Annotated in this window: 42 protein-coding genes, 3 rRNA genes and 1 riboswitch (2 of these 46 running past the window's edge); of the genes, 24 read left to right on the top strand and 21 right to left on the bottom strand. The window is 71.5% G+C overall.

Annotation, left to right across the window (positions count from 1 at the left end; translation table 11 throughout):
* The 8 genes from JAO84_RS19405 to pstB form a co-directional block, all read left to right on the top strand.
* On the top strand, positions 1–917 hold the 3' portion of the coding sequence (locus JAO84_RS19405; RefSeq protein WP_370414002.1) for an ABC transporter permease. It extends 34 nt beyond the left edge of the window; 917 of the gene's 951 nt are visible here — the last part of the coding sequence; the start codon falls outside the window, past its left edge; its stop codon occupies positions 915–917.
* 212 nt (positions 918–1,129) lie between these two features.
* The gene (locus JAO84_RS19400; protein WP_370414001.1) at positions 1,130–3,499 is read left to right on the top strand and encodes an RNA degradosome polyphosphate kinase; all 2,370 of its coding nucleotides are present in this window, start codon (positions 1,130–1,132) and stop codon (positions 3,497–3,499) included.
* Positions 3,500–3,638: 139 nt separating this feature from the next.
* Positions 3,639–4,619, top strand: a complete 981-nt coding sequence (locus JAO84_RS19395) for a CHAD domain-containing protein (protein WP_370414000.1) — start codon at positions 3,639–3,641, stop codon at positions 4,617–4,619.
* A complete protein-coding gene (locus JAO84_RS19390) occupies positions 4,616–5,023 on the top strand; it encodes an NUDIX hydrolase (protein WP_370413999.1) in 408 nt (135 codons plus the stop codon). The genes JAO84_RS19395 and JAO84_RS19390 overlap by 4 nt, the downstream gene beginning before the upstream one ends.
* 252 nt (positions 5,024–5,275) lie before the next feature.
* Complete coding sequence (pstS, locus tag JAO84_RS19385; RefSeq protein ID WP_265867454.1) at positions 5,276–6,412, top strand: phosphate ABC transporter substrate-binding protein PstS; 1,137 nt, start codon at positions 5,276–5,278, stop codon at positions 6,410–6,412.
* A 154-nt stretch (positions 6,413–6,566) separates the two neighbouring features.
* The gene (gene pstC / locus JAO84_RS19380; protein ID WP_370413998.1) at positions 6,567–7,541 is read left to right on the top strand and encodes a phosphate ABC transporter permease subunit PstC; all 975 of its coding nucleotides are present in this window, start codon (positions 6,567–6,569) and stop codon (positions 7,539–7,541) included.
* Complete coding sequence (gene pstA, locus JAO84_RS19375; RefSeq protein WP_265867456.1) at positions 7,538–8,608, top strand: phosphate ABC transporter permease PstA; 1,071 nt, start codon at positions 7,538–7,540, stop codon at positions 8,606–8,608. The genes pstC and pstA overlap by 4 nt, the downstream gene beginning before the upstream one ends.
* A gap of 53 nt (positions 8,609–8,661) precedes the next feature.
* The gene (pstB, locus tag JAO84_RS19370) at positions 8,662–9,438 is read left to right on the top strand and encodes a phosphate ABC transporter ATP-binding protein PstB (RefSeq protein WP_265867457.1); all 777 of its coding nucleotides are present in this window, start codon (positions 8,662–8,664) and stop codon (positions 9,436–9,438) included.
* 251 nt (positions 9,439–9,689) lie between these two features.
* Here the strand turns inward: pstB and JAO84_RS19365 are convergent, their stop codons facing one another.
* On the bottom strand, positions 9,690–10,688 hold the full coding sequence (locus JAO84_RS19365; RefSeq protein ID WP_370413997.1) for an anion permease: 999 nt from the start codon (positions 10,686–10,688) through the stop codon (positions 9,690–9,692).
* A gap of 6 nt (positions 10,689–10,694) precedes the next feature.
* Positions 10,695–11,315 (bottom strand): DUF47 domain-containing protein, encoded by a 621-nt coding sequence (locus tag JAO84_RS19360; protein ID WP_265867459.1) that lies wholly within the window; start codon positions 11,313–11,315, stop codon positions 10,695–10,697.
* Positions 11,316–11,522: 207 nt separating this feature from the next.
* On the opposite strand from JAO84_RS19360, the gene JAO84_RS19355 reads away from it, so the two are divergent.
* Positions 11,523–11,888, top strand: coding sequence for a metal-sensitive transcriptional regulator (locus tag JAO84_RS19355; RefSeq protein ID WP_370413996.1), 366 nt, complete (start codon positions 11,523–11,525; stop codon positions 11,886–11,888).
* 14 nt (positions 11,889–11,902) lie between these two features.
* Here JAO84_RS19355 and JAO84_RS19350 read toward each other — a convergent pair whose 3' ends face one another.
* From JAO84_RS19350 to JAO84_RS19335, 4 genes are all read right to left on the bottom strand, one after another.
* Positions 11,903–12,088, bottom strand: a complete 186-nt coding sequence (locus tag JAO84_RS19350) for a hypothetical protein (protein WP_370413995.1) — start codon at positions 12,086–12,088, stop codon at positions 11,903–11,905.
* A gap of 122 nt (positions 12,089–12,210) precedes the next feature.
* The gene (locus JAO84_RS19345; protein WP_370413994.1) at positions 12,211–13,023 is read right to left on the bottom strand and encodes a hypothetical protein; all 813 of its coding nucleotides are present in this window, start codon (positions 13,021–13,023) and stop codon (positions 12,211–12,213) included.
* Between the two features lie 335 nt (positions 13,024–13,358).
* Positions 13,359–14,069, bottom strand: a complete 711-nt coding sequence (locus JAO84_RS19340; protein ID WP_370413993.1) for a phosphatase PAP2 family protein — start codon at positions 14,067–14,069, stop codon at positions 13,359–13,361.
* Between the two features lie 192 nt (positions 14,070–14,261).
* Positions 14,262–15,293, bottom strand: a complete 1,032-nt coding sequence (locus tag JAO84_RS19335; protein WP_370413992.1) for an NlpC/P60 family protein — start codon at positions 15,291–15,293, stop codon at positions 14,262–14,264.
* Between the two features lie 356 nt (positions 15,294–15,649).
* Between JAO84_RS19335 and JAO84_RS19330 the strand changes: the two genes are divergently transcribed.
* From JAO84_RS19330 to JAO84_RS19305, 6 genes are all read left to right on the top strand, one after another.
* A complete protein-coding gene (locus JAO84_RS19330) occupies positions 15,650–15,958 on the top strand; it encodes a hypothetical protein (protein ID WP_046908545.1) in 309 nt (102 codons plus the stop codon).
* A gap of 145 nt (positions 15,959–16,103) precedes the next feature.
* Positions 16,104–16,913 (top strand): hypothetical protein, encoded by an 810-nt coding sequence (locus JAO84_RS19325; RefSeq protein ID WP_370413991.1) that lies wholly within the window; start codon positions 16,104–16,106, stop codon positions 16,911–16,913.
* Positions 16,903–18,291, top strand: coding sequence for a hypothetical protein (locus JAO84_RS19320; RefSeq protein WP_370413990.1), 1,389 nt, complete (start codon positions 16,903–16,905; stop codon positions 18,289–18,291). The genes JAO84_RS19325 and JAO84_RS19320 overlap by 11 nt, the downstream gene beginning before the upstream one ends.
* The gene (locus tag JAO84_RS19315; RefSeq protein WP_265867466.1) at positions 18,288–19,841 is read left to right on the top strand and encodes an SCO6880 family protein; all 1,554 of its coding nucleotides are present in this window, start codon (positions 18,288–18,290) and stop codon (positions 19,839–19,841) included. The genes JAO84_RS19320 and JAO84_RS19315 overlap by 4 nt, the downstream gene beginning before the upstream one ends.
* Before the next feature lie 20 nt (positions 19,842–19,861).
* Positions 19,862–21,268 carry an ATP-binding protein gene (locus JAO84_RS19310; protein ID WP_370413989.1) on the top strand — a complete coding sequence of 469 codons (1,407 nt, stop codon included), beginning with the start codon at positions 19,862–19,864 and terminating at the stop codon, positions 21,266–21,268.
* A 1-nt stretch (position 21,269) separates the two neighbouring features.
* Complete coding sequence (locus JAO84_RS19305) at positions 21,270–22,721, top strand: type IV secretory system conjugative DNA transfer family protein (protein ID WP_370413988.1); 1,452 nt, start codon at positions 21,270–21,272, stop codon at positions 22,719–22,721.
* Here the strand turns inward: JAO84_RS19305 and JAO84_RS19300 are convergent.
* Positions 22,718–23,296: a GNAT family N-acetyltransferase gene (locus JAO84_RS19300; protein ID WP_370413987.1), complete on the bottom strand. Its 579-nt coding sequence runs from the start codon at positions 23,294–23,296 to the stop codon at positions 22,718–22,720. The two genes, JAO84_RS19305 and JAO84_RS19300, sit on opposite strands and share 4 nt — an antisense overlap.
* A gap of 111 nt (positions 23,297–23,407) precedes the next feature.
* Here JAO84_RS19300 and JAO84_RS19295 point away from each other — a divergent pair, with 111 nt between their 5' ends.
* Positions 23,408–24,673 (top strand): sensor histidine kinase, encoded by a 1,266-nt coding sequence (locus JAO84_RS19295; RefSeq protein ID WP_370413986.1) that lies wholly within the window; start codon positions 23,408–23,410, stop codon positions 24,671–24,673.
* Positions 24,670–25,350, top strand: a complete 681-nt coding sequence (locus JAO84_RS19290) for a response regulator (RefSeq protein WP_370413985.1) — start codon at positions 24,670–24,672, stop codon at positions 25,348–25,350. Before JAO84_RS19295 ends, JAO84_RS19290 begins: the two co-directional genes overlap by 4 nt.
* A gap of 55 nt (positions 25,351–25,405) precedes the next feature.
* On the opposite strand, the gene rrf is transcribed toward JAO84_RS19290, so the two are convergent.
* The 4 genes from rrf to JAO84_RS19270 form a co-directional block, all read right to left on the bottom strand.
* Positions 25,406–25,522, bottom strand: a 5S ribosomal RNA gene (gene rrf, locus JAO84_RS19285).
* A 73-nt stretch (positions 25,523–25,595) separates the two neighbouring features.
* Positions 25,596–28,716, bottom strand: a 23S ribosomal RNA gene (locus JAO84_RS19280).
* A 285-nt stretch (positions 28,717–29,001) separates the two neighbouring features.
* Positions 29,002–30,527 (bottom strand): 16S ribosomal RNA (locus JAO84_RS19275).
* Together the 16S, 23S and 5S rRNA genes form the textbook arrangement of a ribosomal RNA operon.
* A gap of 643 nt (positions 30,528–31,170) precedes the next feature.
* Positions 31,171–31,737 (bottom strand): MarR family winged helix-turn-helix transcriptional regulator, encoded by a 567-nt coding sequence (locus JAO84_RS19270; protein ID WP_370413984.1) that lies wholly within the window; start codon positions 31,735–31,737, stop codon positions 31,171–31,173.
* A gap of 142 nt (positions 31,738–31,879) precedes the next feature.
* Here JAO84_RS19270 and JAO84_RS19265 point away from each other — a divergent pair, with 142 nt between their 5' ends.
* Positions 31,880–33,157 carry an MFS transporter gene (locus tag JAO84_RS19265; RefSeq protein ID WP_370416809.1) on the top strand — a complete coding sequence of 426 codons (1,278 nt, stop codon included), beginning with the start codon at positions 31,880–31,882 and terminating at the stop codon, positions 33,155–33,157.
* Positions 33,158–33,162: 5 nt separating this feature from the next.
* Here the strand turns inward: JAO84_RS19265 and JAO84_RS19260 are convergent, their stop codons facing one another.
* Entirely contained in the window at positions 33,163–34,806 is a 1,644-nt protein-coding gene (locus JAO84_RS19260) for a SpoIIE family protein phosphatase (RefSeq protein ID WP_370413983.1), read from the bottom strand.
* Positions 34,807–34,912: 106 nt separating this feature from the next.
* Entirely contained in the window at positions 34,913–36,301 is a 1,389-nt protein-coding gene (locus JAO84_RS19255) for an NAD(P)/FAD-dependent oxidoreductase (protein WP_370413982.1), read from the bottom strand.
* A gap of 353 nt (positions 36,302–36,654) precedes the next feature.
* Between JAO84_RS19255 and JAO84_RS19250 the strand changes: the two genes are divergently transcribed.
* Together JAO84_RS19250 and JAO84_RS19245 are read left to right on the top strand one after the other, a co-directional pair.
* On the top strand, positions 36,655–37,440 hold the full coding sequence (locus JAO84_RS19250) for a TetR/AcrR family transcriptional regulator (RefSeq protein WP_370413981.1): 786 nt from the start codon (positions 36,655–36,657) through the stop codon (positions 37,438–37,440).
* Between the two features lie 210 nt (positions 37,441–37,650).
* A complete protein-coding gene (locus tag JAO84_RS19245) occupies positions 37,651–39,636 on the top strand; it encodes a sigma-70 family RNA polymerase sigma factor (RefSeq protein WP_370413980.1) in 1,986 nt (661 codons plus the stop codon).
* Here JAO84_RS19245 and JAO84_RS19240 read toward each other — a convergent pair.
* Together JAO84_RS19240 and JAO84_RS19235 are read right to left on the bottom strand one after the other, a co-directional pair.
* Positions 39,623–42,865 (bottom strand): BTAD domain-containing putative transcriptional regulator, encoded by a 3,243-nt coding sequence (locus JAO84_RS19240; protein ID WP_370413979.1) that lies wholly within the window; start codon positions 42,863–42,865, stop codon positions 39,623–39,625. The two genes, JAO84_RS19245 and JAO84_RS19240, sit on opposite strands and share 14 nt — an antisense overlap.
* Before the next feature lie 212 nt (positions 42,866–43,077).
* Positions 43,078–45,207, bottom strand: a complete 2,130-nt coding sequence (locus JAO84_RS19235) for an asparagine synthase-related protein (protein ID WP_370413978.1) — start codon at positions 45,205–45,207, stop codon at positions 43,078–43,080.
* Positions 45,208–45,750: 543 nt separating this feature from the next.
* On the opposite strand from JAO84_RS19235, the gene JAO84_RS19230 reads away from it, so the two are divergent.
* The 4 genes from JAO84_RS19230 (at position 45,751) to JAO84_RS19215 (ending at position 51,057) form a co-directional block, all read left to right on the top strand.
* Entirely contained in the window at positions 45,751–47,220 is a 1,470-nt protein-coding gene (locus JAO84_RS19230) for an MFS transporter (RefSeq protein ID WP_370413977.1), read from the top strand.
* A gap of 130 nt (positions 47,221–47,350) precedes the next feature.
* A complete protein-coding gene (lhgO, locus tag JAO84_RS19225) occupies positions 47,351–48,550 on the top strand; it encodes an L-2-hydroxyglutarate oxidase (RefSeq protein WP_370413976.1) in 1,200 nt (399 codons plus the stop codon).
* A gap of 101 nt (positions 48,551–48,651) precedes the next feature.
* On the top strand, positions 48,652–49,500 hold the full coding sequence (gene trmB / locus JAO84_RS19220) for a tRNA (guanosine(46)-N7)-methyltransferase TrmB (protein ID WP_370413975.1): 849 nt from the start codon (positions 48,652–48,654) through the stop codon (positions 49,498–49,500).
* Between the two features lie 267 nt (positions 49,501–49,767).
* Positions 49,768–51,057, top strand: a complete 1,290-nt coding sequence (locus JAO84_RS19215; protein ID WP_370416808.1) for a PrsW family intramembrane metalloprotease — start codon at positions 49,768–49,770, stop codon at positions 51,055–51,057.
* Between the two features lie 37 nt (positions 51,058–51,094).
* Here the strand turns inward: JAO84_RS19215 and JAO84_RS19210 are convergent, their stop codons facing one another.
* From JAO84_RS19210 to JAO84_RS19185, 6 genes are all read right to left on the bottom strand, one after another.
* The gene (locus JAO84_RS19210) at positions 51,095–52,042 is read right to left on the bottom strand and encodes an aldo/keto reductase (protein WP_370413974.1); all 948 of its coding nucleotides are present in this window, start codon (positions 52,040–52,042) and stop codon (positions 51,095–51,097) included.
* An 84-nt stretch (positions 52,043–52,126) separates the two neighbouring features.
* Positions 52,127–53,218: a M23 family metallopeptidase gene (locus tag JAO84_RS19205; RefSeq protein WP_370413973.1), complete on the bottom strand. Its 1,092-nt coding sequence runs from the start codon at positions 53,216–53,218 to the stop codon at positions 52,127–52,129.
* Positions 53,219–53,229: 11 nt separating this feature from the next.
* A riboswitch (cyclic di-AMP (ydaO/yuaA leader) is annotated at positions 53,230–53,376 on the bottom strand.
* A 247-nt stretch (positions 53,377–53,623) separates the two neighbouring features.
* Positions 53,624–54,826: a PP2C family protein-serine/threonine phosphatase gene (locus tag JAO84_RS19200; RefSeq protein ID WP_370413972.1), complete on the bottom strand. Its 1,203-nt coding sequence runs from the start codon at positions 54,824–54,826 to the stop codon at positions 53,624–53,626.
* Between the two features lie 68 nt (positions 54,827–54,894).
* A complete protein-coding gene (locus JAO84_RS19195) occupies positions 54,895–56,241 on the bottom strand; it encodes an MFS transporter (protein WP_370413971.1) in 1,347 nt (448 codons plus the stop codon).
* Positions 56,238–57,299 carry a PLP-dependent cysteine synthase family protein gene (locus JAO84_RS19190; protein WP_370413970.1) on the bottom strand — a complete coding sequence of 354 codons (1,062 nt, stop codon included), beginning with the start codon at positions 57,297–57,299 and terminating at the stop codon, positions 56,238–56,240. Before JAO84_RS19190 ends, JAO84_RS19195 begins: the two co-directional genes overlap by 4 nt.
* Positions 57,300–57,400: 101 nt before the next feature.
* A protein-coding gene (locus tag JAO84_RS19185) for a hypothetical protein (protein WP_370413969.1) crosses the window boundary here: on the bottom strand, positions 57,401–57,671 show its 3' portion. It continues 128 nt past the right edge of the window; 271 of the gene's 399 nt are visible here — the last part of the coding sequence; its start codon lies beyond the right edge, outside the window — the gene reads right to left on this strand; the stop codon is at positions 57,401–57,403.

Raw genomic sequence — 57,671 nt, 5'->3', positions numbered from 1 at the left:
TGACGGTCCGCCAGTACCGCCGTACCCTCTGGGCCGCCGGCGCCCTCGCCCTGCTCGCCCTCGCCGTGGTCGGCGGCCTGCGGATCTGGGACGGACAGACCCCCGACCGGGTGCTGCCGGACGGCAGCCGGTGGCCCGCCGACGAGAGCCGCGGCTACGAGACGCTGCGCATCGCCATGGACTACGCGGGCATGGGCACGATCCTGCTGCCGCTGTTCGTGGGCGCCTTCGTCGCGGGCCCGCTGATCGCCCGCGAGTTCGAGTCCGGGACGTACCGGCTCTCCCTCACCCAGTCGACCGCCCCGGCGGCCTGGCTCCGCGCCAAGGTCCTCACCGCCACGGGCGCCGCCACCGGCCTCACCCTCGCCCTGATGGGCGTCTTCCGGATCGGCTGGAGCCGCGTCGCGGGCACGTACCAGCTCAACTGGGCCGACCGCGGCCCGTACGAGGCGACGGGCGTCGTCCTCCTCGCATACGTCCTCGCGGCCGTCGCCGTCGGCACCCTCGTCGGCCTGCTCGTCCGGCGCACCCTCGTCGCCATGGCGGCGACCGGCCTGGTCATGGGCGTGGTCACGCTGGTCCTCGGCAACCTGCGCTGGAGCTGGCTCGGCGTCGGGACGGTCACCGGCCCCATGAACATGCGGACCGGCCCCCTCCTCGTCCCGGGCAACGGCCTCATGATGGACACGGGTCTGCTCACCGCCGAAGGACGCCGCATCGAGGAGTGGTCCTGCCACGACCTGGGGAACAGCCCCGCCGAGTGCCTGGCCGCCAAGAACGTCACCGGCCAGTACGTCGACTACCACCCGTACTCCCACTACTGGCCCACCCAGCTCATCGAGGGCGGCATCCTCCTCGCCCTCGCCGCCCTCGCGGCCTTCGCCGCCTTCCGGGTCCTGCGCGCCCGGCTTCCGTAGGAACGCCAGCGGCGGGGCCCCGACCCGGCCCCGCCCCCGATTCCCTCACGTCACGTCCCCGTTACCAACCATTCAGACGCGCTTGCGACGCTCACGCAATGAAGCGCTCCGTGCCCGCCCACCCGAGGGGCAGACTTCCCAAAGGAAGACTCCCTTCCCCCACGGCCCGCTCCGACGCGCCCGACCAGCCCTTCGCGCGGAAGAATGGGGCCATGAGCCAGCAGCCCGCCGAGGTCCCGGTCCAGTCGTCCACCCCGTCGTCCGCCAAGACGTCCACGAAGACGACCGCGAAGACGCCTGCCAAGTCGCCCGTGAAGACGCCTGCGAAGACGCCCGCGAAGGCGTCCGGCAAGACGCCCGTCACGGCGCCCGACAAGGCCGCGAAGCCCGAGATGCAGCCCTCCCTCGGCTCCATAGCCGCACACCGGCCGCACGCCGTCAACGGCGCCGCCGTGAGCGACCTCGCGCCCGACCTGGACGCCGACCTCGACGCGTACGAGGAGGACGGCTCCGGGGGCGAACTGCCGCAGGGCCGGTTCCTGGACCGGGAGCGCAGCTGGCTTGCCTTCAACGAGCGGGTCCTGGAGCTCGCCGAGGACCCGAACACCCCGCTCCTGGAGCGGGCCAACTTCCTCGCGATCTTCGCGTCGAACCTCGACGAGTTCTTCATGGTCCGGGTCGCCGGCCTCAAGCGCCGCATCGCCACCGGCGTCGCCACCCGCTCCGCCTCCGGCCTGCAGCCCCGCGAGGTGCTCGACCTCATCTGGACCCGCTCGCGCGAGCTCATGGCCCGGCACGCCGCCTGCTACCAGCAGGACGTCGCCCCCGCCCTCGCCGACGAGGGCATCCACCTGATCCGCTGGCCCGAGCTCACCGAGAAGGAGCAGGCGCGCCTCTTCACCCTGTTCCGCCAGCAGATCTTCCCGGTCCTCACCCCGCTGGCCGTCGACCCGGCGCACCCCTTCCCGTACATCTCCGGGCTCTCCCTCAACCTCGCCGTCGTCGTGCGCAACCCGGTCAGCGGGCACCGCCACTTCGCCCGCGTCAAGGTGCCGCCGCTGCTCTCCCGCTTCCTGGAGGCCTCCCCCGAGCGCTACGTCCCCCTGGAGGACGTCATCGCCGCGCACCTGGAGGAGCTGTTCCCGGGCATGGAGGTGCTGGCCCACCACATGTTCCGGGTGACCAGGAACGAGGACCTGGAGGTCGAGGAGGACGACGCCGAGAACCTGCTCCAGGCCCTGGAGAAGGAGCTCATGCGGCGCCGCTTCGGCCCGCCGGTGCGCCTGGAGGTCGAGGAGTCCATCGACCCGTACGTGCTCGACCTGCTCGTCCGCGAGCTGAAGATCTCCGACGCCGAGGTCTACCCGCTGCCCGGCCCGCTCGACCTCACCGGCCTCTTCGGCATCGCGTCCCTGGACCGGCCCGAGCTGAAGTACCCGAAGTTCGTCGCCGGCACCCACCGCGACCTCGCCGAGGTCGAGTCGGCGTCCGCGCCCGACATCTTCGCCGCGGTGCGCGAGCGCGACGTGCTGCTCCACCACCCGTACGACTCCTTCTCCACCTCCGTCCAGGCCTTCCTGGAGCAGGCGGCGGCCGACCCGGACGTCCTCGCGATCAAGCAGACGCTGTACCGGACCTCCGGCGACTCGCCGATAGTCGACGCCCTCATCGACGCCGCCGAGTCCGGCAAGCAGGTCCTCGTCCTGGTCGAGATCAAGGCCCGCTTCGACGAGCAGGCCAACATCAAGTGGGCCCGCAAGCTGGAGGAGTCCGGCTGCCACGTGGTCTACGGCCTGGTCGGCCTGAAGACCCACTGCAAGCTCTCCCTGGTGGTACGCCAGGAGGGCGAGACGCTGCGCCGCTACAGCCACGTCGGCACCGGCAACTACCACCCCAAGACCGCCCGCCTCTACGAGGACCTCGGGCTGCTCACCGCCGACCCGCAGGTCGGCGCGGACCTCTCCGACCTCTTCAACCGGCTCTCCGGCTACTCCCGCCGCGAGACCTACCGGCGCCTGCTCACCGCGCCCAAGTCGCTCCGCGACGGCCTGGTCTCGCGGATCAACAAGGAGGTCGCCCACCACCGGGCCGGCCGGCCCGCGTACGTGAAGATCAAGGTCAACTCGATGGTCGACGAGGCCGTCATCGACGCCTGCTACCGCGCCTCCCAGGCCGGTGTGCCGGTGGACGTCTGGGTCCGCGGCATCTGCGCCGTGCGCCCCGGCGTCGAGGGCCTGTCCGAGAACATCCGGGTCCGCTCGATCCTCGGCCGCTTCCTGGAGCACTCCCGGGTCTTCGCCTTCGGCAACGGCGGCGAGCCCGAGGTGTGGATCGGCAGCGCCGACATGATGCACCGCAACCTGGACCGCCGCATCGAGGCCCTGGTCCGGGTCACCGACCCCGCCCACCGGGCCGCCCTGACCCGGCTCCTGGAGACCGGGATGTCCGACACCACCTCCTCCTGGCACCTGGGCCCGGACGGGAACTGGACGCGGCACGCGACCGACCCCGAGGGCCAGCCGCTCCGGCACGTCCAGGAGATGCTCATCGACGCGCGGAGGCGCCGGCGTGCACAACCCTGACATCACCTCGGCGGCGATCGCGCCGGACACCGGCGCGTCCGGGTCCCGGTCCGGGTCTCGGTCCGGGTCTCGGTCCGGGTCCGGGTCCGGGTCCGGGTCCGGGTCCGCGGCCCCGGCCGCGACCTCGCCCGAGGTCTACGTGCCCGAGGTCTCCGCGGGCGAGCTCTCCGCCGGCGAGGTGCTCGCCCCCTATCTGCACGGGCGGGCCGCGGACTTCCTCCGCGGCCTGCGGCTGCACACCGAGAGCGGCGCCGACTCGGCCGGCGCCGAGGAGGCCGCCCGCACCCTGCGGGCGGCCGCCCGCCGGATCAGCGGCACCCTCCACACCTTCCGGCCGCTGCTCGACACCGGCTGGGCCGACCAGCTCCGCGCCGAGCTGGCCTGGCTCTCCGGCACCCTCGCCCTGGAGCACGCCTGCACCGCCCGGCTCGTCCGCCTGATGGACGCGCTGTCCCGGCTGTCGAGCGACGGACCCGTGCCCGCCCCGCGCACCGCGGACAGCGCCGCCCGCGGCCTGGCCGTCGGCGCCGCCCGGGCCGGCGCCCTGCTCGAACGGCAGCTGACCCTCGCCCGGACCCGCGCCCACTCCGCCGCCCTCCAGGCCCTGGGCTCCTCCCGCTTCCACGCCGTCGCCGACGCCGTCGCCCTGCTCGCCTCCGAGGTGCCGTTCGGTCCCGCCGGCGCCGCCCGCGCCGCCGAGGTGCTCCAGGCGCCCGCGAGCGTCGTCGAACACCGGCTGCTCGACGCGATCGGCGCCCTGCCGCTGGCCCGCGCCGCCCACCCGTACAACGCCGAGGCCCTCGCGCTCGCCGCCGGCGAGGCCCAGGACACCCCCTGGCACCAGACCCGCGGCCTGCTGCGGCTGCACCGCTACGCCGGCGAGGTGCTGCGCGGCACCGATCCCGACCCGGTGCTGTACGAGGCGGCCCGCGCCCTGGACCGGCACAGGGACGCCGCCGAAGCCGCCGCCGCCGCGGCCGCCGCCGCCCGCACCCCCCGGATCGCCCCGGCCACCGCGTACGCCCTCGGGGTCCTCCACGCCGACCAGCGCCACGAGGTCGAGGCCGCCCGCTTCGCCTTCCAGCGCGCCTGGACCCGCGCCACGGCGGCGGTGCCGTGATCCTGGCGGCGGGCTGCGTCCTGTGGCGCCGGGCCAAGCCGGGCGAGGGCATCGAGATCGCGCTCGTCCACCGGCCGAAATACGACGACTGGTCGCACCCGAAGGGCAAGCTCAAGCGCGGCGAGACCCTGGCCGCCTGCGCGGTGCGCGAGGTCGAGGAGGAGACCGGCCAGAGCTGCGAGCTGGGCGCCCGGCTGCCCTCCGTGCAGTACCTCGCGCAGGGCCGGCCCAAGGAGGTCCACTACTGGGCGGCCCGCGCCCTCGGCGGCACCTTCACGCCCGGCCGCGAGGTCGACGCCCTGCTCTGGCTGCCCCCGGCCGCGGCCCGCGCCCGGCTCAGCCAGGCCCGCGACCGCGAGCTCCTGGACGCCCTCCTCGCGACGACCGCCAGCCGGCCCTCGTAACCCGCGCCACGCCACACCCCCGGCCCGGGCGACCAGACCTCGGCGACCGCACCCGAGCGACCACACCCGGGCTTACGGCATGGTTCACCTCCCGTTCACTCTCCTCCGTCGACCGCTTCACCTGTTCTGCCTAATTTCGGTCGTACACGGTGCGGAACCCAGTGATGCACCGACCACCCCGACACGCGCCGCCGTACAACGTTCAGGACGCCACGGTCCACGGCAGGCGACTTCTGGAAGGAACAGCCGAAAGTGAAGCTTTCGCGTAAGAACGGGCTTCGCGCCTCCGCGATCGGTGCCCTCGTCGTCTCCGGCGCGCTCGTCCTCTCGGCGTGTGGTTCGGACAACAACAACGAGCCCACCAAGGACGGCGGCAAGACCTCGGCCGCCGCGTCGAACATCAAGTGCGACGGCGCCAAGGGCCAGCTGCTCGCGGCCGGTTCCAGCGCGCAGAAGAACGCCATGGACCTGTGGGTGAAGAACTTCCAGGCCGCCTGCTCCGGCGTCGAGATCAACTACCAGCCGATCGGTTCCGGCGGCGGCATCACCAAGTTCAACCAGGGCCAGGTCGCCATGGCCGGCTCCGACTCCGCCCTGAAGGACGAAGAGGTCGCCGAGTCGCAGAAGATCTGCAAGGGCGGCAAGGGCGTCAACCTCCCGATGGTCGGCGGCCCGATCGCCATCGGCTACAAGCTGGACGGCGTGGACAACCTGGTCCTGGACGCCCCCACCCTGGCCAAGATCTTCGACAACAAGATCACCAAGTGGAACGACGCGGCGATCGCCAAGCTGAACCCGGGCGCCAAGCTCCCCGACTCCACCATCCAGGCCTTCCACCGCTCCGACGAGTCGGGCACCACCCAGAACCTGGGCAAGTACCTCTCGACCGCCGCCGCGGCCGACTGGAAGTACGACCCGAAGTCGAAGTCGTGGCCGGCGCAGGGTGGCCAGGCCGCCAACGGCTCCTCCGGCGTCGCCACCGCGGTCAAGGACGCCGAGGGCTCCATCGGCTACTTCGAGCTCTCCTACGCGACCGCCAACAAGATCAGCACGGTCAGCATCAACACCGGCGCCTCCGCCCCGGTCGCCGCCACCGCCGAGAACGCCTCCAAGGCCATCGGCGCCGCGAAGATCAAGGGCACCGGCAGCGACCTGGCGCTCTCCCTCGACTACGCCACCAAGGCCGAGGGCGCCTACCCGATCACCCTCGTCACGTACGAGATCGCCTGCGACAAGGGCAACAAGGCCGAGACCCTCTCGACCCTGAAGGCGTTCCTGAACTACACCGTCAGCGAGGAGGGCCAGAAGGTCCTGCCCGCCGCCGGCTACGCGCCGCTCCCGGCCGAGATCGCGGCCAAGGTCCGCGAGATCGTCCCCACCCTGTCCTGACCCCGACCGGGGACGGCCCCTCATCTCCCGTAGGGGGGCCGTCCCCGGCATCCGGTGCACCGCCGCCAGGGGACCGGACCGTACGCACGCGCCGCAGCTCGCTCGCTCGCTCGCGCGCCGTCCGTACCGGCCCCCGCAGACCGGAGAAACTCAGATGGCTTCCACCACACCAGACATACAAAGGAGCCGGCGCGCCAAGAGCGCGACCCGCCCCGGGGACCGCGTCTTCAGCGGCCTGTCCCGCGGCTCCGGCATCACCCTCCTCGTGATCATGGCCGCGATCGCGGTCTTCCTCACCTACCGCGCCGTCCTCGCGATCTCCGACGACAGCACGAACTTCTTCACCACCTTCGAGTGGAACCCGGCCGGCGACCCGCCGGTCTTCGGCATCGCCGTCCTCGCCTTCGGCACGATCGTCTCCTCGATCATCGCGATGCTCATCGCCGTGCCGGTCGCCATCGGCATCGCGCTCTTCATCTCGCACTACGCCCCGCGCAAGCTGGCCAAGCCGCTCGCGTACGTGGTCGACCTGCTCGCCGCCGTGCCCAGCATCATCTACGGCCTCTGGGGCGCGATCTTCCTGGTGCCGTACCTGGACGGCCTGAACCAGTGGCTCGACCAGTACCTGGGCTGGACGTACATCTTCGACAAGTCCAGCGACGGCGTCGCCCGCAACATGTTCACCGTCGGCATCCTGCTGGCGATCATGATCCTCCCGATCATCACCAACGTGACCCGCGAGGTCTTCCTCCAGGTCCCGCGGATGCACGAGGAGGCCGCACTGGCCCTCGGCGCCACCCGCTGGGAGGTCATCCGCATGTCGGTGCTGCCCTTCGGCCGCTCCGGCATCATCTCCGCCTCGATGCTCGGCCTGGGCCGCGCCCTCGGCGAGACGATGGCCGTCGCCGTCGTCCTCTCCCCCAGCTTCCTGCTCTCGGGCCACCTGCTCGACCCGGGCGGCGGCACCTTCGCCCAGAACATCGCCGCGAAGTTCAACGAGGCCAACGAGTACGGCCGCGACGCCCTGATCGCCTCCGGCCTCGTCCTCTTCGTCATCACCCTGCTGGTCAACGGCGCCGCCCGCATGATCATCGCGCGCCGCAAGGAGTACTCGGGGGCGAACGCATGAGCCACGCCGTACAGGACCGTCCGGTGGCCGTCGCCCCGCGCCGCCCGCTCGCCCACGCCCACCTCCCGCGCTGGACCCCCGCCGCGATCGCCGTCGGCTCCATCGCCGCGGGCATCGGCATCGGCCTCGGCGCCGGCTGGCACAGCAAGGTTCAGTGGGGCCTGATCGCCGCGCTGATCTTCGTCCTCGCCACCTTCGCCATCACCACCAAGGTCGAGGGCGCCCGCCAGGCCAAGGACCGGGTCGCGACCAGCCTCGTCTGGGTCTGCTTCGTCCTCGCCGTCGTCCCGCTGCTCTCCCTCGCCTGGGTCACGATCAGCAAGGGCATCGAGGTCCTCGACCCGTACTTCCTCAGCCACTCCATGAACGGCGTCCTCGACGCCGAGGCCGGCGGCGGTGTCTACCACGCCCTGCTCGGCACCATCGAGCAGGTCGGCATCGCGACCCTGATCGCCGCCCCGATCGGCCTGCTCACCGCGGTCTACCTCGTCGAGTACGGCGGCGGGAAGCTCGCCTCCGCCGTCACCTTCTTCGTCGACGTCATGACGGGTATCCCGTCGATCGTCGCGGGCCTCTTCGTCCTCGCCACCTGGAACCTGATCCTGGGCTTCGGCCCCTCCGGTTTCGCCGGCGCGATGGCCCTCGCGATCCTGATGATGCCGGTCGTGGTCCGCTCCACCGAGGAGATGCTCAAGCTCGTCCCGAACGAGCTGCGCGAGGCCTCCCTCGCCCTCGGCATCCCCAAGTGGCGCACGATCCTGAAGGTGGTCCTGCCCACCGCGATCGGCGGCATCACCACGGGCGTCATGCTCGCGGTCGCCCGCATCACCGGTGAGACGGCCCCCGTACTCCTCCTCGTGTTCGGTACGAAGCTCATCAACCCGAACCCCTTCGAAGGCGCCCAGTCCTCCCTGCCGCTCTACGTGTACGAGCAGTACGCGGTCGGCACCGACGCCGCCGTGGCCCGCGCCTGGGCCGCCGCGCTCGTCCTGATCGCCTTCGTCATGATCCTCAACCTGGTGGCCCGCGGTATCGCCCGCTGGAAGGCCCCGAAGACCGGCCGCTGAGGCCTCGACTTTCGGCTGCCGCCGAGTGGCGGCACCTCTGGATGTGAATTGATATGGCCAAGCGAATCGACGTCAGCGGCCTCTCCGCGTACTACGGCAACCACAAGGCGATCGACGACATCTCGATGACCGTCGAGCCCCGCTCCGTGACGGCCTTCATCGGCCCCTCCGGCTGCGGCAAGTCCACCTTCCTGCGCACCCTGAACCGCATGCACGAGGTCACCCCCGGCGGCCGCGTCGAGGGCAAGGTGATGCTGGACGACGAGAACCTGTACGGCTCCGGGGTCGACCCCGTCGCCGTGCGCCGCACCGTCGGCATGGTCTTCCAGCGCCCGAACCCCTTCCCCACCATGTCGATCTTCGACAACGTGGCGGCGGGCCTGCGGCTCAACGGCTCGTACAAGAAGTCCCAGCTCAGCGACATCGTCGAGCGCTCCCTCAAGGGCGCCAACCTCTGGAACGAGGTCAAGGACCGCCTGAACAAGCCGGGCTCCGGCCTCTCCGGCGGTCAGCAGCAGCGCCTGTGCATCGCCCGCGCCATCGCGGTCGAGCCGGACGTGCTGCTGATGGACGAGCCCTGCTCGGCCCTCGACCCGATCTCGACGCTGGCGATCGAGGACCTCATCGGCGAGCTGAAGGAGCGCTTCACGATCGTCATCGTGACGCACAACATGCAGCAGGCCGCCCGCGTCTCGGACCGCACCGCCTTCTTCAACCTGGCGGCGGTCGGCCAGCCCGGCAAGCTCATCGAGCTGGACGACACCGAGCGCATCTTCTCCAACCCGAGCGTCCAGGCGACCGAGGACTACATCTCCGGCCGCTTCGGATAGCCATATACCCCATGCGGCTCCGCCGCGTGGCGTCGTACGGTGCTGCATGGCGGTGCCGCCGTACGACAACGAGAGGGCCCGGCTCCCCCACAGGGGAGCCGGGCCCAACCACGTTCCAGGGGTGTTACCCGAAGAGGAGCGCCACGATGTAGTAGCTCACCGCCGCCACGATCGCCGCGGCCGGCATCGTGATACTGCATCCCCCGGGGGATAACCCCCGGACCCCCAGCAAGGCCGGGTGGCGCCGCTCGTCACCCGAAGAAGAGCGCCACGATGTAGTAGCTCACCGCCGCCACGATCGCCGCGGCCGGCATCGTAATGAACCAGCCCAGGATGATGTTCTTGGCGACGCCCCAGCGGACCGCGTTGACCCGCTTGGTCGCGCCCACACCCATGATCGCCGAGGTGATGACATGGGTCGTGGAGATCGGCGCGTGGAAGAGGAACGCCGAGCCGAACATGATCGAGGCGCCGGTGGTCTCGGCCGCGAAGCCCTGCGGCGGGTCCAGCTCGATGATCTTGCGGCCGAGAGTCCGCATGATCCGCCAGCCGCCCGCGTACGTACCGAGCGAGAGCATCACGGCGCAGACGATCTTCACCCAGACCGGGATCGCGTCGCCCGACTGCTGCACATCGGCGATGACCAGGGCCATCACCACGATGCCCATGGTCTTCTGCGCGTCCTGCAGACCGTGGCCGAGGGCCATGCCGGCCGCCGAGACGGTCTGCGCGATGCGGAAGCCGCGCTTGGCCTTGTGCGGGTTGGCCTTGCGGAAGAGCCAGAGGATGACGCACATGACCAGGTAGCCGACGATCAGACCGACCACCGGGGAGACGAACATCGGGATGACGATCTTGTCGACCACGCCCGACCAGATGACCTCCGTGCCGCCCGCGAGCGCCGCGCCCACCATGCCGCCGAACAGCGCGTGCGAGGAGGACGAGGGCAGCCCGAAGTACCAGGTGACGAGGTTCCAGAGGATCGCGCCGACCAGCGCGGCGAAGAGGATGCCCATCCCCTTGTCGCCGGTCGGGGTCTCGATGATCCCCTCGCTGACGGTCTTCGCGACACCGCTGCCGAGGAAGGCACCGGCGAGGTTCATGACCGCGGCCATCGCGAGCGCCGCCCGCGGGGTCAGCGCGCGGGTCGACACCGAGGTGGCGATGGCGTTCGCCGAGTCGTGGAATCCGTTCGTATACGTGAAGCCGAGCGCGACACCGATGGTCACGATCAGAGCGAAGGTGTCCACGAAGCCTCAGGACTCCTTGACCGCGATGGTCTCCACCGTGTTGGCCACGTGCTCGAACGCGTCCGCCGCCTCTTCCAGCACATCCACGACCTGCTTGAGCTTGAGCACCTCGATGGCGTCGTACTTGCCGTTGAAGAGGTGGGCGAGCAGCTTGCGGTGGATCTGGTCGGCCTGGTTCTCGAGCCGGTTGACCTCGATCCAGTACTCGGTGAGGTTCGCCATGGTCCGCAGGTTCGGCATGGCCTCGGCGGTGAGCTCCGCCGCCCGGGCCAGCACCTCGATCTGCTGCTCGACGCCCTTGGGCAGTTCCTCGATGTTGTAGAGGACGACCAGGTCGACGGCCTCCTCCATGAAGTCCATGATGTCGTCGAGGGACGAGGCGAGGGAGTAGATGTCCTCGCGGTCGAACGGCGTGATGAAGGAGGAGTTCAGCTGGTGGAAGATGGCGTGGGTCGCGTCGTCGCCGGCGTGCTCCGCTGCCCGCATCCGTTCCGCGATCTCGGCCCGGGCGGAGGAGTCCGCTCCGAGCAGTTCCATCAGGAGCTTGGCGCCCGTGACGATGTTGTCCGCGGACGCGGCGAACATGTCGTAGAAGCTCGTCTCCCTGGGGGTCAGACGAAATCGCACGTGGGGTCCTCGGGGTGCTGGAATCGGTCAGGCTGATGCTAGGCGCATCATCCGGCCACGGCTAACCGGCGTCCCTTCAGTGTCGCCCATCAGGCACAGTGATCTGCACGGGCCCCCGCCCCGATTCGCGGGGATCGGTACCATATACCCACGAGGGGTATAGACACCCTTTCCGACGCTCTTCTTTCCTGACCGCGGGAGGACGCGATGACCACCACCGAGGCGGCGGCCGAGGTCACCCCCGAGACCGCCCTCGAAACCGCACAGCCCACGACGGACCACGACCACGGCGTGCACGGCTACCACAAGCAGAAGGACGAGCACCTGAAGCGGCTGCGCCGCATCGAGGGCCAGATCCGCGGGCTGCAGCGGATGGTCGACGAGGACGTCTACTGCATCGACATCCTCACCCAGGTCTCCGCCTCCACGAAGGCCCTGCAGTCCTTCGCCCTCCAGCTCCTGGAGGAGCACCTGCGGCACTGCGTCGCGGACGCGGCCACCAAGGGCGGCGACGAGATCGAGGCGAAGGTCGAGGAGGCCACGAAGGCCATCGCGCGCATGATGCGCACCTGAGCGCACCTGAAGGGTCAGCGGGGTACGGCTCCGACCGGGACCCCGACCCGGAGCACCTCGTCGATGCGGTCGGCGCTCAGCCGCTCCCCGTCGACGGCGGAGGCCGCGATGATCAGCTCACCGCACAGTTCGATTTCGGCCAGGGCCACGCACTCGGGATCCCCGAGCGCGACGGTCGCGGTACCGAGCGGCGGAGCCATGTGCCTTCACCTCTTCCTGCCGGCGTCGGTCTCCCAGCGTAGGGAGGGCCCTACGGACCGCACATGACACGTCTGGACCATTTGCCCATGGCCCGACACCCGCCGCTGGGCCTTACCCGCCTTCAGGCCTTGATCTTCCCGGCGTAGATGTCCTTCCGCGCCGGCAGCTGCACCGAGACCCGCGCCCCGAACCCGTAGAGCAGCGTGGTCGACGCGACCGCGACCGTACGGCCCTGGTTGCTGAAGCTGAAGCGGTGGCGCACCTTGCGCAGCCGGCCCTCCGCGTCCAGGTACGCGTCGAAGGGCACGGTGTCCGTGGTGAACCCTTTCGCCGCCGCCGCGAGCGCCCCGCGCACCTGCGGCGAGGCAAGCCGCGCGGCCTCGCCGATGTCCGCCGTCCCGCGGTAGTGCCACACCTTCACGCCGGCGAGCTCGGTCTCCCCCGCGTACGTCACGTCCCGCGCGCCGCGCAGCAGCTCGGCCGCCGCGGCCGGGTCGGTGGCCCCGCCGGTGACCAGGTTCCCGTCGTCGAGGGTCGTGGTGTCGACCCGCACCCACTTGTCGGCGGGCACGCCGGCGCCCCGGTTCTTCATGTACAGCGCGCCCGGCGCGAGCAGTTCGGTGATCGGCCGGTGCTCGCTCTCCCCGGCGGCGTCCTTGGGCAGCACCACCTGCAGGGCGCCGGTGCGGCGCCGGAAGTCGTAACTGCCCTCGCCCCGGATGGTGACCCGGGTGCCGCCGGTGGCCATCTCCATCGAGGTGCTCGCCCGCGAGGACCCGGCCCGGGTCAGCCCCTCGGCCGCCGCGCGCACGGTGCCGGCCGGGTCGTCCCCGCCCGGTACGGCGTCGTCCTCGCCGCCCCCGGCGCAGCCGCCGACCAGCAGCGCCGCGGCGACGGCCCACGCCCCGCCCGTGTGTCCCTGCCGCACCACCATCGCCTGCCAACCCCCAACAACTGCCGCCGCTGTCCGGATCCCGCCCATCGGATAACGACGGTCCGGACGCCCCGTCACGCGCAGTACGGTGTTGACGTGCATGACGAGGCGCCGCATCACACGGAGACCACGGAACGCGGTTCGTTCGCCTACGCCCGCTGCAGCTGCGGCTGGCGCGGCCCGGCACGAAGATCCCGGGACCGTGCGCGTACGGACGCGACGGAACACACGGAGCAGGCGGCGGGCCGTACCGCATAGGGAAGAGCCCTGGAAGGCCCTGGAACACGACACCCCCGCCGTGGTGGCGGGGGTGTCGGTACAGCTGGGGGTCCGGCTCAGGCGGCGAGGTCGCTCTCGCCGGCGTCGAGGCGTGGCTCGGGGACGACCGGGGCATCGGCGACGGCGAGGCGTTCGGCGGCGCGGCGGGAGCGGACCAGCCGGGTGCCGCGCGGGGCGCGGGCGACGGCGGAGACCAGCGGGGTCAGCAGGGCCAGCGCGAGCGGCGCGAGGAGCAGGGCGACGGCGGTGCCGAGGGCGAGGCCGCCGAGCACGTCGGTCGGGTAGTGGACGCCCATGTAGACCCGGCAGAAGCCCTCGGCGAGGGCGAGGCCGATGGCGAGGAGCCCGAAGCGCCGGTGGGCGATGAAGACACCGACGGCGAGGGCCATCGTCAGGGTCGCGTGGTCGCTCACGAACGAGAAGTCCGTCTTGCCGGGGACCAGGACCTCCAGGCCCTGGTGGTCCTTGAAGGGCCGGGGCCGTTCGACGAAGCCCCGGATCGGGATGTTGACGAGCAGTGCGATGCCGGCCGCCAGCGGCGCCCAGAGCAGCCCGGCGACGCCGGCGACGGCGTCACCGGTCGCGGCCCGCCTGCGCACGCTCCACCAGCAGCCGAGCACCACGAGGAGGAGGCCGAGCACGATGCCGTACTCGCCGATGAACTCCATGACGCGGTCGAACCACGGCGGGGCGGCCTTCGCCAGCCCGTTGATGTCGTAGAGCAGGCTGACATCGGGGTTCGAACCGTCCGATGCGAGTCCAGCCATCTGCTGCGGCCCCTTGCTTCCGTGTTGGTGGTGTCCAACCCCCGTGGTCAGAGTGGTCGGATCGGAAACGATCCGCCCGAGGGCAGCGTTCCGCTCTCCGCCCAAGATCACTACGACGTTATCGAAAGGTGACGGGCCGTCGCAGCTCAGGGCCGGAGCCTCACGGAGAGTCCCCGGTTCCGCAAACCCGGCCTACTGCTGCTGCGGCAGGTGGGTGGGCAGCGCCGCGGCGCCGTCCTTGGTGACCCGGGTCGCCCCGAAGTAGTCCGGAGTGTCGATCCGGTCGAAGCGGATCACGGCGCCGGTGCGCGGCGCGTCGATCATGTAGCCGCCGCCGACGTAGATGCCGACGTGCCGGATGGCCCGGGAGTTCGTCAGGTCGTCCGAGAAGAAGACCAGGTCACCGGGGAGCAGTTCGTCCCGGCCCGGGTGCGGCCCGGCGTTGTACTGGTCGTTGGCGACCCGCGGCAGCGTGATCCCCACCGACTCGTACGCCGCCTGGGTGAGCCCCGAGCAGTCGAACCGCCCGTTCTGCGCGGCCGTGCCCGTACCGCCCCACAGATACGGCGTGCCGAGCTTCTGCTGCGCGTAGTAGATCGCCCCGGCGGCCTGCTTGGACGGGTCGACCCGGCCGACGGGCCGGGCGAAGCTCTTCTCCAGGGACCGGATGATCCGCACGTAGTTCTGCGTCTCGCTGATCGCGGGCACCCCGCCGGACCGGATCACCCGGTACGCCCCGGCGTTGTACGCGGCCAGCATGTTGTTCGTCCGGTCGCCCGGCACGTCCTTCACGTACCCGGCCAGCTCGCAGTCGTACGAGGCGGCCGACGGGATCGCGTCCTTCGGGTCCCACACGTCCCGGTCCCCGTCGCCGTCCCCGTCGATGCCGTGCCCGGCCCAGGTGCCCGGGATGAACTGCGCGATGCCGCGGGCGTTCGCGGGCGAGACGATGGTCGGGTTCCAGCCGCTCTCCTGGTACAGCTGCGCGGCGAGCAGCGCGGGGTTGATCGCGGGGCACAGGTTCCCCCACTGCTGCACCAGGCCCTGGTACGCCGCCGGCACGGCCCCCTTGGCCAGCGCGACGGCCCCGCCCTTCCCGTTCCCGGCCGCGCCGAGCATCCCGGCGGCCGCGGAGTACGTCCCGACGACGAGCAGCGCGACGAAGCTGAGGCAGACCCCGACCGCCCCACCCGCCACGAGCCAGGCCCCGCGTGCCTTACGCACCGTCAACCACCCCTCGGTCCCTGCCAGTACGCCCGGCCGTCCAGTCTAGGAGGCCGGCCGCCCGATGGGGCGTGGACGAACCGGACGGAACGGAAAGACACCGCCCCAAAGGTGCCACAACGACAATCATTGCCCGGAGTCACCCTCCGTGATACACAGAGTGACCATACGCGTCTTCGCATACAAACCGGCCACACCGTCGCAGGTCAAGACGGTCGGATCGGTCAACTGTGCGGTGATCGGGTAAAGAGAGCCGTCAAGCCGTCACACGCGAGCGGTTTCATCAGCGAAGATAGGTCGACGACCCATGCCGTCTGGCAGGGGCGACGAACTACCCAACAGGGGCGGTGAGTTACATGTACCTGGCGGCCGAGAAGGGCGACATCACCACCATCATCGGTGGAATCGCCCCGAACTGGGGGCCTTTCGGGAGCCTCGGTGCCGAAGCCAAGGTGATGATCGAGGTCGTGATGGCCGTGGCCATCCTGCTCTGCCTCGGCATCGCCATCTGGGGCGCGGCCAAGCAGCGTATCGGGGCCACCGCCCTGCGCGACACCTTCAGCGCCGAACAGGGCAAGGGCCTGATCGTGGCCGGCCTGACCGGAGTCTTCATCATCGGCTCCCTGGGGACGCTCTTCACCATCGTGTACGGGATGGCCGTCTAACCCGTTTCTCACCACCGAGGTCGCGTTCCCTGATGTCCAGTCACCACGCCGCGCCCGCGCGGAAACCAGCACGGCTCCCGTCGTCGTACCCGTCGAGCCCGTCGAGCCCGCCGTATCCGCGAAGGGCCGAAGGGGCGTGCCCGGCATGAGCTTCGGCGACGACCACGACGGCCAGACCCGCACCCGCCTCCCCGACGCCACCCCCGGCACCACCCGTCCCCCCGCCCGGAGCTCCCGCTCCCTTGTCGCGGTGATCGGCGTGGTGGTCCTCCTGGTCGCGGCGATCGCCCTCGCCAACCGCGGCGACGGCACCCCCTCCGACACGCCCCGCCAGGGCGCCGGCCCGAACGCCCCGTCCCCGTCCGCCGCCCCGACCTCCGCGACTGGCGTCCGCCCCGTCACGGGCAGGAACGGCCAGATCCCGACGGGCTTCGCGCACGACGAGCAGGGGGCGCAGAGCGCGGCGGCGAATTACGCGGTGGCGCTGGGGTCGGTGGACATGTTCCAGCCCGGGCCGCGCGAGGCCCTCGTACGCGCCACCCACGACCCGGCCGTCGCCGACGCCCTCGTGAAGAGCCTGAACGACTCCTACTCGGCCGGCTTCCTGTCCAACGTGGGCCTGCAGCCCGACGGCACCGCGCCGAACGGCCTGACCTTCGTGTCCCGGACCATCCCCGTCGGCACCAAGGTGAAGGACTACACGGGCGACACCGCCACGGCGGAGGTGTGGTGCACCGGCCTCGTCGGCCTCGCCGGCGACGGCTCCACCAAGCCGGTGACCTCCACCTGGTTCACCATCACCGAGAAGCTGAAGTGGGTCGGCGGCGACTGGAAGGTCGTCAGCTCGGAACAGGCCGAGGGCCCGACCCCCGTCAACGGCGACAACCGCGCCTCGGTCGCGGACGAGATCGCCAGGGCCGTCGAGGGTTACGGAGGCTTCACCTATGCCCGCTAGCCGACGCGCCCCGCTCCGTACCCCGCTGCGTGCCCTGACTGCCGGTCTGGCAGCCCTGCCGGTCACCCTGGTGCTGCTCGCCTCGCGGGCCTACGCCGCCCCGACGCCCACTCCGGCCGGGACGCCGTCCCCCGGCACCCCGTCGCCGAGCGCCACCAACGACCCCTGCGCGCTCATCGTGGGCCAGGCCAAGGAGTACTGCGAGAACGGGCAACAGCCCGCCGGGTCCCGAGCGCGCATCGACGATCCCACAGACGCACTCGACCCCCTCTCCTCCCTCGCCAGCGGCTGCGCCAAGGCCGCCGCCTGGGTCGTCGACACCCTCTCCTCCGCCGTGAAGTCGACCGCCACCGTCGACTTCACCAACATGGAGTTCCTCGGCCGCTACGCCATCGTCTTCGCCGCCGCCACCTTCCTCACCCTCCTCCTCTGGCTGCTCGCCGTCGCCAAGCGCGCCATCCGCGGCGTCCCGCTCACCACCGCCATCTCCGAGGCCGTCGGCTTCCTCTGGCTGACCGTCCTCGCCTCCGCCTTCACCCCGCTGATCCTCTACACCGTCGTCAACGCCACCGACGCCGTCACCGAGGTCATCGCCTCCGGCACCGGCCAGCAGACCGACGTCTTCTTCGGCAGCTTCAAGCAGGCCCTGGAGAAGGGCGACAGCATCGGCGGCGGGCCGATCATGCTGATCATCGTCTCGCTCGTCACCGTGCTCGCCGCCGGCGTGCTCTACCTCGAGCTCGTCCTGCGCGCCGTCCTGCTCTACGTCGGCGCCCTGCTCGGCGTCGTCGTGTACTCCGGGCTCGTCGACAAGAACATGTGGGGCCACGTCCGCCGCTGGGCCGGCATCATGATCGCGGTCATCCTGGTGAAGCCGGTCATCGTGATCGTGCTCGGCCTCGCCGGCGCGCTCTCCTCCGGCACCGGCCCCGACGCGTTCTCCGCCGTCGTCTCCGGCCTCGCGATCATCCTGCTCGCGATCTTCGCCTCCGCGATGATCTACCGCTTCGTACCCGGCTTCGGCGACGAGATCATCGCCTCCCGCAACAACCGCCTGCACCGCGCCGGCGAGAACACCGCGGCCGCCGTCATCTCCTCCCCCGCCTCCCTCGTCTCCCAGGGCATCAAGACCCACAGCACCCGCGGCGACGGCGGCGGAGGCTCCCAGGGCTCCGGCGGCAGCGCGCCCCGCCCCGCCAACCCCCTCTCCGGCGGCGTCGCCGCCCACAGCAGCCGCGGCGGAGACGCCCGAGGCGGATCGGGCGCCGCGCCCGCGCCCCGTAACAGCAGCCCCACCGCAGGCACCCCGCACACCAGCCGCAGCGGCGGTAGCGGCACCATCGGCAAGAACACAGGAGCAGGAGGTGCAGGGCGTTGACGACCCAGTCCCAGCCGGTCTCGCCCCGCCGCACGTATCTCATCGGCCGCGCCCGGCCGAACGCGATCGTCGGCAAGAACCGCGAGACCGGCGAGATCGCGCTCATCATCGCCGGCGCGTTCCTCGGCATGATGAGCGGACTGATCGTCCAGGTCCTCGCCCTGCGCATCGCCCTGCTCGCCGGCCTGCCGATGCTCGCGCTCGCCGCCGTCTACGTCCCGTACAAGCAGCGCACCTTCTACAAATGGTTCGAGATCAACCGCAGTTACAAGCGGATGCTCAAGCGCGGCACCGCCTACCGCTCCGCCGCCGTCGAGGCCGGCACCCGCCTCGACGGCCGCGAGGTCGAGATCGGCCCGCCCCCCGGCATCGGCGGCGTCACCTGGCTCTCCGCCCCCTTCGGCCCCGACGAGATCGCCGTCCTGCTGCACGCCGACCGCCGCACCGTCACCGCCGCCATCGAGATCGAGGGCCCCGGCGTCGGCCTGCGCGACTCCGAGGACCAGGAAGCCCTCGTCGACCGCTTCGGCACCCTCCTCAAGCACGTCGCCAACGGAGACGGCTTCGTCACCCGCCTCCAGATGCTCGCCCGCACCCTCCCCGCCGACCCCGACGCCCACGCCAAGGACGTCGCCCAGCGCGGCGACCACCAGGCCCCGGCCTGGCTCCAGGAGTCGTACGACCAGCTCCAGTCCATGGTGTCGACCTCCAGCGAGCAGCACCGCGCCTACCTCGTCGCGTGCATGCACTACACCCGCGAACTCGCCGCCGAGGCCAACGCCATGGCCCGCGCCGCCCGCCACGCCTCCGGCGCCCGCAAGCTCGACCGCGACGCCGGCCTCGCCGTCGTCATGGCCCGCGAACTCACCGACATCTGCGCCCGCCTCGCCGAGGCCGACATCCGCGTCCGCCAGCCCCTCGGCCAGTCCCGGCTCGCCTCCCTCGTCCACTCCATGTACGACCCGGACCACCCCATCGACCACATCCAGGCCATGTCGAAGCGCAACGCCTGGCCCGCCGAACTCGACGCGATGGAACCGACGTACCTCCAGGCCAAGACCCGTGAGTCCGCCACCCGCGCCCCCTGGTGCCACGCCACCGCCTGGATCAAGGAGTGGCCGATGACCCCGGTCGGCGTCAACTTCCTCGCCCCGCTCCTCGTCCACACCCCCGACGTCATCCGCACCGTCGCCGTCACCATGGACCTCGAACCCACCGAGGTCGCCATCGAGCGCATGCTCACCGAGAAGACCAACGACGAGGCCGACGCCAGCCGCGCCGCCAAGATGAACCGCACCGTCGACCCGCGCGACATCGCCGCCCACGGCCGGCTCGACCAGCGGGGTGAAGATCTCGCCAGCGGCGCCGCCGGGGTCAACCTCGTCGGGTACATCACGGTGTCGTCGCGCTCGCCCGAGGCCCTGGCCCGGGACAAGCGCACGATCAGGGCCTCCGCCGGAAAGTCGTACCTGAAGCTGGAGTGGTGCGACCGCGAGCACCACCGGGCCTTTGTGAACACCTTGCCGTTCGCGACCGGCATCCGCCGCTAGGGCCGAAGGGGCACAGACCGATGCGAGATCCGCTGTCCGTCCTCACCGAAGCCTTCACCTCCTTCCTCTTCGGCAAGGTCGAGACGACCCGCCTGCCCGTACGCACCTCCACGGGCCAGGCCCAGGCCGTCTACCTACCGACCGCGGCCCCCGGCCTCGGCGACTCCGGCGTGATCATCGGCCGCGAGGTCTACAGCGGCAAGGGGTACATCTACGACCCCTTCCAGCTGTACGGCCAGCAGCTCCCGGCCCCCCACTGGCTGGTCCTCGGCGAGTCCGGAAACGGCAAGTCGGCGCTCGAGAAGACCTACGTGCTGCGCCAGCTCCGCTTCCGCGACCGCCAGGTCGTCGTCCTCGACGCCCAGGGCGAGGACGGCGTCGGCGAATGGAACCTCATCGCGCAGGAGCTGGGGATAACTCCCATCCGGCTCGACCCGATGGTCGCCAACGACGACGGCATCCGCCTCAACCCGCTCGACCCGTCCATCACCACCACCGGCCAGCTCGCGCTGCTCCGCACCATCATCGAGGTGGCGATGGGCCACGGCCTCGACGAGCGCTCCGGCTTCGCGCTCAAGGTCGCCCACGCCCACGTCAACGAGCACATCACCGACCGCCAGCCGATCCTCACCGACATCGTCGAGCAACTCCGCCACCCGGAGGCGGAGTCGGCCGAGGCCATGAACGTCGACATAGACGATGTACGGGCCTGGGGCCTCGACGTCGCGCTCGTCCTCGACCGCCTGGTCGACGGCGACCTCCGCGGCATGTTCGACGGCCCCACGACGGTCGGCATCGACCTCGACGCCCCGCTCATCGTCTTCGACCTCTCCCACATCGACCGCAACTCCATCGCCATGCCCATTCTCATGGCGATCGTCGGCGTCTGGCTGGAACACACCTGGATCCGCCCCGACCGGAAGAAGCGCATCTTCCTCGTCGAGGAGGCCTGGCACATCATCAACAGCCCCTTCGTGGCCCAGCTGTTCCAGCGCCTGCTCAAGTTCGGCCGCCGCCTCGGCCTGTCCTTCGTCGCCGTCGTCCACCACCTCTCCGACGTCGTCGACGGAGCGGCGGCCAAGGAGGCCGCGGCGATCCTCAAAATGGCCTCCACACGCACGATTTATGCGCAGAAGGCCGACGAGGCACGCAACACCGGCCGCGTCCTCGGCCTGCCCCGCTGGGCCGTGGAGATCATCCCGACGCTCACCCCAGGCATCGCCGTCTGGGACGTCAACGGCAACGTCCAGGTGGTCAAACACCTCATCACCGAGAAGGAACGCCCGCTCGTCTACACCGACCGCGCCATGACCGAGTCCTCCCCGGCGGACCCGGAGCTGGAGTGGGAGACGGAACAGCGCGCGATCCTCGTCGAGCAGCAGATGAACGCACAGATGAACGACTCGTCCCAGTCCACGGTGGCGTGAGATGCAGCAGGAGCGCAAGCAGTCGGGCGGCGGCATCCCCGACGGATTCGTCGTCGGGCTGCTCGCCCTCCTGCTCGGCCTCGCCGTCCTGGTCTGGACGGCGACCGGCCTGGCCGGCCTGTTCTCCCACGGCGCCTGGCCCCCGGGCGTCACCTTCACCCGTACGCCCCTGGCCCTGCGCTCCCTGATGGGCGCCCCGACCGACCTCGCCGCCGCCTGGCCGGACACCCCGCCCGCCGCCCTCTCCGGCTACGGCCTGTTCTGGGGCCTGGTCATCGGCGAGGCGATGGTCCTGACCGTCCTCACCGTCTTCGTCCTCGGCACCCTCACCCGCTGGCGCGCGGTCCGCGCCAACCGGAAGGCGGGGAAGGGGGCCTTGTACGAGGAGGAGCGCGCCGCCCGTACGGAGCGGGCCGAGCCCGTCGCGCCCCCGGCCGCAACCCAGCCCCCGCCCCCGCGCCGCCCCGCCGAGGACCCGGCGCCGGAGCGCGTGGCACCCGACGGCCCGGCCGCCCCGGCCCCCGTGTCCGAACCCCGGATCGTCTTCGGCCCCGCCGCCACCCGCCGCCCCACCGCCGCCCAGGCGATCCGGGACGCCGAGGGCGCCGTACTCGTCGTGACCTCCGACCCGACGCTCTGGGCCGAGACCAAGGACGCCCGCGGCAAGCTCGGACCCGTCCTCGTCCACGACCCCGGCCACCTCTGCGACACCCCCGCCCGGCTCCACTGGAACCCCGCCGAGGGGTGCGAGGACCCGCAGGAGGCCCGCGACCGGGCCGCCGCGCTGCTCGCGCCCGTACGCCCGCAGTCCCGGCTCGACGCGGCCGTGGCGGACACCGCCGAAACGCTCATGCGCTGCTGGCTGCACGCCGCCGCCATAGACGGCCGGCCGTTCAAGCAGGTGCACCGCTGGGCCCAGGGCACCGACGCCCACGAGCCCGTACGGATCCTCCGCACCCACCCCAAGGCCGCCGCCGGCCACGCCGGCCTCCTCGAATCCGCGCTCACCGCGCACCCCGAACGCCGCGCCACCGCGCAGGAACTGACGGCCCGGGCGCTCTCGGCCCTCGGCTCGATCCACATCCGCCAGGCCTGCACCCCGAATCGAACAGACTCGCTCACGCTCGCATCTTTCGTCGCCGAGCAGGGCACCCTTTACGTGGTGGGTGAACCGATCGAGGACCCGCGCACCCACCCGGGCGCGATGCCCCTCCTGACCGCGCTCGCAGCAAGCGTGGTCGAGCACGGCCGCCGCATGGCCGCACGGTCATCCGACGGTCGGCTCGACCCACCACTGACCCTCGTCCTCGACGACGTCGCGGCCGTCGCGCCGATCCCCCGCCTCCCCGAACTCGTCGCCACGGGACGGGAACTCGGCCTGCCGACCCTCGCCCTGATGCGCTCCCAGGAGCAGGCCCGGGCCCGCTGGCCCGAGCCCCTCCCGTACCACTAGACGGCCTGCTGCGGCCCCGGCCGGGACACCTCGTACTCCAGGTCGTATCCGCTCCCGGAGCCCGGCATCACCATCCGCTCGCCCGTCGGGACGAAGCCGAAGCGCCGGTAGAAGGCGCCGGCCCGCGCGTTGTCCTCGTGCACGTACAGCCGCACCCGCTCGACCGCCGGCTCGGGCAGCGCCCAGGACCACTCCACGGCCGTACGGAACAGGGCGTCGATCACGCCGCCGCCGCGCGCCTCCGGCCGTACGTACACACCCACCAGCTGCGTCTGGTCGACCTTCGCCGGCTCCCCGAACAGCGGCTCCGCGTCCGACGGCCGCTCGACGAGCACCGTGGTCGTACCTATCCAGCGCCCGTCCGGCGTCTCGGCGACGAACTGCCGCACCCGCCCCTCACCGTCCTCGGACGCGTTCGCCGTCCGCCCCTGCCAGAAGGAATCGGGCTGGGCGACGGCGGTCTCGTGCGTCTCCACGAAGGCGAGGTGCGCGACGGGGTCCTGAAGCGCCGCGAGCCGCAGCTCGCGCACCTTCTCCCACTCGTCGGCACGGACGGGGCGAATCGAATAGTTCATGCCGCGATCTTCGCCATCGTCGCACCCCGCTGACAAGCGCGTTCCTGATCCAGGGATTCGTCGTACCTGGGTACGACGACGCCGCCGAGCCCCGCCGCCTAGCGTGGCCGGGTGACAACGGGGACGACGCGGACGCCAGGCGCGACAGGGGCGACAGGCGCGACAGGCGCGACAGGAACGACGGCACCGAGCCGCTACGTACGCCGGCTGCTCGCCCGGGTCCAGGCCTTCGACACGCGCCGCCCCTGGGTCTGGGACGCCCTGGTGACCGCCGTCCTCCTGGTCACCGCGCTCGTGGACGCCTCCGGCGGCTGGCGGAACACCGCCCGCGACCCGTCCGTCCCCGTCTGGCTGGTGGCCACGGTCAGCACCGCCGTCGTCCTCCCCGTCCACTGGCGCCGCCGGTCCCCCCTCGCCGTCCTCTCCGTCATGGCGGTCCCGGTCCTCGTCAGCGAGGCCTCCGGCGCCTTCCTCCAGGCCGGCTACCTCCAGGCCCTCCCCTTGTTCCACATCGCGCTCCGCCGCCCGCCCCGCGCCCTCCTCTGGGCCGCCGCCCTGCTGCTCGGACCCCTGCTGACCGGTGCCTTCCGCCACCAGGCCGAGACCTGGGACCTGCACGTCGTCCCCGCCGTCTGGGGCTACCTCCTCGTCGCGCTGCTCGGCATCACCGTCCGTTCCCGCAAGGAGGAACGAGAACAGGAGGTGCGGCTCGCGGCCGCCGCCGAACGCGCCCGCATCGCCCGCGAGATGCACGACATCATCGGCCACAACCTCTCCGTCATCACCGGGCTCGCCGACGGCGGCCGCTACGCCGCCGCCAAGAACCCCGAACGCGCCGCCCAGGCCCTCGACGCCATCTCCACCACCAGCCGGCAGGCCCTCACCGAACTCCGCCGCCTGCTGGGCGTCCTGCGCGAGGAGGAGACCGAGTCGGCGGTACGGAGCCCCCAGCCCGGCCTCGCGGACCTGCCGGCCCTGATCGAAGGCGTACGAAGGGCGGGCCTCCCCGTCGAGGCGACCCTCCCCGCCCGAGCTCATCCGCTCTCCCCAGGAGCCGAGCTGACGCTCTATCGGGCGGTACAGGAGGCGCTGACGAACACGCTGAAGCACGCGGGCGAAGGCGCGAAGGCCGAGATGACACTGGCGTACGGGCCGGAGGGAACCGTCCTCGTCGTCACCGACACGGGCGGGCCCGCCGCCGAGCCGCCGGGTCCCCGGCTCCAGGGCCAGGGCCGCGGCCAGGGCCGGGGCCGGGGCCTGGCGGGAATGCGCGAGCGCGCGGCGCTCTACGACGGCACACTCGAGTCCGGCCCCCTCCCCGAGGGTGCCGGCTGGCGCCTACGTCTCCGACTTCCTCTGGAGGACTCCCCCTCGTGACGACCGTTCTGATCGCGGACGACCAGCCGATGCAGCGCCTCGGCTTCCGCATGCTGCTCGAAAGCCAGGACGACATGACGGTCGTCGACGAAGCCGGCAGTGGCACGGAGGCCGTCCGCCTCGCCGACCGCCACCACCCGGACGTGGTCCTGATGGACATCCGCATGCCGGGCCTGGACGGCATCGAGGCCACCCGCCGCATCGCCGCCACCGGCTCCCGCACCCGGATCCTGATCGTCACCACCTTCGACCTCGACGAGTACGCGTACGACGGCCTGCGCGCCGGCGCGAGCGGCTTCCTGGTGAAGGACGCCCAGCCCGAGGAGCTCCTCACGGGCATCCGCTCGGTCGCGAGCGGCGACGCGGTGGTGTCCCCCAAGCTCACCCACCGCCTCCTGACCACCTACCTCCGACCCGTGCCCGCGCCGGCGACCCCCGCTCCCCTGCCCTCCCCGAAGGACGACCCGCGGCTGGCTGCACTGACCGACCGCGAACGCGAAATCCTCACGGTCGTCGGCCAGGGCTGGACGAACACGGAGATCGCCACCCGCTTCCACCTCGCCGAGTCCACGGTGAAGACCCACATCACCCGCATCCTCGCCAAGACCTCTTCGCGCGACCGCATCCAGGCGGTGATCCTGGCCTACGACACGGGCCTGGTCACGCCGGCGGCCTGACCCTGAACGCAGAAAAGCCCCGCACCATAAGGTGCGGGGCTTTCCCACAATGATTGTTCGGCGGCGTCCTACTCTCCCACAGGGTCCCCCCTGCAGTACCATCGGCGCTGAAAGGCTTAGCTTCCGGGTTCGGAATGTAACCGGGCGTTTCCCTAACGCTATGACCACCGAAACACTATGAAGTTGAACTCAACCGGTATAGGGAGTTCGTTACTTCAGAACTAACACAGTGGACGCGAGCAACTGAGGACAAGCCCTCGGCCTATTAGTACCGGTCAGCTCCACCCATTACTGGGCTTCCACATCCGGCCTATCAACCCAGTCGTCTACTGGGAGCCTTACCCTCTCAAGGAGGTGGGAATACTCATCTCGAAGCAGGCTTCCCGCTTAGATGCTTTCAGCGGTTATCCCTCCCGAACGTAGCCAACCAGCCATGCCCTTGGCAGAACAACTGGCACACCAGAGGTTCGTCCGTCCCGGTCCTCTCGTACTAGGGACAGCCCTTCTCAATATTCCTGCGCGCACAGAGGATAGGGACCGAACTGTCTCACGACGTTCTAAACCCAGCTCGCGTACCGCTTTAATGGGCGAACAGCCCAACCCTTGGGACCGACTCCAGCCCCAGGATGCGACGAGCCGACATCGAGGTGCCAAACCATCCCGTCGATATGGACTCTTGGGGAAGATCAGCCTGTTATCCCCGGGGTACCTTTTATCCGTTGAGCGACGGCGCTTCCACAAGCCACCGCCGGATCACTAGTCCCGACTTTCGTCCCTGCTCGACCCGTCGGTCTCACAGTCAAGCTCCCTTGTGCACTTACACTCAACACCTGATTGCCAACCAGGCTGAGGGAACCTTTGGGCGCCTCCGTTACCCTTTGGGAGGCAACCGCCCCAGTTAAACTACCCATCAGACACTGTCCCTGATCCGGATCACGGACCGAGGTTAGACATCCAGCACGACCAGAGTGGTATTTCAACGACGACTCCACAACCACTGGCGTGGCCGCTTCACAGTCTCCCACCTATCCTACACAAGCCGAACCGAACACCAATATCAAACTGTAGTAAAGGTCCCGGGGTCTTTCCGTCCTTCTGCGCGAAACGAGCATCTTTACTCGTAGTGCAATTTCACCGGGCCTATGGTTGAGACAGTCGAGAAGTCGTTACGCCATTCGTGCAGGTCGGAACTTACCCGACAAGGAATTTCGCTACCTTAGGATGGTTATAGTTACCACCGCCGTTTACTGGCGCTTAAGTTCTCAGCTTCGCAACCCCGAAAGGTCACTAACCGGTCCCCTTAACGTTCCAGCACCGGGCAGGCGTCAGTCCGTATACATCGCCTTACGGCTTCGCACGGACCTGTGTTTTTAGTAAACAGTCGCTTCTCGCTGGTCTCTGCGGCCACCCCCAGCTCACGGAGTAAATCCGATCACCAGGTGTGGCCCCCCTTCTCCCGAAGTTACGGGGGCATTTTGCCGAGTTCCTTAACCATAGTTCACCCGAACGCCTCGGTATTCTCTACCTGACCACCTGAGTCGGTTTAGGGTACGGGCCGCCATGAAACTCGCTAGAGGCTTTTCTCGACAGCATAGGATCATCCACTTCACCACAATCGGCTCGGCATCAGGTCTCAGCCTTAACGTGTGACGGATTTGCCTACCACACGGCCTACACCCTTACCCCGGGACAACCACCGCCCGGGCTGGACTACCTTCCTGCGTCACCCCATCGCTTACCTACTACCACCTTGGTTCGCCGGCTCCACCACTTTCCATTCCCCGAAGGGTCCGGAACGGCTTCACGGGCTTAGCATTAATGGGCTCGATATTGGGCGTTTCAAAGCGGGTACCGGAATATCAACCGGTTGTCCATCGACTACGCCTGTCGGCCTCGCCTTAGGTCCCGACTTACCCTGGGCAGATCAGCTTGACCCAGGAACCCTTAGTCAATCGGCGCACACGTTTCTCACGTGTGTATCGCTACTCATGCCTGCATTCTCACTCGTGAACCGTCCACAACTCGCTTCCGCGGCTGCTTCACCCGGCACACGACGCTCCCCTACCCATCACAGCGGGCGTTGGCCCTCATGCTGCAATGACACGACTTCGGCGGTACGCTTGAGCCCCGCTACATTGTCGGCGCGGAATCACTTGACCAGTGAGCTATTACGCACTCTTTCAAGGGTGGCTGCTTCTAAGCCAACCTCCTGGTTGTCTCTGCGACTCCACATCCTTTCCCACTTAGCGTACGCTTAGGGGCCTTAGTCGATGCTCTGGGCTGTTTCCCTCTCGACCATGGAGCTTATCCCCCACAGTCTCACTGCCGTGCTCTCACTTACCGGCATTCGGAGTTTGGCTAAGGTCAGTAACCCGGTAGGGCCCATCGCCTATCCAGTGCTCTACCTCCGGCAAGAAACACACGACGCTGCACCTAAATGCATTTCGGGGAGAACCAGCTATCACGGAGTTTGATTGGCCTTTCACCCCTAACCACAGGTCATCCCCCAGGTTTTCAACCCTGGTGGGTTCGGTCCTCCACGAAGTCTTACCTCCGCTTCAACCTGCCCATGGCTAGATCACTCCGCTTCGGGTCTTGAGCGTGCTACTGAATCGCCCTGTTCGGACTCGCTTTCGCTACGGCTTCCCCACACGGGTTAACCTCGCAACACACCGCAAACTCGCAGGCTCATTCTTCAAAAGGCACGCAGTCACGAGATACAAGCAAGCTTGTATCCGACGCTCCCACGGCTTGTAGGCACACGGTTTCAGGTACTATTTCACTCCGCTCCCGCGGTACTTTTCACCATTCCCTCACGGTACTATCCGCTATCGGTCACCAGGGAATATTTAGGCTTAGCGGGTGGTCCCGCCAGATTCACACGGGATTTCTCGGGCCCCGTGCTACTTGGGTGTCTCTCAAACGAGCCGCTAATGTTTCGTCTACGGGGGTCTTACCCTCTACGCCGGACCTTTCGCATGTCCTTCGACTACATCAACGGTTTCTGACTCGTCCTGTCGCCGGCAGACGACAGAAGAGAGATCCCACAACCCCGCATGCGCAACCCCTGCCGGGTCTCACACGCATACGGTTTGGCCTCATCCGGTTTCGCTCGCCACTACTCCCGGAATCACGGTTGTTTTCTCTTCCTGAGGGTACTGAGATGTTTCACTTCCCCTCGTTCCCTCCACATGCCCTATGTGTTCAGGCATGGGTGACAGCCCATGACGACTGCCGGGTTTCCCCATTCGGAAACCCCCGGATCAAAGCCTGGTTGACGGCTCCCCGGGGACTATCGTGGCCTCCCACGTCCTTCATCGGTTCCTGGTGCCAAGGCATCCACCGTGCGCCCTTAAAAACTTGGCCACAGATGCTCGCGTCCACTGTGTAGTTCTCAAGCAACGACCAGCCACCCATCACCCCACCACTACGTGGCGAGTTCACTGGGGCCGGCATCGCGAAGGCAAGACCTTTCGGCCGTACCCTCAGATACCCAACAACGTGCCAAGCGTGAGCACCGTCCGTGCCGTTCCGTTCCACGCCGAAGCAGTACTAGGAAGACCATCAGGCCACTCACGCCAACTAATCAACGTTCCACCCATGAGCTGACCGTGCGAGACGTTTGCTCGCAATCGGTACTGTGCTCCTTAGAAAGGAGGTGATCCAGCCGCACCTTCCGGTACGGCTACCTTGTTACGACTTCGTCCCAATCGCCAGTCCCACCTTCGACAGCTCCCTCCCACAAGGGGTTGGGCCACCGGCTTCGGGTGTTACCGACTTTCGTGACGTGACGGGCGGTGTGTACAAGGCCCGGGAACGTATTCACCGCAGCAATGCTGATCTGCGATTACTAGCAACTCCGACTTCATGGGGTCGAGTTGCAGACCCCAATCCGAACTGAGACCGGCTTTTTGAGATTCGCTCCGCCTCACGGCATCGCAGCTCTTTGTACCGGCCATTGTAGCACGTGTGCAGCCCAAGACATAAGGGGCATGATGACTTGACGTCGTCCCCACCTTCCTCCGAGTTGACCCCGGCGGTCTCCTGTGAGTCCCCATCACCCCGAAGGGCATGCTGGCAACACAGGACAAGGGTTGCGCTCGTTGCGGGACTTAACCCAACATCTCACGACACGAGCTGACGACAGCCATGCACCACCTGTATACCGACCACAAGGGGGCACCCATCTCTGGATGTTTCCGGTATATGTCAAGCCTTGGTAAGGTTCTTCGCGTTGCGTCGAATTAAGCCACATGCTCCGCTGCTTGTGCGGGCCCCCGTCAATTCCTTTGAGTTTTAGCCTTGCGGCCGTACTCCCCAGGCGGGGAACTTAATGCGTTAGCTGCGGCACCGACGACGTGGAATGTCGCCAACACCTAGTTCCCAACGTTTACGGCGTGGACTACCAGGGTATCTAATCCTGTTCGCTCCCCACGCTTTCGCTCCTCAGCGTCAGTAATGGCCCAGAGATCCGCCTTCGCCACCGGTGTTCCTCCTGATATCTGCGCATTTCACCGCTACACCAGGAATTCCGATCTCCCCTACCACACTCTAGCCTGCCCGTATCGGATGCAGACCCGGGGTTAAGCCCCGGGCTTTCACACCCGACGTGACAAGCCGCCTACGAGCTCTTTACGCCCAATAATTCCGGACAACGCTTGCGCCCTACGTATTACCGCGGCTGCTGGCACGTAGTTAGCCGGCGCTTCTTCTGCAGGTACCGTCACTTTCGCTTCTTCCCTGCTGAAAGAGGTTTACAACCCGAAGGCCGTCATCCCTCACGCGGCGTCGCTGCATCAGGCTTTCGCCCATTGTGCAATATTCCCCACTGCTGCCTCCCGTAGGAGTCTGGGCCGTGTCTCAGTCCCAGTGTGGCCGGTCGCCCTCTCAGGCCGGCTACCCGTCGTCGCCTTGGTGAGCCGTTACCTCACCAACAAGCTGATAGGCCGCGGGCTCATCCTTCACCGCCGGAGCTTTCCAGTCTCGAAGATGCCCTCGAGACTCGTATCCGGTATTAGACCCCGTTTCCAGGGCTTGTCCCAGAGTGAAGGGCAGATTGCCCACGTGTTACTCACCCGTTCGCCACTAATCCACCCCGAAGGGCTTCATCGTTCGACTTGCATGTGTTAAGCACGCCGCCAGCGTTCGTCCTGAGCCAGGATCAAACTCTCCGTGAATGTTTACCGGTAATCCGGTGCAACACACACGAGAGCGGAACAGTCATGCCGGAATGTGGCCGACTGTTCACAGCGTCCTCGCTGTGCGCCTTCCTCGCGGAAGGACTTTTTCAAAGGAACCTCGACCATCCGAAGATGGACGGGGTATCAACTAATCTGGCGTTGATTTTTGGCACGCTGTTGAGTTCTCAAGGTGCGGACGCTTCCTTTGTACTCACCCTCGCGGGCTTTCCTCCGGGCGCTTCCTTCGTTTCCGACTCTATCAGATCTTTCCGATCCGATTTCCTCGGTGCTTTCCGGTCCCTTTTCGACTTTCGTCGTTCCGGGCCCTTCCGGCGGTTCCGACTCTATCAGATCCTTTCGGCGTCTGATTCCCAGTCAGCGGGGTTTGTCTTCCCGGCCGTTGGGCCGTTCCGACGTCCTGAACTCTAGCGGATTTCCCGGGCGACCCGTTAATCGAGTCAATCGAAATGAATTTCGGCATGCCGAAATTCTTCCCGGTGGGGAGATCGTGCGGAGTTGAGGTGCCGCTACTGCGGCGGGATGGCTGTCGAAGAACCGTTCCGGCTCCGTGACAACTCGGAGAACACTACGCATCCCCGAGGGCCGTGTCAAGGCTCCCCCAGAGGCCCGTCCGGGTCCGCTAGTCCAGGTCCGTCAGCCGGCCGCCGGCGTCGGGCTGAGTGAGCTCCACCCGGCGCAGCAGGCGGATCAGCATCTCGCCGAGGGCGCCGCGCTCCTCCGTGGAGAGGTCCTGGAGGAGCTCCTCCTCGAAGGCGGTGGCCATGCGCATGGCGTCCAACCACTTCTGGCGGCCCTCGTCCGTCAGCTCGACGATCACGCGCACGCGGTTGGTCTCGTCGCGGTCGCGGGTCACCAGGCCCTCGCCGGCCATGCGGTCGATGCGGTGGGTCATGGCGGCCGGGGTGAGTCCGAGGCGCTTGGCGAGCTCGCCGGGGCCCAGGCGGTACGGGGCGCCGGAGAGGACGAGGGTCTTGAGGACCTCCCACTCGGCGTTGCTGATGCCGAGGTCGGCGACCTGGCGGCCGTACGCCACGTTCATCCGGCGGTTCAGCCGCCCCAGCGCGGAGACGACCTTCTCGACCTGGGGGTCGAGGTCGCGGAACTCGCGCTGATAGGCGGCGATCTGCTCGTCGAGGCTCGGTTCCTGGGGGCCCGTGGCGCCGGACTGCTCGGTGGTGTCGGACATGCGGCGAGTATCCCACGGGGTTCGTTGGCGTTGAAGTCCTTCTATGTGTATCGTTAAGGATCGAACTTTAGGATTGAAGTCTTCAGGGTTCAGGGCTACAGCACTGAACCCGCGACCGAAGTGGGTGAGTGTGACCAAGGCGATGGGCGCAGCGATGCGCCGGATTCAGGCAGGCAGCGCGCTGAGCGCGTTCGGACTCGGCTTCACCGTGCCGTACCTCTATGTGTACGTCGCTCAGGTGCGGGATCTGGGCGCGAGCACCGCGGGTGTCGTACTGGCCGTCTTCGCCATGGCCGCACTCCTGGTGCTCCCCTTCAGCGGGCGCGCGATCGACCGGCGCGGGCCGGTGCCCGTACTGCTCGTGGCCTCGCTGCTCGCCGCGCTCGGCGCGGTGGGGATGGGCCTGGCCGCGTCCGTGCCCGCGGCGATCGGTGCCGCGGCGCTCCTGGGTGCCGGTACGGCCGTGATGCAGCCGGCCCTGGCGACGATGATCGTCTGGAGCTCGACGCCGGCGGGCCGGACCCGGTCGTTCGCGATGCAGTTCTTCCTGCAGAACCTCGGTCTGGGTGTCGGCGGTCTGATCGGCGGCCAGCTGGTGGACGCCAGCCGGCCCGACAGCTTCCTGCTGCTGTTCTCGATCGAGGCGGCGATGTTCCTGGTGCTCGCGGGCATCGTGCTGACCGTGCGGATGCCGGAGTCGGCGGTCCTGCCGGCCGCCCGTCCGGCCTCCGGCCGGGGCGGCGGGGTCCGCGCACTGTTCGCCCACAAGGCGATGGTGCAGCTGTGCGTGCTCGGCTTCGTGCTGTTCTTCGCCTGCTACGGGCAGTTCGAGTCGGGTCTCGCGGCGTACGGCACCGAGGCGGCCGGGATCGACCCGTCGGCGCTCGGCATCGCCCTCGCGGCGAACACCGCCGTCATCGTGGTCGCCCAGTTCCTGGTGCTGAAGTTCGTCGAGCGCCGCAAGCGCACCCGGGTGATCGCGGCCGTCGGTCTGATCTGGACCGTGGCGTGGCTGTTCGCCGGGTACGCGGGCCTGGGGCACGGCAGCCAGACGATGGCGACGGCGGCGTTCGTCTCCACGTACGCGCTGTTCGGGCTCGGCGAGGCGATGCTGTCGCCGACGGTCGCGCCGCTGGTGGCCGATCTGGCGCCGGAGTCGATGGTCGGTACGTACAACTCGGCCTTCGCCCTGGTGAAGCAGCTGGCCCTCGCGGTCGGCCCGGCGGTCGGCGGCCCGATGGGGGCCGCGCTGCACGGCCCGTACATCCTGACCTTCGTGCTGTTCTCGCTCGGGATCACCTTCCTCGCGGTCCGGCTGGGCCGGCAGCTCACGCCGGTGCAGAACCAGCCGTCGCTGGCGGCCCGGCCCTCGCGGGTGGTGGCTCAGCACCAGCCCGCGAAGGAGACCGCCGCCGCCTGAGGCTGCTAGTCAGGCAGGGCGAACTCGCACCACACCGCTTTGCCGCCGCCCGGAGTGCGGCGGCTCCCCCAGGACGAGGCGATCGTCGCGATGATCGAGATTCCGCGACCCGCCTCGTCCTCCGTTTCCGCCCGGCGGCGGCGCGGCAGATGGTCGTCCCCGTCGGTGACCTCGATGATCAGGCGCCGGTCGGTGCGGCGCAGCCGCAGGCGCATGGGCGGGGTGCCGTGCTGAAGGGAGTTCGCCACCAGCTCGCTGGTGGCGAGGACACCGAGGTCGCACAGTTCGACGGGGAAGCGCCAGCTGGCGAGGACGCCGGAGGCGAAGGCACGCGCGCGTGGGGCCGCCTCGATGCCGCCGAGCAGTTCCAGGGCGGCGTTGTGGAAGAGCTCGGCGTCGGAGCCCTTGCGGGCGGGGTGCTGGACGACGAGGACGGCGACGTCGTCGTCGTGGTCGGCGGTGACGCCGAGAGAGCGGAGCAGCCGGTCGCAGACGACCTGCGGGGTCCCGGTGGCACCGGAGAGGGCGCGCTCCAGGGCGGAGACGCCCTCGTCGATGTCCTCGCGGCGGCGCTCGACCAGGCCGTCGGTGTAGAGGACGGCGGTGGAGCCGGGCGGCAGGGCGATGCTGCCGGAGGTGTGGAGCCAGCCGCCGGTGCCGAGCGGCGGGCCGGTGGGGTCCTCGGCGCGGCGGACGGTGCCGTCCTCGTCCCGTACAAGGATCGGGAGGTGGCCTGCGGAGGCGTAGACGAGCTTGCCCTCGTTGGGGTCGTGGACCGCGTAGACGCAGGTGGCGATCTGGCTGGCGTCGATCTCGGCGGCGAGGCCGTCGAGCAGCTGGAGCACCTCGTGCGGGGGCAGGTCCAGGCGCGCGTAGGCGCGGACGGCGGTGCGCAGCTGGCCCATGACGGCGGCGGCGCGCACCCCGCGGCCCATGACGTCGCCGATGACGAGGGCGGTGCGGCCGGCGCCGAGGGTGATGACGTCGTACCAGTCGCCGCCGACGGCGGCGTCGGTGCCGCCGGGCTGGTAGGTGGCGGCGATGCGGAGGTCGTCGGGCTGTTCCAGCTCCTGCGGGAGCAGGGAGCGCTGGAGGGTGACGGCGGTCTCGCGGTGGCGGCGCTCGCTGGCGCGGAGCCGCTCGGCGGCCTCGGCGTGGTCGGTGACGTCGGCGGCGTGGACGAGGACGCCGCCGTCGGCGAGCCGCGGGCTCTCCACGGGGAGGCAGGTGACGGTGTAGGAGCCGCCGTCCTGGGTGCGGCGGGACTTCACAGTGCGGGGCTTGCCGCTGCGGAGCACCTGGTCGAGGAGCGGGAGCAGGCCGAGCTCCTCCGCCTCGGGGCAGGTGTCGGCGACGGTGGCGCCGGCCGGGCGGGGGCCGAACGCCGCCGCGTACGCCTCGTTGACGTACGCGATGCGGTGCTCCGGTCCGTACACGAGGGCGACCAGGCCGGGGAGGCGGCCGATGATCTCCCGCACGGTGAAGTCCTCGAGCGCGGGGACGCCCTCGGGTGTGCCGGACTCGTCGGCGGGGTGGTCCGGCCGGGGCCCGTACTCACCGCGGGCGGCGGGCACGGAGCCTTCGGTCCCGCGGGACGCCGCGCGGCGCTGCGTACCGGGGAGCCGGGCGCTCCAACGGGTGAAGTTCACGGATCTGTATGCCTCGTGGTGTCGTTGCCGTGCAGAGTCACTCTGTGCAGGTGTGAGCCCACCTATGGTCACACGTCCAGTGTGGACGAGTGCACTGACAGTGATGTCAGCCCGCGGGATCGTCCGGGGACTTGTCGGGGGACGGGTCCTTCGGTGCGGGTGGAGGTGCGGCGGCGAGTTCGAATTCGGCGCGTGGGTGTTCCAGGGAGCCGAGGGAGACGATCTCGCGTTTGAACAGGCCGGACAGGGTCCATTCGGCCAGGACGCGGGCCTTGCGGTTGAACGTGGGGACCCGGCTGAGGTGGTAGGCGCGGTGCATGAACCAGGCCGGGTAGCCCTTGAGTTTGCGGCCGTAGACGTGGGCGACTCCTTTGTGGAGCCCGAGCGACGCGACGGAGCCGGCGTAGGCGTGGGCGTACTCCTTGAGGGGCTGCCCGCGCAGGGCGGCGGCGATGTTCTCGGCGAGCACCTTCGTCTGGCGGACGGCGTGCTGGGCGTTGGGGGCGCATTCCTTGCCCGGCTCCCCGGCCGTGACGTCGGGGACGGCGGCGGCGTCGCCGGCGGCCCAGGCGTGTTCGGTGCCGGCGACGGTGAGCTGCGCGGTGCAGACGATCCGGCCGCGCGCGTCGAGCGGCAGGTCGGTGGCGGCGACGACCGGCGCGGGTTTCACGCCGGCGGTCCACACGACGGTACGGGTGGGCAGGCGGGTGCCGTCGCTGAGCACGGCGACGCGGTTCTCGCAGGAGTCGAGGCGGGTGCCGAGGCGTACGTCGATGTTGCGGCCGCGCAGCTCGCGGATGGCGTAGCGGCCCATCTCCGCGCCGACCTCGGGGAGGATCCGGTCGGAGGCCTCGACAAGCACCCAGCGCAGGTCCTCGGGCTTGAGGTTGTGGTAGTACCGCGCGGTGTAGCGGGCCATGTCCTCGAGTTCGGCGAGGGCCTCGACGCCCGCGTAGCCGCCGCCGACGAAGACGAAGGTGAGGGCGGCGTCGCGGATCGCGGGGTCGCGGGTGGAGGAGGCGATGTCCATCTGCTCGATGACGTGGTTGCGCAGGCCGATGGCCTCCTCGACGGTCTTGAAGCCGATGCCGTGGTCGGCGAGGCCGGGGACCGGGAGGGTGCGGGAGACCGAGCCGGGCGCGATGACCAGCTCGTCGTAGCCGAGCCGGATCGCTCCGGTGCCCTCCTCCTCGGTGGCGAGGGTGGAGAGGGTCGCCGTGCGCTTGGCGTGGTCGACGGAGTGGACCTCGCCGATGACGATGCGGCAGCGGTCCAGGACCCGGCGCAGCGGGACGACGACGTGGCGGGGGGAGATGCTGCCGGCGGCGGCCTCGGGCAGGAACGGCTGGTACGTCATGTACGGCTCGGGGGTGACCACCGTGATCTCGGCCGTGCGGCTCTTCAGCTCCGCCTTGAGCTGCCGCTGGAGGCGCAGCGCGGTGTACATACCGACGTAGCCGCCGCCGACGACGAGGATGCGCACAGGTTCGGTCACCGTCCCATGACGCAACGCCGTCCGGGGTTTGTCCACAGGCCCGGCAAATTGTGTGACCGGAGGGGTGCGGAGGCGTGGGGTGGCGAATGGGCCGGGCGGGACGGGAAGTGCGCAGGTCAGGGTGGGGATGGCGGGTGGGGTGCGGGGCCGGAATCGGGAGGGTCCGGGTCCTTGCTCCGATCGGGGGGCGCACCGTACGGAACTGCCCCTTCTGAATTGACCCCGACTCAACTATGTTCGTACTTCGTCGGGGTGTCGGATCGCCGTGCGTGGACCAAGGGCGCGGCCCGGTCGGACCCCCGTGTCAGGGCGGGGAGTCTCCGGGGGGAGACATCATGAGCGGGGGAACGCTTATGCAGATTCAGGATTCGTACGGGCAGGTGCGTACGGCGCAGTCGGCGCCGAACGGGCGGTCCGCGCCGCTGCGGGTGGACGCGCAGCGGAATCTGGAGCATGTGCTCCGGGCGGCGCGCGAGGTGTTCGGCGAGCTCGGGTACGGGGCGCCGATGGAGGACGTGGCGCGGCGCGCCCGGGTCGGTGTCGGCACCGTGTACCGGCGCTTTCCCAGCAAGGACGTGCTGGTCCGGCGGATAGCCGAGGAGGAGACCGCGCGCCTCACCGAGCAGGCGCGCACCGCGCTCGGGCAGGAGGACGAGCCGTGGTCGGCGCTCTCCCGCTTCCTGCGCACCTCGGTTGCCTCGGGCGCCGGTCGGCTGCTGCCGCCGCAGGTGCTGCGGGTGGGCGTGGACGAGGTGGTGCTGCCCACGGGCGCGGCGGACGACGAGGCGCGGGTGCCGCAGCAGCGGGTCTCGGTGCCGGGCGCCGCTCCGGGTGTGAACGGGCACGCGGGGCCGTCGGCACAGGCTGCCTACGGTGAGCAGGGCGAGCAGCGGATCGTGGCGCCGCGCGCGGTGCCGGCGGCCGAGCAGGACGACGCGGGGGCGGCCGAGCTCCTGGAGGTCGTCGGCCGGCTGGTGGACCGGGCCCGGGAGGCGGGCGAGCTGCGCACCGACGTGACGGTGTCCGACGTGCTCCTGGTGATAGCCACCGCCGCTCCCGCGCTGCCGGACGCGGCGCAGCAGGCGGCGGCCTCGGCACGGCTCCTCGACATCCTTCTGGAGGGTCTGCGCTCGCGGTAGCGCGCCGCCGCTGAGGGAGCGCGGTTCTCGAGGGGTCACTCGATGCTCCGAGTGGACCGTCGAGCATGACACGAACGGATGAGCGGTTACGCCCGGAGACGGGAAGTCGCCCCGGACGGGTGGTAAGTGGACGCGGGGCTTCGGCATGCCCGCGCTCTGTGGCAGGCTTGGCCGCGTTCGGGTCCGAGCGTGTATACGGGGGCTTCCGCGATGAGCGGTGACAGTCGGGACGAGACGCCGGCCGCCGCCGGCACGGCGGAGGCGGGCGGGCTGCCGTCCCGGCAGGTGCCGAGCCAGGGCGGCCCGGGCGGGGCCCACGGCTCCGCGCCGAGCGCGCCGGCTCCCGAGGCGAGCGTGCCGCAGCAGCGCGAGGGCGGCGGCGTCCCGCCGTCGGCCGCCGAGGCGTTCGACCACGGCGGCGCCGACACCGACTCCGGTTCCGGCTCCGTCCTGCCGCCGCCGCTCGATCTGCCGCCGTCCGACGCCGAGCTGATCCAGCGCATGCGGGACGGCGACGACAGCGCGTACGAGGAGCTGTTCCGCCGGCACTCCGCCGCCGTCCGCCGCTACGCCCGCTCCTGCTGCCGGGACGCCGACACCGCCGACGACCTGACGGCCGAGGTCTTCGCCCGCACGCTGCAGGCGGTACGCGGCGGGGCCGGGCCCGAGCAGGCGGTGCGCGCCTATCTGCTGACCTCCGTGCGCCGGGTCGCCGCGACCTGGATCCGCACCCAGAAGCGCGAGCACCTGGTCGAGGACTTCGCGGTGTTCGCCGAGGAGGCCGCCCGGGCCGCCGAGGTCTCCGACCAGTCGGCGACCTTCGGCGCCGGGCTCGACCTGGGCGCGGACGTCCTCGCCATGCACGAGGCCGAACAGTCCCTGGCCATGCAGGCGTTCCGCTCGCTGCCGGAGCGCTGGCAGGCCGTGCTGTGGCACACCACGGTCGAGGAGGAGTCGCCCAGCGAGGTCGCCCCGCTGTTCGGGCTCACCGCCAACGCGACCGCCGTGCTCGCCAGCCGCGCCCGCGAGGGCCTCAAGCAGGCCTATCTGCAGGCGCACGTCAGCCAGTCGCTCACCGCGGGCGGCGACTGCGCCCGCTACGCCGACCGGCTCGGCGCGTACGCGCGCGGCGGGCTGCGGATGCGGGCCGAGCGCGGACTGCGCAAGCACATCGAGGAGTGCGCCAAGTGCCGGCTGGCCGCCGGTGAGCTGGCGCACGTGAACGCCGGGATCCCCGCGCTGCTGCCGGTCGCCGTCATCGGCTGGTTCGCCGCCGGGTACTCGCTCAAGGCCGCCGGTGTGGTGGCCGGCGGAGCCGCCGGGGCGGGCGCGGCCGGTGCCGCGGCCGCCGCGACGGGCGGCACCACGACCGGCTCCACCGCCGGCGCGTCGGCCGCCGCCTCCGAGGGCCTGGGCATCCCCGCGAAGGCGGGCATCGCGGCGGTGGCCGCGGTCGCCGCGACCGCGGGCCTGGTGTGGGCGCTGACCGGGGCCGAACCGGAGCCGGTCGCCCAGCCCGCCCCCACGCCGACGGTGGCCGCGCCCGCCGAGACGCCGCCCCCGCCGCCGAGCCCGAAGCCCACCCCGAAGCCGACGCCTCCCCCCGTACCGGCGCCGCCGCCCGCGCCCAAGCCGACGCCGCGGAAGACCCCGCCGCCGAGCCCCACGCCGACGGCGAGCCCCACCCCGAAGCCGACGCTCCGGCCGGTCGTGAAGCCCAAGGCGAAGCCGAAGCCGAAGCCGCCGAAGCCCGGCCCGGCCGTCTACCAGATCGACACGCTGCAGTACGGGGTGTTCGGCGACGGCACCAAGCCGGAGGTCAACCTCGCCCAGAGCAGCCTCGTGTGGCAGCGCTCCGGCCTGACGATGGACGGCACCCGCTACGCCCACGGCGTCAGCATGCACGCCCCGTCCTCGATGCTCATCGACCTCAACCGCCAGTGCACGAGCTACGACGCGATCGTCGGCATCGACGACATCACCGTGCCCATCGGCCCCGGCGGCGTCCGCTTCTCCGTCTACGGCGACGGCGAACGCCTCTGGCGCTCCCCGGTCCTGCGCCGCGGCGACACCCCGATCCCGGTCCACGTCAGCCTCGCCGGCCGCCGCACCCTGCGCCTGGTGGTGGAGGAGCACACCCCGTTCGGCCAGGCGGCGATGGCGGACTGGGCCGAGTCGCGGATCAGCTGCCGGTAGCGGCGTAGGGCTCCAGCAGGGACAGGACCTCGTCCAGGGTGAGGCCGTGGCCCGAGGCGCGGGCGGCTTCGCGGGCCGGGGCGTCGAGGGTCGCGGCGGTGCGCTCCACCAGCGCGGTCGCCTCCTGGACCTCGGGGAGGGCGCGCGGGACGGCGGAGCGCCAGCCGTCGGTGGCGCCGAGCAGGCGGAGCGCCAGTGCCGGCTCGCCGGCAAGGGACAAGGCGCTGGCCACGCCCTCGGTGAGGCCGGTGGTGACGAACTCGGCGCTGCCCGCGTCGACGGCGAGGCGCAGCGCCGCGACGGCGTGGACGACGGCCGGGACCCCCGCCCCCTCGTGCGCCTCGATACGGGCGGCGAGGCCGTGCACGGCGGCCTCGAAGTGCGGCGGCGGGGTGCCCACGCCGATCGTCGCGCCGGCCACCTCGACATGGCGGCGGGCGGCGGGGACGTCTCCGTCGGACAGGGCGATCTCGGCGCGCAGGAAGCCGACATAGGTCCGGGCGTCGTGGACGTGATAGCGGTCGGCCTCGGCCGTCGCCTCGTCGAGTCCCTTGAGGGCGACGGCTCGGTCGCCCGCGCGGAAGTCGAGTTCGGCGAGCCGGGCGAGGAGGAACGGGGCCTCGGCGTGCGCGCCGACCTCGCGGGCGAAGGTCAGCGCCTCCACGTATGCCTCGCGGGCCTCAGCGAGCCGGCCGCGCATCATGTTGGCCTCGCCGGCGGCGCTGGCGACCTGGGCCCGCATCCAGCGGTCGCCGACCCGGCGGGAGAGGGCGCGCAGTTCGGCGAGGTCCTCGTCGATGCCGGGCATGCCGCCGGGCATGTCGACGATCATGTGGGTGCGGAACATCAGCGCGACTCCGATCTCCCATTCGCCGCCGTACCGGCGGCAGTTGGCGACGGCCAGGTCGAGGAGGGCGCGGACGTCGGACGGGGTGTCGGTGAGGAAGCTGGTGAGCGGCCAGAGCATGCCGGGGAAGCGCGCGGACTCGGGCCCGGGGTGATCGGAGAACGCGGCCCGCACCCGGGCGACGAGGGCGGCGGCCTCCGGGTCGTCGCGGAGCGAGGGGGCGTTCGCGCTCTCCGAGGCGAGGAAGAACTGGAGCATGCGCAGCTGCATGCGGGGCCAGTAGCGGGGGTCGTCCGGGTCCGTGGGGTCCTCGCCGAGGCTCAGGGCGCGCTCGACCCAGCTCATGGCCTCGGGGCGGTAGTTGCGCAGCCACCAGAACCAGCCGACGGCGAAGACGAGCCGGGCGGCGGCGGCCTCGTCGGGGGCGGTGACGACGGTGCGGTGCAGGGCGGCCCGGAGGTTGTCGAGGTCGCGCTCGATCCTGGCGATCCAGGGGAGCTGTTCGCCGGAGCGGAGCAGGGGGTCGGCGGTCTCGGCGAAGGCGGTGAAGTGGGCGGTGTGGGCGGCTTCGGCGGCGGCGCGCAGGGCCGGGGTCTCGGCGGCGCGCTCCGCCGCGTACTCGTGGATGGTCTCCAGGAGGCGGTAGCGCATCTCGCCGTCCTCGGTGGGGCTGGCCACCACGAGGGACTTCTCGACGAGGCTGCCGAGCACGCCGACGGTGTCGGGGACGGGCGCGGGGGCGCCGGGTGCGACCGGGTTCAGGGCCTCGGCGGCGGCGAGGTCCCAGCCGCCGGCGAAGACGGAGACCTGGCGCAGCAGGTCGCGTTCGGCGGGGTCGAGGAGCTCCCAGGACCAGTCGACGACGGCGCGGAGGGTCTGCTGGCGGGGCAGCACGGTGCGGGAGCCGGAGGTGAGGAGCTGGAAGCGGTCGTCGAGGCGGTCGGCGATCTGCCGCGGGGTGAGCAGCCGCAGCCGGGCGGCGGCGAGTTCGATGGCGAGGGGCAGGCCGTCGAGGCGGCGGCAGATCTCGTCGACGTCCGGAAGGTCGTCCTCGGCGCGGAAGCCGGGGCGGACGGCGCGGGCGCGTTCGGCGAAGAGGCGGTGGGCGGGGGTCGGCGGGAGCGGTTCGACAGGGCGGACGGCTTCGCCGGGGACGCCGAGCGGCTCCCGGCTGGTGGCGAGGACGCGCAGGCCGGGGCAGTGGGTGAGGAGGGTTTCGGCGAGGGCGGCCGCGCCGTCGATGACGTGCTCGCAATTGTCGAGGACGAGGAGCAGCGGGCGGCGGGAGAGGTGCTCGACGAGCTGGGCGGTGGGGTCGTCCTGAAGGGGGACGCCGTCGCGGGCGATCAGATTGGTCTCGCGCAGCCGGAGGGCGGAGAGGACGGCTCCGGGTACGGCCTCGGGGGTGTCGAGCGGGGCGAGTTCGGCGATCCAGGCGGCGGGGCCGACGGCTTGGAGGGCGGCTTCCTCGGCGAGCCGGGTCTTTCCGGAGCCGCCGGGGCCGGTGAGGGTGACGAGCCGGGAGCGGTCGAGGTCGGTGCGGAGCGCGGCGAGGTCGGGTTCGCGGCCGACGAAGGAGGTGAGGCGGGGGCGGATGTTGCCGGTCTCGGGTACAGGGGCGGGTCCGGGTCCGGGCGCCGGTGCGGGTGCCGGCGCGGGTACTGGCGCCTCCCCGGCGAGGAGTTCGGCGTGCAGGGCGGCGAGTTCGGGCCCGGGGTCGGCGCCGAGGCCGTCGGCGAGGGTGCGGCGGGCGCTCTCGTACGCGGCGAGCGCGTCGGCCGGGCGGCCCTCCGCGCGCAGGGCCCGGATCAGCTGGACGTGGAAGGTCTCGTCGTAGGGGTACGCGCCGGTCAGCTCGGTCAGCTCCGGGACGAGGCCCGTGGTGGCGCCGCGCCGCAGGTCGGCCTCGACGCGCTGCCGGAGCGCGGCGAGCCGCTGGGCCTCGGGGCGGACGCCGGCGGGCTCGGGCAGGTCGGCGAGCGCGGGGCCGCGGAACAGGGCGAGGGCGGTGCGCAGCAGCGCGGCCGCGCCCTCCGGGTCCCCGGCGTCGAGCCGGGCGCCCGCCTCGCGCGCGTGGCGCTCGAACACGTACAGGTCGATGTCCTCGGGCCCGGCCGCCAGCCGGTACCCCCCGGGCCCCGACCCGACGGCCTCCTTGCCGAGCACCCGCCGCAGCCGCCCGACGAGCGCCTGCACCGCGGCCTGCGCGTCCTGCGGCGGCTCGTCCCCGTACACATCGTCGACCAACTCCCCCACGGACACCGTCCGCCCGCCCCGCAACGCGAGCGCGGCGAGCAGCGCCCGCAGCCGGGCGCCGCCGAGGGGAAGGGGCGCGCCGTGGACGTCGAGGACATCGGTGGTCCCGAGGATCAGATACCGCACCGCCCCATTCTCGCGGCTGCCCCCGCCGATCGCCTCGGGGTTTCTCCGGACAGGGGCGCGCGGGTCGCGCGCGCCGCCGGCTTGTCCCCAGGCTGTGGACGGGCGGGCGGGACGGGCAGGCGCCCGCAGGTCGCGGCGGGCCCGACCACCTGGTCGTACGGGAGAGGGGGCGTGCAGGCACCGGCCCCGGCCCCCGACCCTCGGAGGCCCCCCTAGGCCGGCAGCGACCGTGCCGTCGGGATCAGCGGCCCCGGCACCGCGCGGTGCCGGGGGGCGGCGGTGCCCGTCCAGCAGGAGCCGCGGCGGGCGAGGAGGCGGCGGAGCCAGAGTTCGGTGGAGATCAGGTCGGCGAGGCCGTCGAGGGGGACGGGTTCGCCGTCGGTGGCGGCGCGCAGGGCGCGGCGGACCACGCGGGCCTCGATCAGGCCCGCGTCGGCGAGGAGCGGCGCGTCGAAGAGGGCCAGCAGGTGGGGGAGCGCGGCGCGCAGGCCCGCGCGGGTGGCGGCGGCCGGGACGGCGGGGTGCGGGGCGCCCCAGCCGGGCGGAAGGTCGTGGATGCCGGCGCCGGCGAGGACGGTGCGCAGCACGCCCGCGCGCGCGTCGGGCTGGACCCGCAGCGATTCCGGCAGGTCGCGGCAGGCCCGTACCACCTGGTTGTCCAGGAACGGGGCGTGCAGGCGCTGGCTGCGGATCTCCGCCGCCTGCTCCAGGACCCGCAGGTCGGCGGCGGACCGCGCGAGGGCGGCACGCGCGCGTGCCTCGCCCGGGCGCTGCACGGAGGCCGGCAGCGTGGCCGCCCGGTTGAGCCGGACCGACACCTCGGCCAGCGCCTCCCCGGTCAGCCAGCGCGCCGCGGGCCCCGGCCGGGACCAGGCGAGCGCGGACAGCGAGGCCTCCAGGGGGCCGTGCGCCCCGGCGGGCGCCCGGTTGGCCTCGAGCACGCGCGTGGCGGCGGCCTCCAGACCGGTCCGGTACGGCGTACGGGCGAGCCGGCGCGCCGCCCGGTAGACCTGCAGCGGCACCAGGAGCGCGCCCGCCGACGGCCCGCTGGCCTTGGCGAGCGCGGTCACCGGCCGCACCAGGGAACGGCGCCGGCGGTCCATCAGGAGGTCGGCGAGGCGCGCCGGGTGGGCGTCCAGGACCTGCCGGGCCCCGAAGCCGGTGAAGTGGTCGGCGCTGCCGCCCGCGAGCCGCCGCCGGTGCCGTTCGGCCGTCACCAAAGAGGGGCCGGGCTCGTCCGTCAGCGGCCCTTCGAGCTCGGCGTACGGCAGGGCCTCCTCGCCCGCCGCGACGACCACGTGGTGCAGCCGCGGGTTGGCGGCGATCTCGCGGGCCCGGCCCAGCTCCTCCTGACTGCCGGGCCCGGTCAGGTCGTTGAAGGTGACGGCAAGGAGCCGCTCCCCCGCGCCCGTGCCGTGCCCGAGGACCGTGCCGGGCACCCCCGGCAGTCCGGCCGCGAGCAGCGCCAGGGTGCCCGACGCGCTGCCGCCGGACAGATCGGCGCCGATGCCGGGCGCGGGCGCGCCGCCACGGGCCGCGCGCCGGTCGGCGGGCCCCATGCCGGGCACCGGGCCCGGGTCGGGCAGCGGCACCTCGGGCGCGTGCCGTGGCGCGGTGAGCCGGGCCCGTACCGCGTCGACCAGCGCGTCCCGCACCGCCTCCACGGCCTGCCGCGGATCGGCCTCGGGCGCGGCCACGGCGAGCGAGGCGACCGTCTCGTAACCGGTGATCTCGCGGGAGCCCTCGCGCAGGATCAGCGCGTGCCCCGGCGGCACCCGGCGGACCCCCTCGTACGGGGTGGAGTCGCGCAGCGCCTCCGGGGTCTCGGGGCAGGCGAGGAGCGCCGCCAGGTGCCCGATGTCGAGCTGCGCCTCGGTGAGGTCGGCGAGCGGCAGCGCGGCGGTGCCGAAGGCGGTGCCGCCCGCCCACGGGGTGTGGAACACCGGCCGGGCGCCCGCGAGATCACCGGTGACGGTGATCCGGCGGCCGGTCTTCACCACGGCGGTGTAGCTGCCCGCCCAGGCGGTCAGATGCCGCAGTGCGCCCCCGCGCGCGGTCAGCAGTCCGCGCCGCAGCTCCTCGTCGCTCGCGGCGCAGCAGCCGAGGACGGCGAGCCGGGTCTGCGCGTCGACGTCCACCAGGCGCACCTCGTCGGGCCGCCAGTCGCCGACCGCCCACAGCGGATCCGGGTCGCCCCACAGGAGTTGCGCGCCCACCGGGTGCACCGTGCGCCCCTCGCCCGGGTCACCGACCGCGCCGGCGGATCCCGGGGAGCCGGGCGGCGCGGTGGGCGCGGCACCGAAGCGCGCGGCGACACTGCTCCAGCCCACCAGCCACCGCATCGCCGCCTCCACAAAGGTCGAGTGGAGGACATGCTGCCATGCCGACGGCGCACAGGGGGTATCACGGGTCGCATCGCGACAAGCGCGAATGCGCCCCTGGCATGGGCCAGTTGAGACGACTCACCGAACCATCGGAATTCGGCCAATCTCAACTGCCCGGCGGGGCGGGGGTTTGTGCGACAGTCCGGGAGGCGAACGCCTCCCGGAGCCGTCCGCCGCCCGCGGGGATTGGGGCGACGGTGTCCCCCAGCCCACCCGGTCCGGGACATCGGTCCTCGGCCAAGTGGGCCGACCCACGCAGCACTCATGGAAGCGCTCCCCCGGGTCACGGACGAGAGCGCACGGGCGGGCGCACGGCCACACGGCGGGAGCACGAGGAACCCGGCGCGGACCGCCGCTCATTCCATCCCACAACAATCTCGCCATACGGAACACCGCCCCTTAACGGTCGGGATCCGGCGAACTACGCTGTGCTTACGAATGCCGCACGCCTATGCCCGGCGTCGTGGCGGCGTCCGGGTGTCGTTGTCGAGGGGTGGCGTCATGTCCAGGGAGCAACGCGGGCCGAACGAAAAGCTCGGCACGGTTCTCGCCCTCGCGGGAATCAGCAATGCCGGGCTCGCCCGGCGCGTCAACGATCTCGGTGCGCAGCGGGGCCTGACGCTCCGCTACGACAAGACCTCGGTGGCCCGGTGGGTCTCCAAGGGGATGGTGCCGCAGGGCGCCGCCCCCCATCTGATCGCCGCCGCCATCGGCCAGAAGCTCGGCCGGCCCGTCCCGCTGCACGAGATCGGGCTCGCCGACGCCGACCCGGCGCCCGAAGTGGGCCTCGCCTTCCCGCGCGACGTCGGCGAGGCGGTCCGCTCCGCCACCGACCTGTACCGGCTGGATCTCGCCGGCCGGCGCGGCGGCAGCGGCATATGGCAGTCCCTCGCGGGCTCCTTCTCGGTGAGCGCCTACGCGACGCCCGCCTCCCGCTGGCTGATCACCCCCGCCGACCCGTCGGTCGAGCGCCCGGCCCCGCGTCCCGCACCCGTGGCCCCCGGCCCGGGCCCGGCAGTCGCTGGGGTGGCGGGGGCCGAGATCGCGGAGCACGCGCGCGTGGGACACAGCGACGTCGCCAAACTGCGCGAGGCCGCCGAGGACGCCCGCCGCTGGGACTCCAAGTACGGCGGCGGCGACTGGCGCTCCTCCATGGTCCCCGAGTGCTTACGCGTGGACGCCGCACCCCTGCTGCTCGGCTCGTACTCCGACGAAGTCGGCCGCGCCCTGTTCGGCGCCACCGCCGAGCTGACCCGGCTCGCCGGCTGGATGGCCTTCGACACCGGCCAGCAGGAGGCCGCCCAGCGCTACTACATCCAGGCACTGCGGCTCGCCCGCGCCGCCGCCGACGTGCCGCTCGGCGGATACGTCCTGGCCTCCATGTCGCTCCAGGCCACCTACCGGGGCTTCGCCGACGAGGGCGTCGACCTCGCCCAGGCCGCCCTCGAACGCAACCGGGGCCTGGCCACCGCCCGCACCATGTCCTTCTTCCGGCTCGTCGAGGCCCGCGCGCACGCCAAGGCCGGCGACGGCAGCGCGGCCGCCGCCGCGCTCAAGGCCGCCGAGGGCTGGCTGGAGCGCTCCCGCGAGGGCGACCCCGACCCGAGCTGGCTCGGCTTCTACACGTACGACCGGTTCTGCGCCGACGCCGCCGAGTGCTACCGCGACCTGAAGCTGCCCCGGCAGGTGCGCCGCTTCACCGAACAGGCGCTGTCCCGGCCCACCGAGGAGTACGTGCGCTCGCACGGCCTGCGGCTCGTGGTGTCGGCCGTCGCCGAGCTGGAGTCCGGCAACCTGGACGCGGCCTGCGCCGCCGGCACGCGCGCGGTGGAGGTGGCCGGACGGATCTCCTCCGCCCGCACCACCGAGTACGTACGGGACCTGCTGCACCGGCTCGAACCGTACGGGGACGAGCCCCGCGTCATGGAGCTCCGCGAGCGGGCCCGCCCGCTGCTCGTGGCCCCCGCATGACCGGCCCGACGCCGTCGCGGCGGCCGGGCCGCGACCGGCCCGCACCGGCGTGACACTCGTCCCACGGTGCGGTCGGTTTAGCCGGGATGTCAGTGGGCCAGTGCACTATCAGGGGTGGGAGGTGGCGCTGGTGTCCAGGTCGGACCGCTACGACTGTGACGTGCTCGTGATCGGCGGCGGGATCGTCGGTCTGTCAACCGCGTACGCGATCACGCGCGCCGCGCCCGGCACCCGGGTCACCGTCCTGGAGAAGGAGCACGCCCCGGCCCGCCACCAGACCGGGCGGAACAGCGGCGTGATCCACAGCGGGATCTATTACCGGCCCGGCTCGCTCAAGGCCCGCTTCGCGGTCGAGGGCGCGGCCGAGATGGTCAAGTTCTGCGCGGAGTACGGCATCCCCCACGAGGTCACCGGGAAGCTGATCGTCGCCACCGACCGCGAGGAGCTGCCCCGCCTGCACGCGCTCGTGCAGCGCGGCCGGGAGAACGGGATCCCGGTCCGCGAGCTCGGCCCCGCGCAGATCACCGAGTACGAGCCGCGGGTGCGCGGCCTGGCCGCGATCCACGTCGGCAGCACGGGCATCGTCGACTACGGGCAGGTGGCGGCCAGGCTCGCCGAGGCCTCCGGCGCCCGCATCCTCTACGGCTCGCCCGTGGCGCAGATCGACCGCCGCCCCTGGGGCGTGGCGGTGCGCACCGCCGCCGGGCGGGTGGTGCGCGGCCGGGTCCTGGTGAACTGCGCGGGCCTGCACTGCGACCGGGTCGCGCGGCTCGCGGGCGACGACCCGGAGATGCGGATCGTCCCCTTCCGCGGGGAGTACTACGAGCTGACCGACCCCTCCCTGGTCCGCGGCCTGGTCTATCCGGTGCCCGACCCCGCCTTCCCCTTCCTCGGCGTCCATCTGACCCGCGGCATCGACGGCGGCGTCCACGTCGGGCCGAACGCGGTCCCGGCGCTCGCCCGCGAGGGCTACGGCTGGACGGTCGTCCGCCCCCGCGACCTCGCCGGCACCCTGGCCTGGCCTGGCAGCTGGGCCATCGCCCGGGAACACTGGCGCTACGGGGCGGGCGAGCTGCACCGCTCCCTGTCCAAGCGCGCCTTCACCGAGGCGGTTCGGCGGATGCTGCCGCTCGTCGAGGAGCGCGACCTGCGCCGGACCACCCCGGGCGTGCGGGCCCAGGCCGTCCTGAAGGACGGCACCCTGGTCGACGACTTCCTGATCCGGGAGTCCACCCGCACCGTGCACGTGCTCAACGCGCCGTCCCCGGCGGCGACCGCCTCGCTGCCGATCGGCCGCGAGGTCGCGGGCCGGGCGCTGGCCCAGCTGTAGGGCGCGCGGGCGCCCGACCAGCGGATGCAGCCGGCGGGGCCCGCCCGCCGGCGCCCGCGGCCCGGCAGGACCCGCGCCCCGCCCCGTAGAATCGGGGCATTGTGTCTGAGCAGCCTGAGAACACCCCGCACACCGCCCCGGTCCCGGCCCCTGCCCCCGACTCCGCCGGAGAACGCGAGCAGCACGACGAGCAGCGCGCCCAGCAGCGCGTCGTACGGCTCGGCAGCCAGCGGTTCGCGCCCGGCGAGGGCCCCCTGCCGGACCCGGCGGGCTCGCACTACGAGCGGCGGATCCGCAGCTTCCAGCCGCGCCGCAGCCGGGTCACCGCCGGCCAGGCCGAGGCCATGCTGAAGCGCTGGCCCGACTGGGGCCTCGACATCGACGGCAAGCGGGTGCTCGACCTGGACGAGATGTTCGGCGGGCTGCCGGTCGTCCTGGAGATCGGCTTCGGCATGGGCGAGGCCACCGCGCAGATGGCCGCCGCCGACCCCGGTACCGGCATCCTCGCCGTGGACGTCCACACCCCCGGCCAGGGCAATCTGCTCGGCCTCGCCGACCGGAACGGGCTCACCAACGTCCGGGTCGCCAACGGCGACGCGATCATCCTGCTGCGCGAGATGCTCCCGCCGGAGTCCCTCGCCGGCTGCCGGGTCTACTTCCCGGACCCCTGGCCGAAGAGCCGCCACCACAAGCGGCGCCTGATCCAGCCGGACTTCCTCACGCTGCTCGCGCCCCGGCTCGCCAAGGGCGGGCTGCTGCACTGCGCCACGGACTGGGAGCCGTACGCGGAGCAGATGCTGGAGGTGCTGACCGCGCACCCCGACTTCGAGAACAGCCAGGCCGACGGCGGCTACGCGCCCCGGCCCGGTTTCCGGCCGCTGACCCGCTTCGAGGGCCAGGGCCTGGACAAGGGGCACGTCGTCCACGACCTGCTGTTCCACCGCCGGTAGCCCCGGCGCCGGGCACGGCACCGGGCGCGACACCGTCCTCGACACCGGCCCGTCGTCGAGGACGGTATCGAGGACGGTATCGAGTTATCCACAGGCTGGAAGAACCCCCTCGCCGCTGTCGGTGCCGCTGGTTAGGGTCGTTGCGTGTCGTCGAATCGCATCGCAGGACCTGCCACCGGACCCGCCACGGGTCCGGTCGCCGAGCCTGCATCCGTCCCCGCGCAGGCGGGCGCCCCCACCCGGGCGTTCGTCCCCGCGCCCGCTCCCGTGCCCGAGCTCGAGAGCGAGCAACCGGACTTCGCCGCCGTGCCGGAGCGGTCCAAGTGGCGCTACAAGCCGCGCAGGGTCTGGCGCAGCCGGCTGGTCCGGGCGATCGCCCTGATCACCGTGCTCGCGCTGTGCGCGCTGGTGATCCTGGCGATCGTGCGCAAGGAGACCGGCACCGAGGGCTTCCTGGTGGGTCTGGGCCTCGCCGTGCTGCCGGTGCCGCTGCTCGTGTTCGCCTTCCGCTGGCTCGACCGGGTCGAGCCGGCCCCGTGGAAGAACCTGCTGTTCGCGCTCGCCTGGGGCGCGTTCGCCTCGACGCTGGTCGCGATCTTCGCCAACTCCTTCGCCGTGGAGTGGATCAGCAGCGCCACCGCCGATCCCGGCTCCGCCGAGTCCCTCGGCGCGACCGCCGTCGCACCCGTCGTGGAGGAGACCGCCAAGGGCGCGGCGGTGCTGCTGCTCTTCCTCTTCCGCCGCCGGGACTTCACGGGCCCGGTCGACGGCCTGGTCTACGCGGGCTTCACGGCCACCGGCTTCGCGTTCACGGAGAACATCCTCTATCTGGGCAATGCGTTCGGCGAGGACCAGGATCTCGGCTCGGGCGGGCTCGGCACCACGATGGCCACGTTCTTCGCGCGGGTCATCATGTCCCCTTTCGCGCACCCGCTGTTCACCTCGCTCACCGGCCTCGGCCTCGGCTTCGCCGCGCTGCTCCCGGCCGGTGCCCGCTTCCGCCGCACCCGGCTGTGGCTGCTGCCGCTGGCCGGCCTGCTCCTCGCGATGGGCCTGCACGCCATGTGGAACGGCTCGGCGACCTTCCACCCGCTGGCCTTCGTCCTGGTCTACGGCATGTTCATGGTGCCGGTCTTCGGCCTGCTGACCTGGCTCGCGATATGGAGCCGGCAGAAGGAGCTGCGGACGATATCCGGCGAGCTCCCGGCCTACGCGACGGCCGGCTGGCTCGCCCTCGACGAACCGCTCGCGCTCTCCTCGATGCGGGCCCGCTCGATGGCCCGCGGCTATGCGGCCCGCGCCTTCGGCAAGCCGGGCGCGCAGGCGGTCGGCGAGTACGAGGCCTTCGCCACCACCCTGGCCTTCCTGCGCCACCGGGCCCGCCGCGGCCAGGTCCCGCAGGACTTCACCGCCCGCGAGCAGGAGCTGCTGCACCACCTGTGGCAGCGCCGCCAGGTGGCCTCGCCCGCGCTGACGTACGCGGCCCGGGCGACGGGCCAGGTGTGGTCGCCGCCGCAGTACCTGGACTACGGCGGCTTCAACCCGTACCGGAGCTAGCGGCCACGGGCGGGGGCCCCGGCCACCGGCCACGGCCTCAGACCGCCGACGCCTCCGTCAGGGTGGCGAGCTCCGCCTCCGTGAGCTCCAGGTCGGCGACCGCGACGAGGGCCGGGAGCTGCTCGACCGTACGGGCCGAGGCGATCGGGGCGGCGACGGTGGGGCGGGAGGCGAGCCAGGCGAGGGCGACGGTGGCGAGCTCGGCGCCGCGGGCCTCGGCGACCGCGTCGAGGGCGGCGAGCACCCGCCGGCCGCGCTCGGTCTCCAGGTGCCGGCCGGCACCGGCGGCGCGGACGCTGTCCACGGTGCTGCCCGCGCGGTACTTGCCGGTGAGGAAGCCGGCCGCGAGCCCGTAGTACGGCACGGCCGCGAGGCCGCCCTGCTCGACGACGTCGAGGAGCGGGCCCTCGTACGTGTCGCGGGAGACCAGGTTGTACTGCGGCTGGAGCGCCACGTAACGGGTCAGGCCCTCAGCCTCGGCGAAGTCGAGCGAGGCCCGCAGCCGCTCCGGGGAGATGTTGGAGGCGGCGACGGCGCGCACCTTGCCGTCCTTCACCAGCTGGTCCAGGGCGGTGACGATCTCCTCCACCGGGACGGACTCGTCGTCGAAGTGGGTGTAGTAGAGGTCGATGTGGTCCGTGCCGAGCCGGCGCAGCGACTCCTCGGCGGCGGCCTTGATGGTGGGCGCGTCCAGGCCCTTGAAGCCGGGGTGGGCGCCGACCTTGGTGGCGACGAGGATGTCGGAGCGGTTGCCGCGGGAGGCCAGCCAGCGGCGGATGACCGTCTCGGACTCGCCGCCCTCGTTGCCCTCCGCCCAGGCCGAGTAGACGTCGGCGGTGTCGACGAAGTTGCCGCCGGCGGCGGCGTAGGCGTCGAGCACGGCGAAGGACTGCGCCTCGTCCGCGCTCCAGCCGAAGACGTTGCCGCCGAGGGCGAGCGGGAAGACCTGCAGGTCGGAGGTGCCGAGTCGGCGCAGAGAAGTCATACGGAGATCAACTCCCGGCGCCGCCGCCGCTATTCCGCATGCCGACCCGCGGGACTCAGCCGTACCGGATCCGACGTACCGGACTCAGACGGACAGGCCCTTGTCCTGCAGCCAGCCCATCGGGTCGATGCCGGTGCCGGACGGGGTGTGCACCTCCAGGTGGAGGTGGGGGCCCGTGACGTTGCCCGTGGCGCCGACGCGGCCGATGGTCTCGCCGGTGCCGACGGACTGGCCGACGCCGACCGTCATGGAGGAGAGGTGGCAGTACCAGACCTCGGTGCCGTCCTCGAGCTCCAGGACGATCCGGTAGCCGTACGAGCCGGACCAGCCGGCCGACTTCACGGTGGCGCCGTGCACGGCCTTGACCGGGGTGCCGGTGGGGGCGGCGAAGTCGAGGCCGGTGTGGTAGCCGGAAGACCACATGGAGCCGGCCTGGCCGAAGGTGGAGGTCAGCGTGTACGAGGAGGTCGGCAGCGCGTAGCTGGCGGCGAGCTTGGCCAGGCGCTCGGCCTCGGCCTTCGCCGCGGCCTCCTCCTCGGCCTTCTTCTTCGCCTCGGCGGCCGCCTTCTCCGCCGCGTCGGCCTTGGCCTGGGCCTCCGCCGCCGCCTTCTCGGCCGCGGCCTTCTCCGCCGCCTCCCGTTCGGCGGCGTCGGCGGCGGCCTGCTGCTGCTCGGCCTGCTGGAGGATGCGGGCGCGCAGCGCCTCGCCGGCGTCGGCGGTCGTCTTCGTCCCGGTCGCCGCCTCGCCGCCGCCGGCGCCCTGCGCGGCGGTCTCGGTGGTGGTGTAGGTCAGCGCGGTGAGCGGCTGGGTGTTGTTGCCCGCGGTGTCGGCGGACTTGTGGTCGTCGGAGCCGATCAGCGCGCCGACACCGGGCAGGTCCGAGGCGTCGGGCAGGTCGACGTCCGGGAGGGCGATCGAGACCGGGGGCTTCTGCTGCGCGGTGGCCAGACCGCCGGCACCGACCGCGGCGATGACGCCGACACCCAGAACGGTGGAGGAACGCGCGAAGTTGGAGCGCTGCTTCACGACACGGTGTCGTCCGCCGGATCGGTTCTGCGCCCGCAGGGAGTCCTCGGTGGGGTTCCACTCCTCCGCGCCCCCGTCCAGGGCGCCCGCCGCACCGGCGGCGTCGTAGGAGGCGAAGGGGGTTTGCGGAGCAGGGGTGTTGGACGCCACGGAGGCGCTCTCCTTTCCTTCCTTCTCGCCTACCGGGTTAGCTGACGGGTTCGGAGCAGGAAGGTCTCCTACGGGCCTGCCGCACGTGTGCGGTGAGGCCCGATTCACCCCAAGTGGTGGTTCCCCGGTTCCCTTGCGGAATTCGGCGCACGCGCACGGTGCCGTCTCTTGCGACGGCTGTGACGACCGCGCTGCGTTATCGAACGTTAATAGACACGGCCCTCCGATTCCAAGCTGTTCCTCTTGATCATTAGCTGAATTGGGAGGGAATCGCCCGAGTTGAACGCCCCTCAGAAAGCAAGCCGTTCACACAAGGAATCTGACGTTACGTCAATTGTTATCGCAGGGAGACCCTCCGACTACCCCCCGTCATCGCCCCGCGCATCGCCCGGGTGTCAGCCGTCCTCACCCGTCGTCGCCCGGCACCACCGGCATCGTGCGGCGCCGCTCCGGCTGGCCCGCCGCCGGGCGGCTCACCGCGAGCAGCGCCATGTCGTCCGTCGTGGCCCCGCCCGTGTACCGGCGCACATCCGCCACCAGCGCGTCGAGCACCTCCTCGGGCCCGGGGAAGATCCGCCCCGCGAGCCGCCCCTTCGGGTCGTAGAACGCGCCCGTCGCGTCCCGCGCCTCCGAAAGCCCGTCCGTGTAGAACAGCAGCGTCGCGCCCGGCGGGTACGGGGTCACGTCCGCCCGGTCCGGCCACACCGCCAACTCCCCCATGCCCAGCGGCAGCGCGGCCTCGCTCGGCAGCAACGGCTCGACCCCGCCGTCCGCGTGCAGCAGCAGCGGCTCCGGATGCCCCCGGTTGACCACCCGGACCACCCGGTCGCCGCCCGGGATCTCGGCGAGCACCGCCGTCGTGAACCCCTCGAAGGCGTCGAACCCGGTCCGCCGCGTGGCCTCCCGGGCCAGCGCCCGTTCGAGCCGCTCCGCCACGCCCTCCAGGGTCGCCTCCTGCTCGGCCGCCTCCCGGAAGGCGCCGATGACCACCGCGACCGCCTCGACCGCGCCGAGCCCCTTGCCCCGTACGTCGCCGACCACCAGCCGTACCCCGAAGGGCGTGTCCTGGACCGCGAACAGATCGCCGCCGATGAACGCGTCGGCCTGCGCCGCCTCGTACCGAGCCGCGATCTGCAGCCCGCCGATCCGCTCGGCCGGCGCCGGCAGCACCGCCCGCTGCGCCGTCTCGGCGATCACCCGCGCCGACGCGAGCCGTTCCCCGCTGCGCCGCACCACCCGGCTGATGAACACCGCGAGCGCCGCGACCGTGAGGACCGTGAAGGACTCCGTGAGCGACTGGATCGTGTGGGCGGTGGAGTCGTAGTGGTGCAGCCCGACGCTGGCCACGACCGCCACGATCCCGGTGAGCAGCGTCGTCAGGGTGGAGAAGAACGGGGCGGCGATCAGCGGCGCCGCCGAGAACAGCGGCGCCGCGGTGTACACCGGCGGAGTGGTCAGGTCGTAGACGATCCCGCCGACGATCACCAGCGGGGGCAGGGCCCGCAGGAAGCGCCGGGCACCGCGGTACGAGCCGGGGGCGCCGTCGCCCCCGGGCCAGACCCCCGGCACACCACCGGGCCCGCCCGGCGCTCCCGCTGCTCGCCCCACCTGTGCTCTCCCTGACCTGGATGCGCTGCGCCCGGCCGCGAACAGCACCGGGACCACCCCAGGGTCCGTCAGCCCGTAGGGGTCGGCGACTCCTCCTCGGCCGACTGGCGTACGGCGGTCACGGCGGGGCGCTCGGCGAGCCGCCCGCCCCGCGCCAGCGCCGCCATGGCCGCCGCGCAGCCGAGCCCGACCGCGCACAGCACCAGCCAGGGCACCGCCGCCCGGCCGGTCGACCAGCCGGTCGACTGCCCGGCCGACCAGCCGGTCGCGTCGAGCAGCACGCCCGTCCCCAGGTTCCCCAGGGTGATGCCGATCCCGCAGACCGTGTTGTAGAGCCCGTAGTGGGTGGCCACCCAGCGCCCCCGGGACAGCGCGACCACGGTGTCCATCTCGTACGGGTAGAGCACGGCGTTCGCCACGGCGAGCACCGCCGCGCACAGCAGCAGCGCCGCGAGCGGCCGCCCGAGCGCGGCCGGCACCAGGAACGCCGCCCCCATCAGCCCGAGGCCGAGCACCAGACACCGCTCCCGCGACAGCCGCGCCCGGCACCACGCGGTGATCCGCAGCTGCCCGGCAAGCGCCACCAGGGCCGACACCACGAACAGCGCGGTGGTCGCCGCCGTGCCGTCCGCGGCCAGCGGCAGCGCCAGATAGACCTGGAAGGACAGCACGTACGAGCCGGTCATGGCCAGCGAGAACAGCCAGAAGGTGCGGTTGCCGAGCACCGTTCGGAACTGCCCGCGCGCCTCCCCCGGAAGGGCCTCCCCGTCAGGGGCCTCCCCCTCCGGGTCCTCCGCCGCCTTCCTCCGTACGGGCAGATGCCGCAGCTGTACGGCGGTGAGCGCGGCGAACAGCAGCGCCGCCACCACGCACGTCAGCCGGAACGACACCCCTGTCAGGGCCACCCCGACGAGCGGCCCGAGCAGAATGCCCGCCTGGTAGTACGCGTTGAACAGGGCGAACGCCTGGACGCGCCGCTCCTCCCCGGCCTCCGCCGCCAGATAGGCCCGCACCGCCGGGTTGAACAGCGCCCCGGCGAGGCCGGTCGCCAGCGAGGCGGCGAGCAGCGCCGGCAGCGACTGCGCGAAGGCGAGCGCGCCGAAACCGACCGTCCGCAGCGCGCACCCGGCCACGATCAGCGGCTTGAAGCCGAGCCGGTCGGCGAGCGCGCCGCCGACCAGGAACATGCCCTGCTGGGACAGGTTCCGGGCGCCGAGCACGAGCCCGACCGCCCAGGCCGCCATGCCGAGGCCGTCGGCGAGATGGGCGGCCAGATACGGCATCAGCATGTAGAAGCCGAGGTTGATGGTGAGCTGGTTGAGGAAGAGCAGCCGCACGGCCGGGTCGAAGGTGCGCGTCTGCTTCCAGATCCCGCCCTTGGTCCCGCCCTGGGCGGGCCGAGTCGTGGCGCTCATCGGACCGACTCCTCGCGACCCGTACGGGTACAGGTACGGGTACGGTCCAGCACCCGCCGGGTCCAGCCGCTGACCGGCTCGCCGTCGGCGAAGGCGGCCGGCTCCTCCCGTACGGGACCGTCGAGCAGTCCGTGCGCCGCGCAGTACTCGTCGTTGAAGACCGTGTCGAAATAGCGCTGCGGCCCGTCGGGGAAGACGGCGGCGATCCGGGTGCCGCGCGGGCGGGTACGGGCCAGCCAGCCGGCCACCAGCGCGACCGCGCCGACGCTCCAGCCGCCGGTCGCGAACTGCCGGGCGGCCAGGCGGCGGGCCGCCCGTACCGCCTCGGCCGGACCCACCCAGTGCACCTCGTCGAAGGCGCCGTGGTCCACGTTGCCCGGGTGGATGGAGGAGCCGAGACCGCGCATCAGACGGGGTCCGGCGGGCAGCCCGAAGACGGTCGAGGCGATCGAGTCGACCCCGACGAGCTCCAGGGCCGGACTCGAACCGGCCCGCAGCGCACGGGAGATGCCGGCCGAGTGGCCGCCGGTGCCGACCGCGCAGACCAGCACGTCGATCCGGTCGAGCTGCTCGGCGAGCTCGGCGGCGAGCCCGGCGTACGCCTCGGGGTTGTCGGGGTTCCCGTACTGGTTGGGCCACCAGGCCTCGGGGAGCGCGAGCAGCAGCTCGGCCACCCGGTCCATCCGGGCCTGCTGCCAGCCGCCGTACGGACTGGGCTCCGGCACGACGTGGACGTGCGCGCCGTGGGCGGTCAGCATCCGTTCCACGATCGGTTCGAGCCCGGGGTCGGTGACGACGTGGACCGGGTGCCCGTGCAGGATCCCGGCGAGCGCGAGGCCGAGCCCGAGCGTCCCGGAGGTGGACTCGACGATCGGCGCGCCGGGCCGCAGCTCGCCGCGGCGGCGGGCCGCCTCGACCATGTGGAGCGCGGCGCGGTCCTTGATGCCGCCGAAGTTGAAGCCTTCGAGCTTGGCCCAGTAGCCGTCGTCCATCCACAGCACGGGGGTGTTGCCGACGGTCTGACCGGCGACGGAGAGGAGGTGGGCGGGGTGCGTCATGGGGGTCGCTTCCCTAGGAGTGAGGTCGCGCGCCACGCCAGGTGGGGCGCGCGGGCATGCGGAAAGAGGAGCCGTGGTCGCGTGGGGAGGCGCGGCCCGGCTCAGTTCCGGTTCACTCCGAGGGCGATGAGCAGACCGCCCGGCTCGGGGCCGGGTCCGGCCCGCCCGTGGACGCAGCGCGTGTGCGGGGCCTCGGGAAACACCTCGTCGTACGCGAGGAGGACGGCGCCCGCGGCATCCGGCGCTGACAGCTGGGTCCCGGTGGACTGCGCGGGCAGATGGGCGTCGAAGGACCAGCCCTCGCCGGGCCGCTCGCAGCCGTGCGGCAGCGCGGGCGCGGTGGCGGCGGTGACACCGGGACCGCCGGGCCCG

The organism is Streptomyces fradiae, from assembly GCF_041270065.1.
Lineage (GTDB): Bacteria > Actinomycetota > Actinomycetes > Streptomycetales > Streptomycetaceae > Streptomyces.
This window is presented reverse-complemented; position numbering and strand designations above follow the sequence as displayed.

Coding starts and splice junctions, on each gene's coding strand:
- JAO84_RS19340 (WP_370413993.1), bottom strand. CDS start 14,069: ATGGCTGGACTCGCATCGGACGGTTCGAACCCCGATGTCAGCCTGCTC.
- JAO84_RS19250 (WP_370413981.1), top strand. CDS start 36,655: ATGCAGATTCAGGATTCGTACGGGCAGGTGCGTACGGCGCAGTCGGCG.
- JAO84_RS19265 (WP_370416809.1), top strand. CDS start 31,880: ATGGGCGCAGCGATGCGCCGGATTCAGGCAGGCAGCGCGCTGAGCGCG.
- JAO84_RS19325 (WP_370413991.1), top strand. CDS start 16,104: ATGAGCTTCGGCGACGACCACGACGGCCAGACCCGCACCCGCCTCCCC.
- JAO84_RS19230 (WP_370413977.1), top strand. CDS start 45,751: ATGTCCAGGGAGCAACGCGGGCCGAACGAAAAGCTCGGCACGGTTCTC.
- pstA (WP_265867456.1), top strand. CDS start 7,538: ATGAGCCACGCCGTACAGGACCGTCCGGTGGCCGTCGCCCCGCGCCGC.
- JAO84_RS19310 (WP_370413989.1), top strand. CDS start 19,862: ATGCGAGATCCGCTGTCCGTCCTCACCGAAGCCTTCACCTCCTTCCTC.
- JAO84_RS19400 (WP_370414001.1), top strand. CDS start 1,130: ATGAGCCAGCAGCCCGCCGAGGTCCCGGTCCAGTCGTCCACCCCGTCG.
- JAO84_RS19235 (WP_370413978.1), bottom strand. CDS start 45,207: ATGCGGTGGCTGGTGGGCTGGAGCAGTGTCGCCGCGCGCTTCGGTGCC.
- JAO84_RS19300 (WP_370413987.1), bottom strand. CDS start 23,296: ATGAACTATTCGATTCGCCCCGTCCGTGCCGACGAGTGGGAGAAGGTG.
- JAO84_RS19210 (WP_370413974.1), bottom strand. CDS start 52,042: ATGACTTCTCTGCGCCGACTCGGCACCTCCGACCTGCAGGTCTTCCCG.
- JAO84_RS19270 (WP_370413984.1), bottom strand. CDS start 31,737: ATGTCCGACACCACCGAGCAGTCCGGCGCCACGGGCCCCCAGGAACCG.
- JAO84_RS19350 (WP_370413995.1), bottom strand. CDS start 12,088: ATGGCTCCGCCGCTCGGTACCGCGACCGTCGCGCTCGGGGATCCCGAG.
- JAO84_RS19245 (WP_370413980.1), top strand. CDS start 37,651: ATGAGCGGTGACAGTCGGGACGAGACGCCGGCCGCCGCCGGCACGGCG.
- JAO84_RS19330 (WP_046908545.1), top strand. CDS start 15,650: ATGTACCTGGCGGCCGAGAAGGGCGACATCACCACCATCATCGGTGGA.
- pstC (WP_370413998.1), top strand. CDS start 6,567: ATGGCTTCCACCACACCAGACATACAAAGGAGCCGGCGCGCCAAGAGC.
- JAO84_RS19195 (WP_370413971.1), bottom strand. CDS start 56,241: ATGAGCGCCACGACTCGGCCCGCCCAGGGCGGGACCAAGGGCGGGATC.
- JAO84_RS19345 (WP_370413994.1), bottom strand. CDS start 13,023: ATGGTGGTGCGGCAGGGACACACGGGCGGGGCGTGGGCCGTCGCCGCG.
- JAO84_RS19355 (WP_370413996.1), top strand. CDS start 11,523: ATGACCACCACCGAGGCGGCGGCCGAGGTCACCCCCGAGACCGCCCTC.
- JAO84_RS19320 (WP_370413990.1), top strand. CDS start 16,903: ATGCCCGCTAGCCGACGCGCCCCGCTCCGTACCCCGCTGCGTGCCCTG.
- pstB (WP_265867457.1), top strand. CDS start 8,662: ATGGCCAAGCGAATCGACGTCAGCGGCCTCTCCGCGTACTACGGCAAC.
- JAO84_RS19305 (WP_370413988.1), top strand. CDS start 21,270: ATGCAGCAGGAGCGCAAGCAGTCGGGCGGCGGCATCCCCGACGGATTC.
- JAO84_RS19190 (WP_370413970.1), bottom strand. CDS start 57,299: ATGACGCACCCCGCCCACCTCCTCTCCGTCGCCGGTCAGACCGTCGGC.